47 protein-coding genes and 2 tRNA genes (2 of these 49 only partly in view) are annotated in these 57671 nt (G+C 56.4%); 29 read left to right on the plus strand and 20 right to left on the minus strand.

Annotated elements, in window-relative coordinates:
- On the minus strand, nucleotides 1-679 hold the 5' portion of the coding sequence (locus BQ7486_RS06395) for an amino acid aminotransferase (RefSeq protein ID WP_074009561.1). Its footprint begins 524 nt before the window's first position; 679 of the gene's 1203 nt are visible here — the first part of the coding sequence; it begins with the start codon at nucleotides 677-679; its stop codon lies beyond the left edge, outside the window.
- Between the two features lie 390 nt (nucleotides 680-1069).
- Between BQ7486_RS06395 and rpsB the strand changes: the two genes are divergently transcribed.
- The 6 genes from rpsB to BQ7486_RS06425 all read left to right on the plus strand — a co-directional run bounded on the left by rpsB (nucleotide 1070) and on the right by BQ7486_RS06425 (nucleotide 6155).
- Nucleotides 1070-1825, plus strand: coding sequence for a 30S ribosomal protein S2 (gene rpsB, locus BQ7486_RS06400; protein ID WP_074009398.1), 756 nt, complete (start codon nucleotides 1070-1072; stop codon nucleotides 1823-1825).
- Between the two features lie 150 nt (nucleotides 1826-1975).
- A complete protein-coding gene (gene tsf, locus BQ7486_RS06405) occupies nucleotides 1976-2866 on the plus strand; it encodes a translation elongation factor Ts (RefSeq protein ID WP_074009399.1) in 891 nt (296 codons plus the stop codon).
- 266 nt (nucleotides 2867-3132) lie between these two features.
- Entirely contained in the window at nucleotides 3133-3870 is a 738-nt protein-coding gene (gene pyrH, locus BQ7486_RS06410; RefSeq protein ID WP_074009562.1) for a UMP kinase, read from the plus strand.
- A gap of 42 nt (nucleotides 3871-3912) precedes the next feature.
- Nucleotides 3913-4476 (plus strand): ribosome recycling factor, encoded by a 564-nt coding sequence (gene frr / locus BQ7486_RS06415; RefSeq protein WP_022373629.1) that lies wholly within the window; start codon nucleotides 3913-3915, stop codon nucleotides 4474-4476.
- Between the two features lie 104 nt (nucleotides 4477-4580).
- Nucleotides 4581-5288 carry a polyprenyl diphosphate synthase gene (uppS, locus tag BQ7486_RS06420; RefSeq protein WP_074009400.1) on the plus strand — a complete coding sequence of 236 codons (708 nt, stop codon included), beginning with the start codon at nucleotides 4581-4583 and terminating at the stop codon, nucleotides 5286-5288.
- A 33-nt stretch (nucleotides 5289-5321) separates the two neighbouring features.
- On the plus strand, nucleotides 5322-6155 hold the full coding sequence (locus BQ7486_RS06425; RefSeq protein WP_022373627.1) for a phosphatidate cytidylyltransferase: 834 nt from the start codon (nucleotides 5322-5324) through the stop codon (nucleotides 6153-6155).
- 16 nt (nucleotides 6156-6171) lie between these two features.
- Here BQ7486_RS06425 and BQ7486_RS06430 read toward each other — a convergent pair whose 3' ends face one another.
- Nucleotides 6172-7068: a DMT family transporter gene (locus tag BQ7486_RS06430; RefSeq protein WP_074009401.1), complete on the minus strand. Its 897-nt coding sequence runs from the start codon at nucleotides 7066-7068 to the stop codon at nucleotides 6172-6174.
- 591 nt (nucleotides 7069-7659) lie between these two features.
- Here BQ7486_RS06430 and BQ7486_RS06435 point away from each other — a divergent pair.
- From BQ7486_RS06435 to lpxD, 16 genes are all read left to right on the plus strand, one after another.
- The gene (locus tag BQ7486_RS06435; protein ID WP_022373066.1) at nucleotides 7660-9318 is read left to right on the plus strand and encodes a CTP synthase; all 1659 of its coding nucleotides are present in this window, start codon (nucleotides 7660-7662) and stop codon (nucleotides 9316-9318) included.
- Between the two features lie 69 nt (nucleotides 9319-9387).
- Nucleotides 9388-10239: a 3-deoxy-8-phosphooctulonate synthase gene (gene kdsA, locus BQ7486_RS06440; protein WP_074009402.1), complete on the plus strand. Its 852-nt coding sequence runs from the start codon at nucleotides 9388-9390 to the stop codon at nucleotides 10237-10239.
- 25 nt (nucleotides 10240-10264) lie between these two features.
- The gene (gene eno, locus BQ7486_RS06445) at nucleotides 10265-11554 is read left to right on the plus strand and encodes a phosphopyruvate hydratase (RefSeq protein WP_074009403.1); all 1290 of its coding nucleotides are present in this window, start codon (nucleotides 10265-10267) and stop codon (nucleotides 11552-11554) included.
- 22 nt (nucleotides 11555-11576) lie between these two features.
- Nucleotides 11577-11999 (plus strand): septum formation initiator family protein, encoded by a 423-nt coding sequence (locus BQ7486_RS06450; protein ID WP_022373069.1) that lies wholly within the window; start codon nucleotides 11577-11579, stop codon nucleotides 11997-11999.
- Between the two features lie 65 nt (nucleotides 12000-12064).
- Nucleotides 12065-12346 (plus strand): hypothetical protein, encoded by a 282-nt coding sequence (locus BQ7486_RS06455; RefSeq protein ID WP_074009405.1) that lies wholly within the window; start codon nucleotides 12065-12067, stop codon nucleotides 12344-12346.
- Between the two features lie 192 nt (nucleotides 12347-12538).
- Entirely contained in the window at nucleotides 12539-14437 is a 1899-nt protein-coding gene (gene htpG, locus BQ7486_RS06460; protein WP_074009406.1) for a molecular chaperone HtpG, read from the plus strand.
- A gap of 113 nt (nucleotides 14438-14550) precedes the next feature.
- Nucleotides 14551-15972, plus strand: coding sequence for a DNA recombination protein RmuC (locus BQ7486_RS06465; RefSeq protein ID WP_074009407.1), 1422 nt, complete (start codon nucleotides 14551-14553; stop codon nucleotides 15970-15972).
- A gap of 158 nt (nucleotides 15973-16130) precedes the next feature.
- Entirely contained in the window at nucleotides 16131-18698 is a 2568-nt protein-coding gene (gene parC, locus BQ7486_RS06470; protein WP_084765738.1) for a DNA topoisomerase IV subunit A, read from the plus strand.
- A gap of 12 nt (nucleotides 18699-18710) precedes the next feature.
- Nucleotides 18711-20651, plus strand: coding sequence for a histidine kinase (locus BQ7486_RS06475; RefSeq protein WP_074009408.1), 1941 nt, complete (start codon nucleotides 18711-18713; stop codon nucleotides 20649-20651).
- Between the two features lie 3 nt (nucleotides 20652-20654).
- A complete protein-coding gene (locus tag BQ7486_RS06480) occupies nucleotides 20655-21803 on the plus strand; it encodes a metallophosphoesterase (protein WP_074009409.1) in 1149 nt (382 codons plus the stop codon).
- Nucleotides 21804-21826: 23 nt separating this feature from the next.
- Complete coding sequence (gene ppk2, locus BQ7486_RS06485) at nucleotides 21827-22897, plus strand: polyphosphate kinase 2 (RefSeq protein WP_074009410.1); 1071 nt, start codon at nucleotides 21827-21829, stop codon at nucleotides 22895-22897.
- A 261-nt stretch (nucleotides 22898-23158) separates the two neighbouring features.
- Nucleotides 23159-24334, plus strand: a complete 1176-nt coding sequence (locus tag BQ7486_RS06490; RefSeq protein ID WP_084765794.1) for a 1-deoxy-D-xylulose-5-phosphate reductoisomerase — start codon at nucleotides 23159-23161, stop codon at nucleotides 24332-24334.
- 40 nt (nucleotides 24335-24374) lie between these two features.
- Nucleotides 24375-25730, plus strand: a complete 1356-nt coding sequence (gene rseP / locus BQ7486_RS06495) for an RIP metalloprotease RseP (protein ID WP_074009411.1) — start codon at nucleotides 24375-24377, stop codon at nucleotides 25728-25730.
- Between the two features lie 105 nt (nucleotides 25731-25835).
- Complete coding sequence (bamA, locus tag BQ7486_RS06500; protein ID WP_084765741.1) at nucleotides 25836-28136, plus strand: outer membrane protein assembly factor BamA; 2301 nt, start codon at nucleotides 25836-25838, stop codon at nucleotides 28134-28136.
- A 132-nt stretch (nucleotides 28137-28268) separates the two neighbouring features.
- Nucleotides 28269-28772, plus strand: a complete 504-nt coding sequence (locus BQ7486_RS06505; protein ID WP_022372320.1) for an OmpH/Skp family outer membrane protein — start codon at nucleotides 28269-28271, stop codon at nucleotides 28770-28772.
- Nucleotides 28773-28862: 90 nt separating this feature from the next.
- The gene (gene lpxD / locus BQ7486_RS06510) at nucleotides 28863-29936 is read left to right on the plus strand and encodes a UDP-3-O-(3-hydroxymyristoyl)glucosamine N-acyltransferase (RefSeq protein ID WP_022372321.1); all 1074 of its coding nucleotides are present in this window, start codon (nucleotides 28863-28865) and stop codon (nucleotides 29934-29936) included.
- A 77-nt stretch (nucleotides 29937-30013) separates the two neighbouring features.
- Here lpxD and BQ7486_RS06515 read toward each other — a convergent pair whose 3' ends face one another.
- From BQ7486_RS06515 to BQ7486_RS06530, 4 genes are all read right to left on the minus strand, one after another.
- The gene (locus BQ7486_RS06515; RefSeq protein WP_022372322.1) at nucleotides 30014-30604 is read right to left on the minus strand and encodes a hypothetical protein; all 591 of its coding nucleotides are present in this window, start codon (nucleotides 30602-30604) and stop codon (nucleotides 30014-30016) included.
- A 67-nt stretch (nucleotides 30605-30671) separates the two neighbouring features.
- Complete coding sequence (locus BQ7486_RS12430) at nucleotides 30672-30953, minus strand: GIY-YIG nuclease family protein (RefSeq protein WP_074009413.1); 282 nt, start codon at nucleotides 30951-30953, stop codon at nucleotides 30672-30674.
- Between the two features lie 274 nt (nucleotides 30954-31227).
- Complete coding sequence (locus BQ7486_RS06525) at nucleotides 31228-31479, minus strand: hypothetical protein (RefSeq protein ID WP_074009414.1); 252 nt, start codon at nucleotides 31477-31479, stop codon at nucleotides 31228-31230.
- 48 nt (nucleotides 31480-31527) lie between these two features.
- Nucleotides 31528-32064, minus strand: a complete 537-nt coding sequence (locus BQ7486_RS06530) for a DDE-type integrase/transposase/recombinase (RefSeq protein WP_074009415.1) — start codon at nucleotides 32062-32064, stop codon at nucleotides 31528-31530.
- Between the two features lie 150 nt (nucleotides 32065-32214).
- Between BQ7486_RS06530 and BQ7486_RS12120 the strand changes: the two genes are divergently transcribed.
- The gene (locus BQ7486_RS12120; protein ID WP_204207003.1) at nucleotides 32215-32742 is read left to right on the plus strand and encodes a hypothetical protein; all 528 of its coding nucleotides are present in this window, start codon (nucleotides 32215-32217) and stop codon (nucleotides 32740-32742) included.
- 535 nt (nucleotides 32743-33277) lie between these two features.
- On the opposite strand, the gene BQ7486_RS06545 is transcribed toward BQ7486_RS12120, so the two are convergent.
- From BQ7486_RS06545 to BQ7486_RS06560, 5 genes are all read right to left on the minus strand, one after another.
- Nucleotides 33278-36619: a type I restriction endonuclease subunit R gene (locus BQ7486_RS06545; RefSeq protein WP_074009417.1), complete on the minus strand. Its 3342-nt coding sequence runs from the start codon at nucleotides 36617-36619 to the stop codon at nucleotides 33278-33280.
- Nucleotides 36616-37896, minus strand: coding sequence for a restriction endonuclease subunit S (locus BQ7486_RS06550; protein WP_074009418.1), 1281 nt, complete (start codon nucleotides 37894-37896; stop codon nucleotides 36616-36618). The genes BQ7486_RS06545 and BQ7486_RS06550 overlap by 4 nt, the downstream gene beginning before the upstream one ends.
- Entirely contained in the window at nucleotides 37893-38426 is a 534-nt protein-coding gene (locus tag BQ7486_RS11455; protein WP_084765745.1) for a hypothetical protein, read from the minus strand. The genes BQ7486_RS06550 and BQ7486_RS11455 overlap by 4 nt, the downstream gene beginning before the upstream one ends.
- Nucleotides 38427-38522: 96 nt before the next feature.
- Nucleotides 38523-39959 carry a type I restriction-modification system subunit M gene (locus BQ7486_RS06555; protein WP_162272245.1) on the minus strand — a complete coding sequence of 479 codons (1437 nt, stop codon included), beginning with the start codon at nucleotides 39957-39959 and terminating at the stop codon, nucleotides 38523-38525.
- Between the two features lie 37 nt (nucleotides 39960-39996).
- Nucleotides 39997-40590 carry a recombinase family protein gene (locus BQ7486_RS06560; RefSeq protein WP_074009419.1) on the minus strand — a complete coding sequence of 198 codons (594 nt, stop codon included), beginning with the start codon at nucleotides 40588-40590 and terminating at the stop codon, nucleotides 39997-39999.
- Between the two features lie 457 nt (nucleotides 40591-41047).
- Between BQ7486_RS06560 and BQ7486_RS06565 the strand changes: the two genes are divergently transcribed.
- From BQ7486_RS06565 to BQ7486_RS06575, 3 genes are read left to right on the plus strand one after another with little or no spacing between them, the layout of a single operon-like run.
- Nucleotides 41048-41464, plus strand: a complete 417-nt coding sequence (locus BQ7486_RS06565) for a PaaI family thioesterase (protein ID WP_074009420.1) — start codon at nucleotides 41048-41050, stop codon at nucleotides 41462-41464.
- 14 nt (nucleotides 41465-41478) lie between these two features.
- Nucleotides 41479-42297 (plus strand): 1,4-dihydroxy-2-naphthoyl-CoA synthase, encoded by an 819-nt coding sequence (gene menB / locus BQ7486_RS06570; RefSeq protein ID WP_022373522.1) that lies wholly within the window; start codon nucleotides 41479-41481, stop codon nucleotides 42295-42297.
- 26 nt (nucleotides 42298-42323) lie between these two features.
- Nucleotides 42324-43400, plus strand: coding sequence for an AMP-binding protein (locus BQ7486_RS06575; protein ID WP_084765749.1), 1077 nt, complete (start codon nucleotides 42324-42326; stop codon nucleotides 43398-43400).
- Here the strand turns inward: BQ7486_RS06575 and BQ7486_RS06580 are convergent, their stop codons facing one another.
- The 5 genes from BQ7486_RS06580 to BQ7486_RS06600 form a co-directional block, all read right to left on the minus strand.
- Nucleotides 43401-44375: a Bug family tripartite tricarboxylate transporter substrate binding protein gene (locus BQ7486_RS06580; RefSeq protein WP_074009565.1), complete on the minus strand. Its 975-nt coding sequence runs from the start codon at nucleotides 44373-44375 to the stop codon at nucleotides 43401-43403.
- Nucleotides 44376-44608: 233 nt separating this feature from the next.
- Nucleotides 44609-45043 carry an RrF2 family transcriptional regulator gene (locus BQ7486_RS06585; protein ID WP_022373519.1) on the minus strand — a complete coding sequence of 145 codons (435 nt, stop codon included), beginning with the start codon at nucleotides 45041-45043 and terminating at the stop codon, nucleotides 44609-44611.
- Nucleotides 45044-45154: 111 nt separating this feature from the next.
- A complete protein-coding gene (hmpA, locus tag BQ7486_RS06590; RefSeq protein ID WP_074009422.1) occupies nucleotides 45155-46375 on the minus strand; it encodes an NO-inducible flavohemoprotein in 1221 nt (406 codons plus the stop codon).
- A 505-nt stretch (nucleotides 46376-46880) separates the two neighbouring features.
- Nucleotides 46881-46957, minus strand: a tRNA-Asp gene (locus BQ7486_RS06595).
- 59 nt (nucleotides 46958-47016) lie between these two features.
- Nucleotides 47017-47093: transfer RNA gene (locus BQ7486_RS06600), tRNA-Asp, on the minus strand.
- A gap of 298 nt (nucleotides 47094-47391) precedes the next feature.
- Between BQ7486_RS06600 and BQ7486_RS06605 the strand changes: the two genes are divergently transcribed.
- Together BQ7486_RS06605 and BQ7486_RS06610 are read left to right on the plus strand one after the other, a co-directional pair.
- Nucleotides 47392-49305 carry a SurA N-terminal domain-containing protein gene (locus tag BQ7486_RS06605; protein WP_074009423.1) on the plus strand — a complete coding sequence of 638 codons (1914 nt, stop codon included), beginning with the start codon at nucleotides 47392-47394 and terminating at the stop codon, nucleotides 49303-49305.
- A 127-nt stretch (nucleotides 49306-49432) separates the two neighbouring features.
- Nucleotides 49433-52573 (plus strand): DUF3427 domain-containing protein, encoded by a 3141-nt coding sequence (locus BQ7486_RS06610; RefSeq protein ID WP_074009566.1) that lies wholly within the window; start codon nucleotides 49433-49435, stop codon nucleotides 52571-52573.
- 1 nt (nucleotide 52574) lies between these two features.
- On the opposite strand, the gene BQ7486_RS06615 is transcribed toward BQ7486_RS06610, so the two are convergent.
- The 4 genes from BQ7486_RS06615 to hydE all read right to left on the minus strand — a co-directional run bounded on the left by BQ7486_RS06615 (nucleotide 52575) and on the right by hydE (nucleotide 57490).
- The gene (locus BQ7486_RS06615; RefSeq protein WP_022372843.1) at nucleotides 52575-53477 is read right to left on the minus strand and encodes a DMT family transporter; all 903 of its coding nucleotides are present in this window, start codon (nucleotides 53475-53477) and stop codon (nucleotides 52575-52577) included.
- A 103-nt stretch (nucleotides 53478-53580) separates the two neighbouring features.
- Nucleotides 53581-54198, minus strand: a complete 618-nt coding sequence (locus BQ7486_RS06620) for a response regulator transcription factor (RefSeq protein ID WP_074009424.1) — start codon at nucleotides 54196-54198, stop codon at nucleotides 53581-53583.
- A gap of 207 nt (nucleotides 54199-54405) precedes the next feature.
- A complete protein-coding gene (locus BQ7486_RS06625; RefSeq protein WP_074009425.1) occupies nucleotides 54406-56151 on the minus strand; it encodes a proline--tRNA ligase in 1746 nt (581 codons plus the stop codon).
- Between the two features lie 112 nt (nucleotides 56152-56263).
- The gene (hydE, locus tag BQ7486_RS06630; protein ID WP_084765752.1) at nucleotides 56264-57490 is read right to left on the minus strand and encodes a [FeFe] hydrogenase H-cluster radical SAM maturase HydE; all 1227 of its coding nucleotides are present in this window, start codon (nucleotides 57488-57490) and stop codon (nucleotides 56264-56266) included.
- Between the two features lie 166 nt (nucleotides 57491-57656).
- Here hydE and BQ7486_RS06635 point away from each other — a divergent pair, with 166 nt between their 5' ends.
- On the plus strand, nucleotides 57657-57671 hold the beginning of the coding sequence (locus BQ7486_RS06635) for a hypothetical protein (protein ID WP_074009426.1). Its footprint extends 165 nt past the window's final position; 15 of the gene's 180 nt are visible here — the first part of the coding sequence; it begins with the start codon at nucleotides 57657-57659; its stop codon lies beyond the right edge, outside the window.

The following is a 57671-nucleotide window of genomic DNA, read 5'->3' on the forward strand; positions in this document are numbered from 1 at the left end:
CGTCAAGGCCCTTGCCGAAACCCTGATAGGCCATATCAAGGAAGGGAACGAGGCCCTTTTCCTGGCAGACCGCAATCACCTGATCCCATTCATCGTGCGTGAGATCGTAGCCCGTGGGGTTGTGGCAGCAGGCGTGAAGAATCACAAGGGTCTTTACGGGCAACGCCTTAAGGTCTTCCATCATCGCAACAAAGTCGATGCCGTCACGCGCGGCGTCATAGTAGCGGTAGCCCTTTACTTCGTAACCGGCCATCGCAAGAATCGCATTGTGGTTGCCCCAGGTGGGTTTACTCGTGGCGCCCACCGTAAGACCGCAGAGGTGATGCATGAAGTCCATGCCGACTTTCAGAGCCCCGGTGCCGCCCAAGGTCTGCACCGTTGCGGCGCGTCCGGAAAGAACGATTTCGCTGGCGGCGCCGAAAACCATCTTCTGCACGAGTTCACCGTAACCGGCGAGACCGCTGATCGGAATATAGGTATGCGGAATACGGGCGGCAACGATCGCTTCTTCGGCTTCCTGCACGACTTCCAGAATCGGGGTCTTGCCTTCTTCGGTGAGGTAGGCGCCCACACCGAGGTTCACCTTTTCGGCGCGCGGATCGGCGCGGAACTTTTCAGATACACCCAGAATCGGGTCGGCGGGAGCGGCCGTAAGACCGGCAAAAAGCGAAGTCGTCATTTGAATCTCACCCAAGTTGGTATTGTTGGTTTACGGGCGGCAAAACCTACAGAGGCTTTCTTTGCCGCCTTTAGTTGCCGACTGAGTCTAATACAGCGTGCATGGTTCGAATTGAGAGGTATTGCGTATCCGAGGCCCGAAAAACTGTAACCGCGTGCAAGCGGGAATCCGACGCTTCGGTCTGAAAAGTCAAAAAATATTGTGTTTGACCGGCGTTTCTTCTATAATCCCGCGCTTTCCAGCTGAGGCTTACTCGGACGGAGAAAGGAAGAGACCCGGGCTTTTGTAGGACCGGTCTTTGTAAATAGCGCGTCCGCACCCATCCGGGTTGGCCCAGGCTTTGGGCACACCGGGGCGGCGTAAGACTGAAAACCTTGGAGTAAATTCAAAATGACCAGCATGCGTGAAATGCTCGAAGCGGGCTGCCACTTCGGCCATCAGACCCGTTTCTGGAACCCGAAGATGGCTCAGTACATCTTTGGCGCCCGCAACAAGATTCATATCATCAACCTCGAAAAGACGGTTGAAAAGTTCGAAGAAGCCACGAAGTTCGTGCGTGAACTCTCTGCCCGCGGCGGCAAGATCCTCTTCGTGGACAGCAAGCGCGGCGGCCGCGACATCATCGTCGAACAGGCTCAGCGTTGCGGCAGCTGCTGGGTTGACCAGCGCTGGCTGGGCGGCACGCTCACCAACTTCAAGACCGTCAAGCAGACGATCAAGCACCTCAAGGAAATGGAACAGACCATCGCCGACGGCGGCCTTGAGAAGATGAGCAAGAAGGAAGCCCTCGACTTCACCCGCGAAATTGAAAAGCTCAACAAGTCGATCGGCGGCATCAAGGAAATGACGAGCCTGCCCGACGCCCTCTTCATCGTTGACGTTGGCTACCACAAGATCGCCATCGCTGAAGCCAACAAGCTCGGCATCCCGGTCGTGGGCGTTGTCGATACGAACTGCAGCCCCGAAGGCATCGACTACGTGATCCCCGGCAACGACGACTCCAGCAAGGCTGTCGCCATCTACGCTTCCGGCATCGCCGATGCGGTTTTGGCCGGCAAGGCTGACCGTGTCACGGGCGCAGAAGAAGAACCGGCTGAAGAATTCGTTGAAGAAGTCGACGAAAAGGCCGAAACGCCTGCTTCCTAAGACGGCGTCTCTTTGAACTGAAAAAAGGCGCACGCCGAGCCCGATGCGAGCCCGCCGCTGCGCCTTTTTCGTAAATACATTTGATTTTTCCCGTAGGCAGTCCGCAAGTCTCGGACCGCTTACGTCAAAACCCGAAAGGAGTTGAAAATAATGGCTGCTATTACTGCTGCAATGGTCAAGGCCCTGCGCGAAAAGACCGATGCTCCGATGATGGAATGCAAGAAGGCGCTTACGGAAGCTGACGGTGACGCCGCCAAGGCCGAAGAGATCCTGCGTGTCAAGCTCGGCAACAAGGCGAGTAAGGCCGCGAGCCGCGTGACCGCCGAAGGCGTGATCGGCACCTATGTTTCGCCCGACGGCAAGACGGGCGCCATCGTCGAAGTCAACTCTGAAACCGACTTCGTTGCGAAGAACCCCGAGTTCCTCAAGATGGCTGCCGACGCCGCCAAGCTCATCGCTGAAAAGGCCCCGGCTGACGTCGCGGCGCTTTCCGCTCTCGAACTCGAAGGCAAGACCTTGGACGCGATCCGTACGGCTCTCGTCGGTAAGATCGGCGAAAACATGACCTTCCGCCGCTTCAAGCGCCTTGAAGCCAAGGGTAAGCTTCACAAGTACGTGCACGGCGGCAGCAAGATTGCTACGCTCGTTGACGTTGAGGGCGGTGACGACGAAGTCGCGCACGACATCGCCATGCACATCGCTGCTTCCAAGCCCAAGGCTCTTAACGCCGAAGGGATCGACCCGGCTCTGATCGAAACCGAACGCCGTGTTGCGATCGAAAAGGCCAAGGAAGCCGGCAAGTCCGAAGCGATGCTTGAACGTATCGCCGACGGTACGGTGAAGAAGTTCCTCAAGGAAGTGACGCTTCTTGACCAGCCCTTCGTCAAGGACGACAAGGTGACGATTGCTCAGCTTCTTAAGAGCAAGAACGCCAACGTCGCTGACTTTGCCCTCTTCGTGGTGGGTGAAGGCCTTGAAAAGCGTAACGATGACTTTGCCGCTGAAGTGGCTGCCCAGACGGCTGCTGCTCAGAAGGCTTAATTCCGCTTTCTGACGGTGCCGGAAATTTTTCGGCACCCGGCAGGAAAAACGCGTTTCGGCCGTGTTGCCGGAGCGCGTTTTTTGCGGCCGTCACTTTCGCCGGCGAAGTCCGGACGCACGCAAAATTTTTTCTGATCCGCGTCTTAAGAAGGTCAGATTTGGCGGTATCATGACGCTGGATTTTTACGGATTTTTTATTAGGTCCTTTTCCTGATGCTTTGGGCCGGATAAAAAACGGGTTTGAAAGACATAATTGGAGCCACGACATGACAGAAACGAACGGGCAGACGCCTGCGCCTAAATTCAAACGAATTCTCCTGAAGCTTTCCGGTGAGGCGCTGATGGGGGATGACGCCTTCGGCATCAACCGCGCAACGCTTGCTTCGATCGTTGAAGACATCAAGGACGTTCTGTCACTCGGGGTGGAACTCGGTATTGTTGTCGGGGGCGGCAACATCTTCCGCGGTGTGGCTCTGGGAGCGACCGGTATGGACCGCGCAACCGGCGACTACATGGGGATGCTTGCGACCGTCATGAACGGTATGGCGTTGCAGGATGCGCTCAGAAACGCGGGCGTTGAAGCACGCGTGCAGAGTGCTCTGGCGATGGAGCAGGTGGCTGAACCCTATATCCGCGGCAGAGCGCTTCGCTATCTGCAGAAAGGCCGCGTCGTGATTTTCGCGGCGGGCACGGGCAATCCTTTCTTTACGACCGACACGACGGCCGCACTGCGCGGCGCCGAGATCGGCGCGGAAGTCGTTTTAAAGGCCACCAAGGTTGACGGCATCTATTCTGAAGACCCGAAGAAAAATCCCAATGCCACGCTTTACCACGACATCACGTTTGATGAATGCATGAAGCGTGACCTCAAGGTGATGGACGCAACGGCCTTTGCTCTTTGCCGTGATCAGAAGCTTCCGATCAAGGTCTTCTCCATCCACAAGAAGGGCGCGATGCGCCGTGTGGTGTTGGGGGAAGACGAGGGGACGCTCGTTCACTGCTAAAATAGTCCAATTGTTTTTTGCCATACACATTAAAACAAGGCCATGACAACGATTGCAGAAATTCAGCAGACCGCTGAACACAAAATGAACCGTACGGTGGAAACGCTGCGTGAGGAATTCACGAAACTGCGTACGGGCCGTGCCTCGGTGGGGTTGCTCGACCACATCTCGGTTGAATACTACGGCTCGATGACGCCGCTTTCTCAGGTCGCGAACTTGGGCGTCGGCGACGCCCGCACGCTGACCGTGCAGCCCTGGGACCGCAAGATGATCCCTGTGATTGAAAAGGCGATTCTCACGAGCGACCTGGGCCTGAACCCGGCGACCTCCGGTGACATCATTCGCGTGCCGCTGCCTCCGCTTACCGAAGAGCGCCGCCGTGAAATCACGAAGGTGGTGAGAAGCGAAGGCGAAGACGCCAAGGTGGCCGTGCGTAATCTGCGCCGTGACGCCAACGAACAGGTGAAGAAACTCGAAAAAGCCAAGGAAGTGAGCGAAGACGACTCCCGCGGCGCCGAAAAGGACATCCAGAAGATCACCGACAAGTACATCGAAGCGATCGATAAAGTCGTTGCCGAGAAGGAAAAGGAAGTGATGACGGTTTAATGCCGTCTGCGGTATCCCTACAGTATTTCCGCCCTGAAAGCCGGTGTGTTTTCGGGGCGGTCATGTTCTTAATCCTCTGTTTTTGTTAAGGATTGTTTCGGGCGATGAGCTCACATATTCCGGCACATGTTGCGGTGGTGATGGACGGTAACGGCCGCTGGGCGAAGGCCCGTTTTCTGCCGCGCGTGGAAGGTCACAGGCGCGGAATGGCAGCCTTAAAGCGCCTCACCGAAGCCGCCCGCAAAGCCGGTATCCGGCATCTCACGGTCTTTGCGTTTTCGAGCGAAAACTGGAAGCGTCCCGCCGATGAAGTTAACGCCCTCATGCGCTTTTTCGTGGACGGCTTAACGCGCGAGGCAGAGCCTTTAAGCGAGGCCGGCATCAGGCTTCATGTGGTGGGGGATACCAAGGTCTTTTCGCCGGAGCTGCAGGCAGCGATCCGCACCGCGGAACAGATGACTGAGGGTGCGCAAGCCATGACCCTTAATATCTGTGCCAACTACGGCGGCCGCTGGGATGTGGTGGATGCCGTGAACCGCCTGGTACGTGACGACAAACCCGTGACGGTGGAAACGGTGACGGACGCTGTTTCCATGCAGTGGGCCGGGCCTGTGGATCTGATGATCCGTACCGGGGGAGAGCAGCGGATTTCAAACTTTCTTCTCTGGCAGCTCGCGTACGCCGAACTGTGGTTTACCGAAGTCCTGTGGCCCGACTTCAGCGAAGCCGACTTCAATGAGGCGCTGACCTGGTTTGCCGGACGCGAGCGGCGCTTCGGCCGGACCGGGGATCAGGTTAAAAACGGCGGCTAGTAAACCGCAACGACAACGCTTAAAGGTGGATGCATGTTAAAAACCCGCGTTATCACAGCTCTCGTTTTGGTGGCCGTTTTTGCCGCTGCCTGGTTCTTTTCGCCCGCTGCCTTTAAGGCGCTTATTGCCGCGGCCTTCATGATTGCGATGGGCGAGTGGCTCTTGATGCTTAAAGTCACGCCGGGTGCGGCAGGTGCCGCTGCCGTCATCGGTACCGTGGTGCTTGCAGCCTGCGCCTTTTACGATATTCGGTTAACCGACACGGTCTATACGGGCCTCATGCTCGTTGTGAGCTGCCTGTGGCTTGCGCTCACCGCTGTTTTGTTTGCCGCGCGCAACCTGGGTTTCCGCATAAAGCGCACGGTGTCGCTTGTCTTTGCCGTTCTCTTTCCGGTTTCCGCCTGGTTTGCTTTTGAACGGATGACCGCAACGGGCCTCGTATTCATGCTTTCGGTTTTCGCGGTTATTTGGCTTGCGGACATCTGCGCCTATTTCTGCGGCAGGCTCTTTGGCAAGCGCAAGATGGCGCCCGCAATCAGCCCGGGGAAGACCTGGGCGGGGGCTGTCGGAGCCGTTGTCTTTGTGTTTGCCTTTGCGATCATTGCCGCCGAGACCCTGCCGCACGACATGATTTTCACAAGTGTCGTTTTGGACAAGATGGGCTACGCCGCCGGGTTCGCAGCGGTTCTTCTGTTGGTGGCGGTTTCCATTGCCGGAGACCTTTTTGAGTCAGCCGTCAAGCGCCAGGCGGGCGTCAAGGATTCGAGTAATTTACTCCCCGGGCACGGCGGCTTTTTTGACCGCTTTGATTCCTCGCTGGCCGTTTTTCCGACGGCAGCGGCACTTCTTGCGGTTCTTACGCTCTGAGTGTAAAACGCGCAAGTTACGCGAGCGGCCGGCCTTCGGCCGCTTTTTTCTGCCGCAAAACGGAAGCGGTCTGAAGAACGACCGAAAGCGCAATCAGAGCAAGCCCCGCCCAGAAGCTGAAGTTGAGTTCCCGGGCTTCGTCAAAAAGAACCATCGCAATGAGAATGGAGTAGACGGGCTCAAGGTTGTAGGAGAGGTTAAGCGTAAAGGCCGAGATGTGCTTTAACGCCATCATCTGCAGCAGGTACATCCCGAGCGTGATCACCGTGGCAAAGATCACGAGGTAAAGCGTATCGGGCCAAAGCACCGGCCAAAAGCGCGTTTCGGGGTTGGCCAGGAACACAAAAGGCGCAGCCGCCGCAAAGGAAAGAACGGCTCCGGCAAACTGCCAGGTAAGCACCGTTTCCGGATTGTGCGTGCGCCGGAAGGACTTCATGAAGATGGCGATCAAAGCTGCACCCGCGGCGCTTAGCACCCCGTAGAAAAGCCCCAGCCGGTAGCGCGAGTCAAAGTGAAAGATGAGCGCGATGCCCAAAATCGTGAGCATCGAAAAGCCGATTTCTTTCAGTGAAATCCGTTTTCTTTCCAAAAGCGGCTCAAAGATTGCGGTGAAAAATCCGACTGTTGAAAAACTCAGTACGCCGATACTCACGTTACTGGCCTTAATGGCGGCGTAAAAAAGCATCCACTGCAGCGCAAGAAAAGCGCCGAGCAGCATAAAACGCGTGATGTCCTTTGCCGAGCACTTTTCAAGGCGTTTTACCGCAAGGACAATGCCCAGAAGCACGGAACCCCCGATCACCACGCGCCAGAAGACAATCATGAAAGGGGTGAGCTCAATCAGCTTGCCGAACACACCGGTCCAGCCGGCTAAAAGAATCGAGACATGCAGGGCAATAAAGGCGTTGCGCATGGAAGTGGTGGGTATTGGTGTGTCTGGCAAGCGGAGTATAGAGACAACAGCGCCGTTAAAATTGTCCAAGGTTCGGGCGATAACATACACGCATAACATACATGATGCATAATTTGAAAATGTTTTGCATGAATTAATGCTTAATGTATGTTATCTGATGGTTATTGATGATCAATTGATCATTAAGCAAGTGGGTTTGCGCGGGATTTAATCATCAAAATAACGGACAGTAAACATTAATGATCGTTAACAAAGGTGAATCCCGTGAGCAATGGACGCTGGCAGCGACAAATTTTTGAGGTTCGGTTATGCCTCCGATCGTGGGTTGTCTGATCGCCGTTTTGTTCGTCGGCGCTATCGGCATAGGAGGAGTTTTGTACGGCTTCTGGCTCAAAAAGCATGGCAAACTTTGATACAACGCCGGTAGCAGGAACTGATTCTTCCTGGCATCCGCAAAAAGAACACTGAAACTGAACCTCTCTGTCTATATAATTCGCCCAATAACACTTCTCAAGGACCGTGCGGACGAATAGGCGGGCATGCGGCCGCTTTTTGTGCGTGCAGTTTTTGTACCTGGCGAGCGAAAAGAGAATGACTAAATATGTATTCGTGACCGGCGGCGTTGTCTCCAGTTTGGGTAAAGGCATCGCCGCCGCTTCTTTGGCGGCACTTCTGGAGTCCCGCGGACTCAAGGTGACGATGATCAAGCTTGATCCGTACATCAACGTGGATCCGGGCACGATGAGCCCGTTTCAGCACGGTGAAGTGTTTGTGACCGAAGACGGGGCGGAAACCGACCTTGACCTCGGCCACTATGAGCGTTTCATCTCCTCGAAGATGCACCGCTATAACAACTTCACGACCGGTCAGATCTATAAGAGCGTTCTTGAGAAGGAACGCCGCGGCGAATACCTCGGCAAGACCGTTCAGGTGATTCCCCACATCACCAACGAAATCCAGGAATTCATCCAGCGCGGAGCCAAAAATTCCTGCGGCGGACAGTGTGACGTCGCCGTTGTGGAAATCGGCGGCACGGTGGGCGACATTGAGTCGCTGCCTTTCGTTGAGGCGGTGCGCCAGATGAGTTTCCGTGTGGGCCGCGGCAACGCCTGCTTTGTGCATCTGACGCTGTGCCCGTATGTGGCCGCTGCCGGGGAACTCAAAACCAAGCCCACGCAGCACTCCGTGCAAAAGCTCAGAGAAGAGGGTGTGTACCCCGATCTCCTGCTTTGCCGCGCCGAACGCGACATTCCCGAAAGCGAACGCGCCAAGATCGCTCTCTTCTGCAACGTCCCGATGGACTGCGTGATCAGCGTCACCGACGCCAAGACCATTTACGAAGTGCCCCTCATGCTGCATGCGCAGCGCATGGACGACATCGTCTGTGAAAAGCTCGGTCTTAATACGCCGCCCGCGAACCTCTCCGTCTGGCAAGAAATCGTGCGCCGCATTAAGGAGCCCAAGCGCGAAGTCGTGATCGGCATGGTGGGCAAGTACGTCGATTACGCCGACAGCTATAAGAGCCTCAACGAAGCGCTCACGCACGCCGGTATCCGCACCGAAACCCGCGTGAAGACCCGGTGGGTGGACGCCGAACAGCTTGAAAAGGAAGGTACGGACTCCCTGAAGGGCGTTGACGCCGTGCTCGTTCCCGGGGGCTTCGGTAAGCGCGGCACCGAGGGCATGATTAAGGCGATCGAATACGCCCGCGTCAACAAGATTCCGTTTTTGGGTATCTGTCTCGGCATGCAGACAGCGGTCATTGAATTTGCCCGTCACGTCTGCGGTTTGGGCGGCGCCAATTCCACCGAATTTGATGTCGATACGCCGCACCCGGTGGTGGCGCTCATCACTGAGTGGCGCGATCAGTCCGGCCGCATCGAGCACCGCGATGAAAAAAGTGACCTGGGCGGGACGCTGCGCCTCGGGAGCCAGCGCGTGCCCGTTGAACCCGGGACGCTTGCGCAGAAGATTTACGGCGACACGGTCTGCGAACGTCACCGCCACCGCTACGAAGTCAACAACGCCTACGTTTCGCAGTTTGAGGCGCACGGCATGACGATTTCGGCGAGGACCCCGACCGAGCACCTGCCTGAAATGATGGAATTAAAGGACCATCCGTTCTTCTTCGGAGTGCAGTTCCACCCGGAATTTACGTCAAACCCCCGCACCGGTCACCCGCTTTTTGAAGCGTTTGTGAAGGCGGCGATTGACTACAAGGCTTCTCACGAAGGCTTTGGCGACAAGTAAGTTTTAACCCGAAGCGGTCACGGTACGCATGGTGCCGCGGCCGCTTTTGATACTTGAAGAGGTTACCCCGTGAAGCTCTGCGGATTTGAAACGGGCGGCCGGCGCCCCTTTTTCCTCATTGCCGGTCCCTGCGTGATTGAAAGCGAAGCGATGGTGATGGAAATCGCCGGGTTTATGAAGGAGGTCACCGGCAGGCTCGGTATTCCCTACATCTTTAAGGCCAGTTTTGACAAGGCTAACCGTACCTCCGACACGAGTTTCCGCGGTCCGGGGATGGCCGAGGGGCTGAGGATTCTTGCGCAAGTGCGCGAAAAAATCGGTGTGCCGGTTTTAACCGACGTTCACACCGAAGCCGAAGTTCCGGAAGTGGCCGACGTCGTTGACGTCCTGCAGACGCCGGCCTTTCTTTGCCGGCAGACGGACTTTATCCGCGCCTGCGCCAAAAGCGGAAAACCCGTAAACATCAAAAAGGGGCAGTTTCTCGCGCCCCACGATATGGTAAACGTTGTCGCCAAGGCCCGTCATGCGGCTGAGGAAGCGGGCCTGGATCCCGACCGCTTCTGCGTGTGCGAGCGCGGTGCGAGTTTCGGTTACGGTAATCTCGTAAGCGACATGCGAAGCCTTGCGATCATGCGCGAAACCAAGGCCCCCGTCGTTTTTGACGCCACGCACTCGGTGCAGCTTCCGGGCGGCAACGGCACGTGTTCGGGCGGTGACCGTCGCTTTGTGCCGGTGCTTGCGCGCGCCGCGGTTGCGGTGGGCGTGGACGGCCTGTTTATGGAAACGCATCCGGATCCGGCGTGCGCCAAAAGCGACGGCCCCAACGCCGTGCCGCTCGCGAAAATGCCGGCCCTTTTGGAAAGCCTCACGGCCATTGACAAAATAGTGAAGGCCAAGCCCTTCCTCGAAGAAAACTTTTAACCTGATCTAGTAAGGATTCGTCTTTATGAGTTCTATTATCGATATCGTTGCCCGCGAAATTCTTGACAGCCGCGGCAATCCCACCGTTGAGTGTGATGTGTACCTTGAAAGCGGCACGATGGCCCGCGCGGCGGTTCCGTCCGGAGCCTCCACCGGCATCCGCGAAGCGATTGAACTGCGCGACGGCGACAAGAAGCGCTACGGCGGCAAGGGTGTGTTAAAGGCCGTTGAGAACGTGAACGGCGAAATCGCCGACGCCATTCTCGGCAGTGAAGCTAGCGATCATGCCTTTATCGACCGCACGATGATTGAACTTGACGGTACGGAAAACAAGGGCCGTCTCGGCGCCAACGCCATTCTCGCGGTTTCGATGGCCGTGGCGCGGGCCGCAGCCGAGGAGTCGGGGCTTCCGCTTTTCCGCTACTTCGGCGGCATGGGTGCTGTTCAGATGCCGGTACCGATGATGAACGTCATTAACGGCGGCGCGCACGCCAACAACAACCTCGACCTGCAGGAATTCATGATCATTCCGGTGGGGGCTCCGAGCTTTAAGGAGGCGCTCCGCTACGGCGCGGAAACCTTCCACACCTTAAAGAAAATCATCAACAGCCGCGGCATGAGTACGGCCGTGGGCGATGAAGGCGGCTTTGCCCCGAAGTGCGAAAGCCACGAGGAAGCGATCGAACTCATCCTTGAAGCGGTGAAGCAAGCTGGTTTTGAGCCGGGCAAGGACATCATGATCGGCCTTGACTGCGCCTCGAGCGAATTCTTCGATAACGGCAAGTACGTGATGAAAAAGAGCGGCGGCAAGGCAATGACCGCCGAAGAATGGGCCGGCGTGCTCGAAGGTTGGGTCAATAAGTACCCGATCATCAGCATCGAAGACGGTATGGCCGAAGGCGACTGGGAAGGCTGGAAGATGCTCACCGAGAAGCTTGGCGACCGTGTGCAGCTTGTGGGTGATGATCTTTTTGTCACCAACCCCAAGATTCTGAAGGAAGGGATCGAAAAGGGTGTTGCCAATTCGATCCTCATTAAGGTGAACCAGATCGGTACGCTCACCGAAACCTTTGAAGCGATTGAAATGGCAAAGCGCGCGGGCTATACCGCCGTCGTCTCGCACCGTTCGGGCGAAACCGAAGACAGCACGATTGCCGACATCGCCGTGGGGCTTAATGCCGGTCAGATCAAGACGGGCAGTATGTCGCGCTCTGACCGTATGGCCAAGTACAATCAGCTCCTTCGTATCGAAGAGCGCTTGGGCGACTGCGCGGTCTACCCGGGTAAAAGCGCTTTTTACTGCATTAAGAAGTAACTGACGGACTGATACTTTCACCGTGTCGTTGCGGCATTTGATTTACCTCCTTGTCTTTATCCTCGCGGTCGCGATTCAGTGGCCGCTCTGGTTCGGCAAGGGGGGCGTATTAAGAATGCAGGCTCTGGAGGCGGAGCTCGCAAGTGTGCGCGCCGCCAACGACCGGTTGCGTGCCGAAAACGATGCAGCTGCCGCCGAAATCGAGTCACTCGAAAGCGGCAGCGGCGCCGTAAGCGAGCGCGCCCGCATGCGTTTGGGTATGATTCGTAGCGATGAAGTACTTTTCCGGCTGGTTCCGAAGGGAAAAACCGCGGCTCCCGTGCCCGAAATTCCCGAGAAGCCGACCGGAAAACAACAGATTTTCTCCCCCAAGCGTTCGGATCTATATGTTCCAGGCTCGATTGAAGACGGGCAAGAGGCTCAGCAAAAAAGCCGCACCCCCTAGATCACGGCCGGCGATGTGAAGCATTCGGGCGAGAAGGACTGACTCTTAAAAAGGACTATAAGAAAATGACGGAGGTTATTCAGCAGCTCACCGTTTTTCTGGAAGGCGGTCAGAACATCGTGATTCCGTTTAACGCGGAAAAACCTGAAATCCTCAATCCCCAAATCGAAACCTTTCTGAAGGCTCTGAGCGAAAAGGATAAGAAGGACGGCAACTTCCTCTTCCAGGGCGCCCGCGTTGTGCTGATTCGCCTCAAGGACGTCTCCGCCTGTGACGTTGTGAGCCTCATCCGCAAGGAGGAAGCCCCCGCCAAGGCGACGAAGGCCGCGAAGGCTGCCGCGAAGTAATTTTGCATCAAGGGCTGGACAATCACGTATCCGGCCGCAGACGCCGCAAAACCTGTGGGTTTCTTAAGAGACCCCGTTGTGTTTTGCGGCGTTTTTGTAACTTGAAACTCACCGGGACCGTCCCCAAATACGAGCAATCATTGATCGGCGCAATGCGTTTGCGCCCGTTTGTTTTTCGGAGACACATTCACCATGGCAGCACAGTTGCACGGTTTTCAGACCGAAGTCGCAAAACTACTTGATCTTCTCGCCAATTCGCTTTACTCCAATAAAGAAGTCTTTCTGAGGGAACTCATTTCCAACGCCTCGGACGCCTTGGATAAGCTGCACTTTCTGTCGCTTACCGACCAAAAGCTTCTGGGCGACGATCCGATCCTCAGAATCCGCGTGAAGGCCGATAAGGATGCGGGAACGCTGACGATTTCCGATAACGGCATCGGCATGACGGTGGAAGAGGCGCAGGAACACTTGGGCACCATCGCCAAGTCCGGTACCGATGAATTCTTTAAGTCGCTCTCCGGCGACGCCGCCAAGGACTCGCAGTTGATCGGGCGCTTTGGCGTCGGCTTTTATTCGGCCTTTATTGTCGCCGATAAAGTAACGGTTTACTCGCGCTCGGCAAAGGCTGCTCAAAACGAAGGCGTCTGCTGGGAAAGTGAAGGCTTGGGCACCTATACGGCTGAAAGAATTGACCGCAAGGAGCGCGGCACAGACATAGTGCTGCATCTGAAGGCGGATGCGCAGAAGTTTTTGGATGCCTGGGTTCTGGAAACAGCGATCACGAAGTATTCGGATCACATCGCCGTACCTGTTTATCTCTGGAAGGAAAAGACGGCTGAAACCCCGAAAGAAGGGGAAAAGCCTGCGGCACCGGTATTTGAGTGGGTGCAGGTTAACGACGCCAAGGCCCTCTGGACGATCAACCCGCGCGACGTAAAGGACGAGCAGTACAAGGAGTTTTATAGGCACCTGACGCACGCCTACGACGATCCTTTGGTCTGGAGCCACAACAAGGTCGAAGGGGAGCTTGAGTACACGTCGCTTCTTTACATTCCGACGGAAGCCCCGTGGGACCTCTTTAACCGTGATGCCGAGCACGGGCTCAAACTTTTTGTGCAGCGCGTCTTCATCATGGATGAAGCCGAGCAGTTCCTGCCGCACTACCTGCGCTTTGTGCGCGGGCTTGTGGACACGAACGACCTTCCCCTCAACGTTTCGCGTGAAATGCTGCAGGAAACGGCCGTGACGCAGAAATTGAAGAAAGCGCTCACGCACCGCGTGCTCACAATGCTTGAAAAGCTTGCCAAGGACGATCCCGCGAAGTACGCCGCCTTCTGGAAGACGTTCGGGCGCGTTCTGAAGGAAGGCCCCGTTGAGGATCCCGCCAACCGCGGCACGCTCATGAAGCTCATGCGCTTTGCCTCAACGAAGGCCGGCACGGGCAGTGAGGACGTGAGTTTGGCCGACTACGTTGCCCGTATGCCCAAGGGTCAGGACAAGATTTATTACCTCGTGGCCACCAGCCGGCAGACGGCGGAGACGTCGCCCTACCTTGAAGAGCTTAAGAAAAAAGGCATCGAAGTGCTTCTCATGTGGGAGCGGATCGACGAGTGGCTCATGGGGAACCTCTTTGAGTACGAGGGCAAGGCCTTTGTCTCGGTGACAAGCTCAGACCTCGAACTCGGGGAACTCGCTGACAAAAAGGACGAGGCCAAGGAAAAAGAAGCGGCTGAAAAAGCCAAACCCCTGGTTGAACGCTTTAAGAAGGCCCTCGGTAACAAGGTCGTTGACGTGCGCGCCGCAACGCGCCTCACAGATTCCCCGAGCTGCGTGGTGGCTGAAAACGGGGCGTTTATTTCGGCTCAGATGCGCCGCATGTTTGAGGCGGCGGGCCAGCCCGTGCCGCAGGCCCGCTACATTTTGGAAGTGAACGTCAATCATCCTCTGGTGCAGAAGGCGGCGGCCGGTGACGACGCGGCGTTTGAGCGCTGGGCCAAGGTGATCCTTGATCAGGCGGTTTTGGCCGAGCAGGGGACGCTTGCTGATCCCAACGGCTTTATCCGTGAGATGAATGCGCTGCTTGCCTCTTAACAGCAGTACGCTTTAACCCAACGCGCGGGCCCGGACTTTCGATAAACGAAACCGGGCCCGTTTCGTTTCTGCCTGTTAAGCTTCGTGCCGTACTTTTTCAAAGATCAGGCACTATGACAGGGGTAGCGGCTTTTTTAAACACCAATGCGGTTTTTCTCGTCGGGATTCTTGCGGCGCTGCTGGTGCTCGTCATTGTCCTTGCGGGCTTTATTCTCGCGGGGCAGGCGCGGGAAAAGCGCGGGCGCGAAGCCTTTGAAGAGACTTTTATCGCCGCGCTTGAGCGCCGCACGCACGAGACGGCGGCAGGGCTTACCGTGCAGGTTAACGGCGTGAGAAGTGATGTGCTTGCGTCCTGCGAGCGCATGAATGACGCCCAAAACCGCACGGCACAGTTTTTGTCTGATACCCTCGCAAGAAGCCAGGCCTTTGCCGCTGAGCGTGACAGAAGTCTGCAGACGGAACTGAGGCAAACCCTTGAGGGCCTTACGCGCACCCAAAACGAGGGGCTCTCGGCAGTGGCCCGGTCCATGAGCACCTTTCAGGAAGAAGCAAGACGCGAGGCGCGGACGCTTAACGACACCAACGCCCGTGCGCTTGAAGCGATGCGCGCGACGGTCGAGGAGAAACTGCAGGAGACGCTCGCAACGCGCCTTACCGCAAGCTTTAAGACCGTGGAAGATCAGCTCTCCGCCGTACACCGTGGTTTGGGCGAAATGCGCGAGATGGCAAGTAACGTTGAGGGGTTAAGGCGGGTACTCACCAACGTCAAAACCCGGGGCACGTTCGGTGAAGTGCAACTCGGAATGATTCTTGAGGAACTCTTAACGCCCGAGCAGTATACGGTCAACGTCGCAACGCGCCCGAAAAGTTCTGAGCGCGTGGAATTTGCCGTGAAGCTTCCCGGAAGAACAACCGGTGAAACCGTGTGGCTGCCGATTGACGCGAAGTTTCCTCTGGAAGACTATGAGCGGCTCACGCAGGCAACGGAAGACGGGGACGCAGCTGCGGCGGAAGCGGCCCGCAAGGCGCTTTATAACCGGATACTGCTTGAAGCCCGAAAGATTCATGAGAAGTACGTGGAGGTCCCGTATACGACGGAATTTGCGGTGCTTTACCTCCCGGCTGAGAGTCTCTGGGCTGAGGTTTTGAAGTGCCCGGGGCTCATGGAGCGGATTCAGCGGGAAGTGCGGGTGACGGTCGCAGGCCCCACGGTTTTGGCGGCACTTATCAACAGCCTGCAGATGGGTTTCAGGACCTTGGCCGTCGAAGAAAAAAGTGCGGAAGTCTGGCGGCTTCTGGCAGTCGTTAAAACCGAATTTGAGCGCTTTAATGAGGCGGTTGCCAAAGTGGAAAAACGCATTGAAGGCGTCACGGGCGACCTTACCAAACTCAGAACCCGCACCAACGTCATGAACCGCCGGCTCAGGGATTTAAACGCGGGAGAGGCTGATGCGGCCGCTTTGCCGGAAAGTGAGGCAAAGGACGTGTCCGACACGGTTCATGACGATGATCTCGACGGTAGGGACAACTATTAGGTGCTTTTGCGCGGGCTTTGTCAAAGTTTTTGCCCGAAAAAGCAGTACTTTCCTGAGTTAAAATCAAATGTTTGCGGTTCTTTCCGGTTGTTCTCTGAAGAAGACGGCCGGGACCGCACGGGCGCAATCTTTTTCTTGACGGACAGACGGTAATTTTTATGGCCAAGGCAACAGACGGCAAAAACGTGACGACAGAACTTTTCCCGGAAGAAAAGGTGAAGGACGCGGCTCCTGATGCGACCGAGGAGGGCAAGGAAACGCCGGAGGCTGATCAGGCTTCCGAAACTTCTGATGCAGCGCCTCAGGATGGTGAAGCCGGCGAAAGCGAGGCTCCCGCTGAGAAAAAGAATCTGCTGCCTGCGGCGCTTGCAGGCGACCTGCCGCCTAAAGAAACCGATGCAGATGAATTGACGCTTGCGCACTACGCGGCACGCGCCTATCTCGAGTACGCCCTGTCGGTTGTGAAAAGCCGTGCTCTGCCCGACGTTGTTGACGGCATGAAGCCCGTGCAGCGCCGTATTCTTTACGCGATGCAGCGGCTGCACTTAACCGCCTCGGACCGCTTTTCAAAAAGCGCCCGCGTGGTGGGCGATGTGATCGGTAAATACCATCCCCACGGCGATCAGGCGGCCTATGACGCGATGGTGCGAATGGCGCAGCCTTTCTCGATGCGCTATCCCCTCGTTGACGGTAAGGGCAATTTCGGCAGTCGCGACGGGGACGGGCCGGCTGCCATGCGTTACACCGAAGTGAGGCTTCAGAAAGCGGCGTCGCTGCTTTTGGACGAAATCGACAGCGAGGACGTGGAGTTTCTTTCCAACTACGACGGCACCTTGAAGGAACCGGCGGTGCTGCCGGCAAAGCTTCCGCTGCTGCTGTTAAACGGCGCAAGCGGCATCGCCGTGGGTATGGCAACGGAAATTCCGCCGCACAACCTCACGGAGGTCGCAGACGCCGTATTGCTTCTTTTAGCGCACCCCGATGCGACGTTAGACGACATTTTGGAAAAGATTCCGGCGCCGGACTTCCCGGGGGGCGGTCAGATCATCACGTCGCCCGCGGAAATCCGCGCAGCTTATGCATCGGGTCGAGGGAGCTTTCGCGTGCGGGCGCGCTACCACTTTGAAGACCTGCAGCGCGGGCAGTGGCAGCTTGTGATTGATGAACTGCCGCCGGCGGCAAGCGCCGAAGGCGTGCTCTCGGAAATCGAGGAAATCACCAATCCCAAACCCAAAGCCGGCAAAAAAGCGCTCACAGCCGATCAGCAGCAGACAAAGAGCGCGATGCTCGCGGTTCTGGAGCGCGTCAGAAACGAATGCAGCAAAGACGAGCCCGTGCGGCTCGTGTTTGAACCGAAGACCTCGCGCATTGACCGTGATCTCTTTGTGAATACCTTGCTTGCGCAGACGTCGCTTGAATCCAACGCCCCGATTAACCTCGTGATGATCGGAACCGACGGGCGTCCCGCGCAAAAGGGCCTGAGAACAGTGCTCTCGGAATGGGTGAACGCCCGCATGGGGATTGTGCGCGCCCGCACGGACGCAAGGCTTAAAAAGGTGCTTGCGCGGCTTCACATCCTTCAGGGTCGCGTCATCTGCTGCGACAACATCGAGCGCGTGATTGAAATCATCCGGTTTGAAGAAAAGCCGGCTGAGGTGCTTGCGAAGGAATTTAAGCTTTCTGAGGAACAGGTTGCCGACATCCTTGACCTGCGCTTAAGACAGATCGCAAACCTCGAGTACGAGCGCATCCTCAAAGAAATCAAGACGCTTGAAGCCGAGAAGGCCGAACTCGAGAAAATTCTGGGCGACGAAAAGGTTCTGAAACGCCTGATTGCCAAGGAAACCAAGGAAGCCGTGAAGGCCTTCGGGGACGAGCGCAGAACGCTTGTTGAAGCCGCCAAAAAAGCGGTGGTCGAGCAGGTGGTCACCAACGACCCTGTGACGGTGGTGATTTCCCAGAAGGGCTTTGTGCGCTCGCGCACCGGCCACGGGCATGATGCGTCCCTCATGAACTTCAAGGTGGGCGACGACCTCTTGGTCTCCTTGGAATGCATGACGACCGATACGCTTGTTGCGGTTGCTTCCGACGGCCGCACGTATTCGACGCCGGTGGCGCAATTGCCCGGAGCCCGCGGTGACGGCCTGCCGCTCACAAGTTTCTTTGATATTGACGCAAAGACCGAGATTGTGGGGTACCTTGCCGGTAAAGGCGAAGAGGGTGTTGTCTTTGCGACCGACAACGGTTTTGGGCTGAAGTGCCGTCTGTCAGATCTCTTTGCGCGCGTGAGAAGCGGCAAAGCCTTTATGAGGCCCGATGAGGGCGCCAAGCTGCTTGTGCCGCAGGTGATCGGTAAAGAGACGCCGTACCTCGCGTGCCTTTCCGGTGAAGGCCGGCTTCTCGTGTTTGACCTCTCGGAATTAAGGGAACTCCGTGGCGGCGGCAAGGGTGTGATCCTCATGGACCTTAACCCCGGTGAAAAGCTGCTCGCCGTGCTGACCGCAGGCGACACAGGCTGCATCGTAAGCGGCAAGGGCCGCAGCACGGTGCGTCAGAAGACACTGGTGAAGGCCGACTGGCAGCAGCAGTTCGGGCACAGGGCGCGTAAGGGCCGGCCGCTTCCGATCCGCTTTGCCGCGCAGATGCTCTCTGCCATCCCGACCCAAGCCGCCGGCGGCGGGGAGGCCGCCGCGCAGGAAGAAGAGCCTGAACCCACACTTTTCTAAACGGTATAAGAGATGGAGTCACTTTATCCCAAGCGCGTCAAAGGGTTGTTTCGGTCGCTTTCGCTGCGCCTTCTGGCGCTCACCATGCTTTGGGTGTCCTTTATCAGTATGTGCCTCGGATACACCGTGGTGCTGGGCTGGCAGATGGAAGCGAGTTCCACCGTCATCAACCGGGTGGAAAGCATGAAGACCGGGGTGTATCAGGTGAACGCTGCCGTCAACGACACCGCGTCTGATGCCCTTTATCAGAGCGCCGTGCGCCGTTTTGCCGAGGATCTCGAGAAAATGGAGCAGGGCGACGAGTGGCTTAATTCCGCGATTTGGCGCGATGAGGCCGTCACCGGCCGTGTGGTGCGCATTAACCGCGAATGGATCGGCACGGTACTCCCGCTTTTTACCGATGCGCATTTAAACGGAACGGCAGTTGACCCCAAGCGCCTCACGACGATTCTCACGGAGCTCACGCAGCTGCAGCAGTATCTGGAAAAAAGCCGCACGGTACTGATGAGCTACCAGCGGTGGATTCAGCTTGCGATCATTGTGCTTGCGGTGGGAAGTCTCTTTGTGATCATGGCCCTGCTACTGCGCTGGGTGATCCGTCCCACGGAAGCCCTGCGGCGCGGGATTGAAAGCGTCACGAGGGGAAATCTTTCCACGCGGGTGAACCCGGAACCCACAAGCGAAGAGTTTGAGCGTATCGGCCAGGGCTTTAACGCGATGGCCGGGCGCCTTGAAGACCTCGTGGAAAACCTTGAAGGCAAGGTCACCGAAAAAACGCAGGCTGTTGAAGAAAAAAACCGCAATCTTGCGCAGCTTTATGAGTTGTCTTCTTACCTCGGGCGTCAGCACAGCGTGGATGAGATCTGCGAAGGCTTTACGGCGCGGCTAATGCACTTCACGAATGCCTCGGGCTGCGCGGTCTTTTTGCTGAACGAAAAGACAAAGACCCTGGAACTTGCGGCCGGCAGCGGCCTGCCGGAAGCGCTTTTTTCCCGGTGGGCGGCGAAGCCTCTGCCTCTCGTGCAGCTTAAAAACGCGATGGAGGCGGACCTGCCGCTTCGCGTGACGCCCGAGACGCCGGCTGATTTTCTGACGTCTCTGCGGGAGACCGAAGGCACGAGTCCGCGAATCCGCACGACCTACGTTTTCCATATCCGAAGCGGCACCAAAAACCTCGGGATTTTTCTCTTGTGCTACGACGAAACGAAGCAGCTGGCGGCACAAAACTACCGGCTCTATGAGAGTTTCGGTTCGCACCTTGGGGTTGCCATTGACAATATCCGCCTCATTGCCCGCGACCAGCAGTACGCGGTCGTGCAGGAGCGCACGCTCATGGCGCAGGGGCTGCACGATTCGATCGCTCAGTCTTTGTCGTTTTTAAACATTCAGGTGCAGTTACTTGAAAGCGGCCTTAAAAACGACGATAAGGCGCTTGTGAACGACACCGTCGCACAGATCCGCACCGGCGTGCAGGAGTGCTACGAAGACGTCCGTGAGCTGTTGCTGAACTTCCGCGAGCGGCTTCATAAGGAAAGCTTTGCCGCAGCAATTGCGACCGCGATTGAACGCTTTGAGATTCAGACCAAACTCAAGGCCCAGATTATCTCGGAAGGCAAGGAACCGAACCTCACCGACAAGCAGCAGCTGCAGGTGATTTTCATCATGCAGGAAGCTTTGGCCAACGTGCGCAAGCACTCGCACGCCACGGACGTGAGAATCGTCATCGACAGCCGCGCTGACTTTACGCTGACCGTCATGGATAATGGCTGCGGCATTGATATGGAACTCTTAAAGCAGCGCGGCAAACGCCACGTCGGCATGAACATCATGCGCGAGCGCGCGGAAAAGATCGGTGCGAGCGTGGCAATCGGCCCGGTGGACGCTTCGGTCTTCCCGCACGGCACGGCCGTACGGCTTTCGATTCCCGCAGCCCTTTTCCGCGAGGTGCATTAAGTTATGCGCTTTGCTGTGATCCTGCCGCTATTGGCGCTCTTTGTCTTTTTTCGGGCGGTGTGGCCCGTGACGGTAAGCCTCAGGTGGCGCGTGTTCTGGGCCGTTCTTTTGGCAGCGGGTGCCCTTTTCCCGAGTGTTGTGGTTGTAGTCGGGGGCTCCATGGTGGCGCCGGTGTTGCCGGAAGCTGTGATGGTCATCGGGGACTACCTCGAACTCACGGTGGTCTGCGCGGCGGCGTTGACCGCTTTGCGCGAAGTCGTCTCGCTTTTTCTTCGCATTGCGCCGGGGCTTCCCTTTAATCGGCTGGCAAAAATTAAGTCCCTTGCGGCCGTGATTGCCGCCGTGGCTGTTTTTGCCACTGCCTGGGGCGAATGGCGGGCGCTTGCCGCGCCCGAAGTCGTGCGGGTGGAGATTGCCGTTGACGGGTTGCCGGGAGCGTTGGACGGCTTCTCGGTTGCACAGGTTTCTGACCTTCACGTGAGTTCGCTGATTACCGGAAAGCGCCTTGAAAAGGCTGTGGCGGCGGTGAATGCTCTTAAGCCCGACCTTATTGCGCTCACCGGAGATTTTGCGGACGGTACGGCCGCGCACCTGGCGCCTGTGATGCAGGCTTTAAAGGATCTTCGGGCTCCCTACGGTGTGTGGGGCGTTGACGGCAATCATGAGCACTACACGGATTACGCGGGGTGGCGGGAACTTTTCCCCAAACTCGGCGTAAGGATGCTTTGGAATGCTCACGGCGTTATAGATGTAAAGGGGACGCCTTTGGTGGTCGCAGGGCTCACAGACCCCATGGCCGCGCGTTTCGGCCGGGAACTGCCGAACCTTGAGAAAGCGCTTTTCGGTTCGCCCGACGCAACGGTTTTGCTGCTTGCGCACCAGCCCAAGCTCGCCTTTAAGGTCGCGGGCCGTGGCGTTGACCTGCAGCTTAGCGGCCACACGCACGGCGGGCAGGCGCCCGGCATTGCGTTTGTGACGGAGCGCCTTAACGCGGGGCTTTTGAAAGGCCTCTACAACATCCCGGCAGCCGAAACGGGTGCCGGAAATCTCAGGCTCTACATTAATCAGGGCACCTACCTCTGGAACGGTTTTCCTTTGCGAATCGGCACCACGGGTGAGGTGACTTTAATTACACTCAAGAAATCGTCCTGAGGACTTATATCCGGAGACAGACCATGGCCAAAAAGACGGAAGACAAAGAAAAGCACCTCACTGAGGAAATCGACCGCGTGGCCGTGATTGATGCCAAAGACGACGGCGCCCAAGCCGTTAAACGCCTCTTAAAGAGCCTCGCGGGGGCGGGGTTCGCCGCTGAGCCCGCGACACTCGCAGAGACAATCACCGCGCGCTTTCCGCCTGAGACGCGCGATAAGGTCCTGCATGACCTCATTGCGCGGGAGGCTGCCAAACGGTTTGAAGAAACGGGCAAAGTTCTCGAGCACATGAACGATCTGGTCCCTCAAGCCGCTGAAGGCGCTTATCCCTATGCGAACGGCTACGACAACGACCTTTACGAAGAAGAGCTCTACGGGCTTCAGATTGAGCTTCTGAAACTGCAGAAGGACGTGAAGGAAAAGGGCAAGAAGGTAATCATCCTTTTTGAGGGCCGTGACGCCGCAGGTAAGGGAGGCACCATTCAGCGCTTCGTGGAAAACATGAATCCGCGCGGCGCGCGCATCGTGGCTCTGGCTAAACCCACGGACGCCGAAAAGGGACAGTGGTTCTTTCAGCGGTACGTCAATCAACTCCCGAGCCCCGGGGAAATCGTCTTTTTTGACCGCTCCTGGTACAACCGGGCCGTGGTGGAACCCGTCATGGGCTTTTGCACCAAGGAGCAGACCGAGCTCTTTTTACGGGAAGTTCTGAACTTTGAAAAGAGCCTCGTCGATAACGGCATCCAGCTTTTTAAGTTTTGGCTTGATGTGGGCCGTAAGGAACAGAAGCGCCGGTTTAAGCAGCGCAAGATCGATCCGCTGCGCCGCTGGAAGCTTTCGCCCGTGGATTTGGCGTCGCTTGACAAGTGGGACGAATACACCGCCGCAATTGAACGAATGTTCCGCACGACGGAAGCGCCTTACGCACCCTGGACCATTATCCGCAGTGATGATAAGCGCCGTGCACGGCTTAACGCCATCCGCGTGGTGTTAAATGACTCGGACTACGGTGAAAAGCGCACGGACTTTGTCGAGCGCATCGACGGGCGGATTGTGCTTTCGGTGCCGGAGTATCTGAGGCTTAAAGCATAAGACGAGGGCAGGTAGCGAGAACGGAAATCCGCCCGGTGCCGGCTTTGCTTGCGGTATTCCCAAAAGGCTTCCTTCCGGAGAAGTCAGAGCGCCTTTGAAATTCTAACTTTCAATGCTTTGCTGGAAACTGCCTTTGATTTTTAAGGAAATTATCGCTCGGCCGCATCGTCTACAATGTACCCGCTCCGCAACTTTCACTGCGGTTGTCTCAGGGGCCGGCAGGACCAAGAGGTCTGAAGGCTCCTCCCATCTATGACGTCACTGACAAACATCGCCGTTTTGGGCGCTACCGGTTCGATCGGCCGCAGCGCGCTTGAAGTTATCTCCCGCTATCAGGAGCGCTACCGAGTGTTTGCGCTTACTGCAGGGTCCAACGTGGAAAAGCTCGCGCAGCTTGCAAGCGTTTGGCGTCCCTATATCGTCGCAATTGCCGATGAATCTCGCTATAAGGCCCTTGTTGAGGAGATGCGCAAACTCGGCATCACCGGCGTGAGCGTGGCGGCGGGCGCTGACGCGATCAGCGATATTGCCGCGATGCAGGATGTGGACGTCGTGGTGCAGGCCGTGGTGGGTGCCGCGGGCGTTGCGCCGAGCTTTGCGGCGGCCAAGGCAGGAAAGCGCCTTTTACTTGCCAACAAAGAAAGCGTGGTGTGCGGAGGGGAGCTTCTCATGCAGACCGTGCGTGAGAATAAGGCGCTCCTTTTGCCTGTTGACAGTGAACACAATGCGGTAGCGCAGTGCCTGGCATCGGCTGACGACGAGGCCAAACGTGACGCCGTCATTTGGCTTACCTGCTCAGGGGGCCCCTTTCACCATCAGAAGTCCCTGGACCTCTCGGAGGTGACCCCGGAAATGGCCTTGGCTCACCCCACATGGCACATGGGCGCCAAAATTTCCATTGACTCGGCAACCCTCATGAATAAGGGGCTTGAAGTCATTGAAGCGCATCACTTGTTCGGGGTCCCTGCGGAGCGTATCCGCACCGTCATCCATCCGCAGTCGGTGATTCACTCGATGGTGCAGTACGGGGACGGTGCGGTCCTCGCGCAGATGGGGCCCGCGGACATGTGTATGCCCATTGCCTGGTGTCTGGGGTATCCGGAGCGCTTGGACGGCGGCGTGGACCGCCTCGACTTCACAAAAGTGAGTGCCCTGACGTTTGAAGAGCCCGACACCGAGCGCTTCCCGCAGCTTTCCTACGCCTATGAGGCACTTAACATGGGCGGGATTTCCTCGATCGTGTTAAATGCCGCCAACGAAGTGGGGGTAAGGGCGTTTCTGGACGGCAGAATCCGTTTCACCGACATTGCCAAACTCTGCTCGGTGATGATGAGCAAGTTCCAGGGTGAGGCGCCCGCGTCGCTCGAAGAAATTTTGGCTGCCGACAAAGAAGCCCGGCAGAGAGCTCAGCGCTGGGTCGCTCAGAAATCACGCTGATACCCAACAATCTGCAACCGCCATCTATTAAGACGGGAACATGCTCGGAATCATTGGTTTTGTCCTCACGGTAGGGATCATTGTCGTCATTCACGAATGGGGACACTACATTGTCGCCCGCATGGCGGGCGTAAAAATCCTCGCGTTTTCATTTGGCTTCGGTAAGGTTCTTTTAAAGAGACCCGATAAGCGCGGCTGCGAATGGCGGCTTTCGATGTGGCCCCTGGGGGGCTACGTCAAGATGCTTGATACGGCCGAAAAAGAGGACCTTTTAAAAGAAGGGAAGACTTTTTCGGAAGCCGACTGGGCCAATGCCTTTGACCGCAAGTCCGTCTGGCGCCGCTTTGCCGTGGTGTTTGCGGGCCCCGCGATGAACCTCATCCTGGCGGCGTTGATTTATGCCGCTTTGGCAATGCTCGGGACGTATGAACCGTCCGGGAAGATGGGCGTGCCCCCTGCCGGAACCCAGGCGTATGAATTGCGGATTGACGCCGGTGATTCGGTTACCCGGGTCGCAGACGTTTCGGTTAAGACCCGCAACGCCGTGCGGATGGAATTTTTAAACCACATGGGCGAAGCCGACGTTCCCGCAACGGTGACGACCGAAGGGGGCGTGCCGCGCACCGTGCGTTTTGACCTCTCCGCCTTTCACGGTGACGGCCAGACCGATCCTCTGGAGTACCTGGGCCTTATGCCCTATACGCAGGCCGTCGTAGTGGCTGAAGTCATAAAGGGCGGGGCAGCGGAGGCTGCGGGACTTGCCCGCGGCGATACGGTTCTGACGCTTGACGGAAAACCGGTCACGGGCGTGCAGTCAATGATTACGGCCATCCGCGCAAAGACCGGAAAAACGCTGGAGATGCGGGTTACAAACCCCGAAGGTGTTGAGCGCACCGTCGTCACCGAAGTGCGCCCCGAGAACGTAAACGGTCAGACGATCGGCCGCATCGGCGCGAGCCTTGGCTCCGTCGGGGACTTTGTCTTTGAACACGCGGGGCCGGTTGACGCTTTGGGCATCGGGGGCGTGAAGGTCTGGGACACGATCCGGCTTACCGTGAATTCCGTCGCCGGGATGCTTTCCGGAAACGTCAGCGTCAAAAGCATTTCCGGACCCGTTGCAATCGGGGATATGGCCGGGCAAACCCTTCAATACGGGTTTGTGCCGTATGTGCTTTTCCTGGCGCTCATCTCAATCAGCATCGGTGTTTTAAATCTCCTGCCGGTGCCGGTTCTCGACGGCGGACACCTCATGTTTTATTTGTATGAAATGGTGACGGGCCGCAAACCCGCGCCGCAGGTTGCCGAGTGGGGGCAGAAAATCGGTGTTTTTCTGCTTCTTTTGCTGATGGTTTTGGCTGTGGGTAATGACATAACGCGCCTCTTCGGGCTAAACTGACGCAGTTTCTGTGCCCGATAAGCCGTGCCACACGGTTTGCGGGCGCTTCTCCCGGCGTTTTTTCACGACAACGCCGGGCCTTGTTCCATTGAATAAAGAACATAAATGACGGAAAAGTTTTTCTTGCGCAGTGCCGCCGTTGCCGTGCTCGCGGCATTTGCTGTGTCTGCGGCCGCACAGGTGTTTACCATCCGCGACATCCGCGTTGAAGGGATTCAGCGAACCGAACCGGGTACGGTGTTTTCCCATCTGCCGTTTCGGGTGGGCGATGAATACACGCCGGAACGCGGTACCGAAGCCATTCATTCGCTTTACGGCTCCGGACTTTTCCGTGACGTCTCGGTGGGTGCCGACGGCGACGTGATCGTGATCCGCATCACCGAGCGCCCGGCTGTCGCCACCATTGAAACAAGCGGCATCAAGGCCTTTGATAAGGACGGCGTGGAAAAAAGCCTCCGTGACGTGGGCCTGGCTGAAGGCCGCATCTTTGACCAGTCCGTGCTTGACCGGGCCGATCAGGAAATGCGCCGTCAGTACCTCTCCAAGGGCTACTACGGCGTGCAGGTGAACACCACCACGACACCGTTGCCCCGCAACCGCGTGCGCGTCACGATGAATGTGGACGAGGGAAGCGCAAGTTCCATTAAGCAGATCCGTTTCGTCGGGAACAACTTGTTTGATGCCGATGAACTCATGGACCTGATGCAGCTCAGTGAACACAAGTGGTCGAGCTGGTACACGCGGCGCGACCTCTATTCCCGCGAAAAGCTCGCAGCCGACCTTGAAACCCTCAGAAGCTTTTATCTGAACCAGGGTTACCTCGACTTTAAGATCGACAGCGTGCAGGTGTCGGTCGCGCCCAACAAGGCTGACGTCTTTATCACCATCAACATGACCGAGGGTGAGAAGTACACCGTGAGCGGCGTGAAGCTTGCGGGCGATATGCTGGGCCTGGAAAAAGAAATTGAGCCGCTTTTGACTTTTGAAACGGGTGAGACCTACAACGCCGAGAAGGTCAACAACATCAGCCAGGCGATTGTGGACAAGTTCTCGACGCTCGGCTACGCCTTCTGTACGGCCACACCCAACCCGGTGGCAAACGCTGAAAAAGACACCGTCGAAATCGTCTATACGATCGACCCGGGGCGCCGTGCCTACGTGCGCCACGTCAACATCACCGGCAACACCCGCACGCGTGACGACGTGATCCGCCGTGAAGTGCGTCAGTATGAATCGGCCTGGTTTGACAGCGACAAAGTAAAGCTTTCCCGCGACCGCATCGACCGTCTCGGCTACTTCGATTCGGTGACCGCCGAACCCAAGCCCGTGCAGGGCACGCGCGATCAGGTGGACCTTGACATTGCCGTGAAAGAACGTCCCACGGGTTCGATTTCTCTCGGTGCCGGTTACTCCACCAGCGACGGCATCATCTTGTCCGCGGGCTTTGCCCAGGACAACGTCTTCGGTTCCGGTAAGTCGACCTCCATTGAGGTGAATACTTCAAAGAGCCAGAGAACGTACGCCTTCAGCCTCACGGAACCCTACATCACGCCCGAAGGGATCAGCCGCAACTGGGATATCTACGACCGGCGTGTTGACCTCGATGAGCTCGATGTCTCCAACGTTGCCTACGAAACGATCGGCGCGGGCATCAGCTTTGGTGTTCCTGTGACCGAACTTGACCGCATCTTCGTCGGTACCCGCTGGGAAATGACGAAGGTTGATTTAAGAGGCGGCACGGACCCGTCGCCTCCGCGCTACTGGGACTATGTGGATCAGTACGGCGATAAGCCGCAGTCACTGCTTCTGACTTTAGGTTGGTCGCGCGACAGCCGAGACAATGTATTGGCCCCCACGCGCGGACGCTATCAGCGCTTTAACGCGGAAGTGTCGTTGCCGGCCCTCGATACGCAGTACTACCGCGCGACCTATCAGATCACGCAGTACCTGCCGATCACGAACTTCTGGACGCTGGGCCTCAACATGCAGGCCGGTTACGGCGACAGCTACGGCAACAAGCGCTATCCGTTCTTTAAGAACTTCTACGCAGGCGGCATCGGCTCGGTGCGAGGCTACGAAAGCTCAAGCCTGGGTCCGAAGGACACGAACGGTGACAACCTGGGCGGCAACCAGCAGCTTGTTTTCTCCGCGGAACTCCTGATGCCGCTGCCGGGGGCCGACAAGACCCTGCGCGGATTGATGTTCTTGGACGGCGGCAACGTCTGGGGCTACAGCGGAAGCGGCGAAACGAACTTTGCTCTGGATGACCTCCGTTACTCCTGGGGCTTTGGTATTGCCTGGATTTCGCCCCTGGGGCCCCTGAAGTTCTCGCTTGCCTTCCCGATCAACAAGAAGGACGGCGACAACACGCAGCGCTTCCAGTTCCAGATCGGTACGGGCTTCTAAGAGTTTCTTCTGTCCGGGCGCACAAACTGCGTCCGGACAAGTTCTTAAACAACCGGCCTGGTTTGAGCCAGTCTCAGACGGGTTACAATCCGGCCTATCAGTTTTCTGACACGCATTACACAGGTTTGACTCATGTTTAAAAAGGGTTTGATCGCAGCGGCAGCCGCCGCGTTTCTCGCAACCGGCGCCATGGCCGCTGACTTCAAGGTGGGGGTGGTGAATCCCGGAAAGATCCTTGCGGAATCGGCGCCCGCCGTTGCCGCGCAGAATAAGCTCAAGAGCTACTTCAAGAGCCGCGAAGACGAATTAAACCGCCGCGTGCGCGCCTTTAAGGATAAGGCGGGCAAGTATGAAAAAGACAGCGCCGTGATGACTGAGAGCGAACGCTTAAGCAAGCGCCGTGACCTCGCCGAAGAAGAACGCGAAATCACCCGCATGCAGCGCGCGCTTCTTGAAGAGCGCAACCAGCGCGCTCAGGAAGAAAGCCAGATTATTCTCTCGCGCGCCAACCGCATCATTCAGGATCTCGCCAAGAGCCAGAAGTACGACCTGATTGTTCAGGAAGCTGTCTGGGCGAGCCCCAAGGTTGACCTCACCGACGAAGTCATCAAGCGCCTCAACAAACCGGCAAAGTAATTCTCGAGCGTTTGTTCCCGCGGTGAGTTTCAGGGGAGATCCTCTGAACGCGCCGCGGTTTGTTTTTATCTGCCCGAAAAGGGAGTACATATGTCGTTTCCCGTTGCCGCACTGACGGCTGAAATTGAAAAGCGCTCCGCCAACCGTCTCGGCTGCCGTTTTTTGGGCGGCGCCGAAAAAGTGTGCGTTGAGCGTCTTGCCCCCCTGGATCACGCGGGTCCCGAGCACGTCGCGTTTCTTGCGCAGTCGCGTCTGAGGGAAGCTGCGAAGGCAAGTCATGCCGGCGTCATTGTTTTAACGGAAGCCGATGTCAAGGCCATGTGGCCCGAAGGGGCGCCCGCCGACCGGCCGCTTATTGTCTGCACAAACCCCTACGCCTGGTTTGCCTGGGCTCTGCAGGTGATGACAGAGCCCAAGCGCCCCACAGGCTTTATTCACCCGAAGGCCGTGGTGGAAGAAGGCGCAATGGTCTCTCCCGAGGCTGTCATCGAAGCGGGCGCCTACGTGGGTGCGGGCGCCGTGATCGGCGCGCGCACGCGGCTTTTTCCCGGGAGTTACGTGGGCGCCGGCACCACGGTGGGTGAGGACGCCATCCTGTACCCCAACGCCGTTGTTTACCACGGCTGCAAAATCGGTAACCGCGTGATTTTGCATTCAGGCAGCGTGATCGGTGCCGACGGCTTCGGGTTTGCGCCGTTTGCGGGCGAATGGGTCAAAATCCCGCAGATCGGGGGCGTAACGATTGAAGACGACGTCGAAATCGGCGCCAATACCACGGTTGACCGCGGGGCCCTTGAAAATACGGTGATTGCCAGGGGCAGTAAGCTTGACAATCAGATTCAGATCGGCCACAACGGGCGCGTGGGAGAATACACCGTGATGGCGGCCTGCACGGGTGTTGCCGGTTCCACCACAATCGGTAGCCACTGCATGATCGGGGGCGCCGCCAACATCAACGGCCACATCGCCATCCCTGACGGCAGCGAAGTGGGTCCTGCCACCTCCATCATGCACTGGCAGGAAGGCGCAAAGCAGTTGATCGGCATTTTCCCCGCGCAGGAGCGTCGCGCCTTTGAGCGTACGGCCGTTCTCATGATGCGTCTCGGGGACATGCGTAAACGCATTCAGACACTGGAAGCGGAAGTCGAAAAGCTTTCAAAGTGATGTAAAGAACGCGCAGCAACGCGCAACAAAAAGCCCCGGACCGCGAAATCCGGGGCTTCGCATTTCGGGCAAAAGTGTTACTTCAGTCCGAAGATCGCCTTGAGTTCCTCGGTCTTGAGGTTTTCATCAAGCGCAATGTACTCACCCTCGGAGTTTTTATAAACCCCGAAGGGCACCGCGCGGCACCCGGAGCGGCGGGCAAGCTTCGTGTTCGTCCACACCTTGTTTCTCACGTCCTCGGGGATCTTGGCGAGGTCATAGCGGAAACCACGGAAACCGGCGTCCCGGAAGTGCAGGTGCTGCTCCATGAACTTTTCAGCCGGGGTCTTCGCAATCAGAATCGCTGCGCCCTGGGGGTCCGAATGGATGTTTAAAAACGCAATCGGGCACCAGACGAGGTTGATGTTGTCAAGAAGCGGCGCGATGTTGTCATAAAAGCGGATGCAGTCCGGGCACTGCGTGTCAAAGGTTACATAGGCCTTGGGGCTGCCCGGTTTATGCGGGAAAGAAAAGCCCGTGCCGTCTTTTTCAAAGGTCTCCCACATCTTTTTGCCGTCCCAGATCACCGGGACATTGGCGGGTTTTGCGGCGACAGCGCCGGGGAAAACCGCGGCCGCGGCGGCTGCAGCTGTCCCGAGGGCAAGCGTTCTTCGTGAAATCTCAGCCATGATTGCAATCTCCTCACATGTTTGTTTTCATTGTGTCGAACCAACCACGCGGATCACAATAGCAGGATTAGCCGTGAGTGGCACAGGTAATGTCACAAATGATGTCGAGAGCTACGGCTGGTTCGATATTGAAAAACTCTCTGGTTTGCCGAACGCGCAGATCACTGAGGCGGTCAATCGTCTTATGTAATATCCGCTCGACCAAGGCGTACTTGGTCGTCTTAATCGTGGCGTAAATCTCGAATCCGGTCTTGAGGCCATTGCCTCCACGGGTATCCAGTCCATGGCTCGCCGTGCCGACTTCGTGATGAGCGAAACGGTTGCCAACCGCACGTCTCTTGACCAGCAACTCAACCGGTGAATGTCAAGTGAGCTTTCGCCGATTTTGTTCTTAAAAAGTAGGTTGTTGTCTGAGCTCAGTGAGGGCTTGGCCCTCTCTGCCTTCGGCGGATTCACCCAGAGTTTTTTGGCCCGTAGAAAAACCTTTGATGCAGCTGTGTTGCACCGTTCGCGCGAGAGGTCGGCAGGCCGGTAGAATGAGCCTCCTCAGGCAGGAGGAGGCCGAGCCTGAGGCCCGCGGAAAACCGCCGAACGCGCTGTCGCAGCAACAGCGGGGCGTTTGTTCAAGCTGCCTTGGCATGCTTTTCCTCCAACTGCCCATTTTCGGGGTTAAGCCACACCTCTTTGATCGGCGTACAGTTCAGCACTCTCCCGGTGATCCAGCGCTCCGGATGGCGTCTGCGAGCCTCCAGCATCGTCTCCCTGCGTCGGCGCAGCACCTCCGCGTCCTCGCCGCGATAGCGCTGCCCTGGCGTTACCATGCGGATGCCGCGGTGTCTGTGGTGCTCGTTGTAGTGGTCTACAAAGCCCTGCACCCATTGCTCAGCTTCCTCAGCATTGTCGAAGCCGTTACGGGGGTACAGCTAATCGCCGCTGTACTTGAGCGTACGGAAGAAGGACTCCGAATACGGATTGTCGTTGCTGACTCGCGGACGACTGTGCGAGAAGGTAATTCCGTTTTTCTCAAGCAAAGCCAAAGTGGGAGCGGCCTTCATGCTCGCACCATTGTCTGAGTGCATGACAAGCTGTCCGGGCTTGATTCCGTATCGCCTGAAGGCATCCCCGAGAAAGCGCATGGCGAAGTCGGCATTATCAGCCACGAATACCCTGGCGCTCACAACCATGCGGCTGAAGACGTCGACAATGACATACGCGTAGTAGAACCTGCCCGTGTACTTGCTCGAGCGCAGATAGGTGATGTCCCAGGTCCACACCTCGTTTGGCTTCTCTGCGCTGTAGGCAGTCGGCTTGCTGCGCCGGCGGGCTTCCCGGATAGGCGCACGGCGTGCGTTCAATCCCCGTGCCCTGAAGAGACGGTATAGCGTTGAGAGAGAGCACCAGTACTCTTTGTTTTCATCGAGCAGCTTGTAGAAGACCTGCGTCAGACTAAGATCCCGCACATCGGCTTTGCAGAAGCGATCTACGATCTACTCACGCAGGTCCTCAGGGATTTGCCGCGGGCTCGTAAAATTGCTACGGTCTAGCCGGCCATCACCCCTCTCTGTCAAAATACTTCCTAATCGCTAATCAGGAGGGCACGGAGAAGATAAATGGGCACCCCATACCCGCTCGAAAAGAAAAATCAAATCCTCGGGAGAATCCTTTCCAAGGAGATTACGGTTGAACAGGCACACCGCGAATATAGTATCGCGACAAGCTGCGTGTATCGTTGGTTGCGGCAACTGAAAGCTGATTGTCGGTCTGGCGGGCAAGGCACTCAGGCCATCCCCTTACCTCAAGGCATGAACTTTCGTGTCGCGCTTGTCGCCGAAGGGTATTGCCAAGAAGTCGGCTTTGAGTCCCCGGCGGCCGGCAAGTTCTGCCGCACCAAAGGCGTCACCCTGGACGAAATCAAGCGCTTCAGCACCTGGCTTGCACAGCATGACAATGATGCTGTACTCTGGACCAGTGCGCGTGCTCGCGAGCAAGAACTCATCAACAAGGTAACGGCGCTAAGCGAAGAACAAAAGCAGCAGAACCGCGAGTTGCAACGCAAGGAAAAGGCCCTGGCGGAAGCCGCGGCTTTGTTGGTATTGACAAAAAAAGCGCAGGCGATCTGGGGGGACAAGGAAAAATGATCAGCACCCGGGATCGCCAAAAAGCAGTCGAGCTGATCACTGAGTCCGTACAGGCAGGGGCTCGCGCGGTCGAGGCCTGTAAATGCTTGGGGATAGCCTTCAGCAGTTATCTCAAATGGCGTCGGAACCCTCAGAGCGAGGATCAGCGTCCGAAACGTGAATTCGGCCCAAATCCGCGGGCCCTTTCGGAAAAAGAGCGGCAGGCTGTGTACGAGCGCTACTGCCAGCCCGATGTTTGCGACCTGAGTGTCCGACAGGCCTTTCACGCCCTATTGGACAAAGGTGAGTACCTGGCCTCTGAGGCAACGGTGTATCGTGTCTTGCGTCAACATAAAGCCAATACGCGCCGCGATGGAGTTCGCCCCACCGTCAAGCGACACAAGCCGACAAGCTCAACCGTAAACCCGCGCTAGACACAAAAATATACACACACCCCGTCGTCGCGTACCCGATCTTGACATAGTCCGGAAAGGACGGATTTGTCAGAATGTAGATGAAGCCTTTGTTGGTCATTTGCCAATCTCTTTGCTACGAATCAATTCAATCGATGGTCGTAAAGTTCGATCTCCATGGGCTGGATGCGGTGTTCTGTTTTGAGCATCGCGTAAACGATGTTCATCAGTTCATCTTTCTTCGCCGCGTCGCTAGCAACCATCGTCGTGAGCTTTTGGTTCTGTTCCAGCAGCTCAAACACGGCGTTCATGACAGCCTCGTTCATCGCTCCGCTCTTGGCAACATCTCGGGAATTGTTGCGAGCTTGCTCGCGCACAATGTCGTTGGCACCAACCTTGTCGGCAACCGACGTGCAGTAGTTAAGGGCATCCTGAGTGCTTGCCAGATCACCCGCAAAATTGCTGATGGCATCCAAAATGTCCGCAAGATACTCGGGGAGCTTCCCCTTGGCCTCATTGCTTCCACCCCCAGTGATGGGCTTGAGCGTGACATCTTCCTCGTCCTCGGGATTCTTGTCACCGCCCCCCGGAGGAGAAGTTGGATCAGCCTTGAGTTCGTAGTGTGTCAGGATGACCGATGACAAGTCGATATCTTCAGGTTTGATGCCCGAGAGGAGCTTCACAAGGAAGGCACAGTAGTGCGCGAAGCCTTCGAGTTCACCGGAGTTAATGTCGGTGATCTGCGCAATGTAGTTGTAGGCGCTTCCGAACCTCGACAGGTTGGACTTGAAGCGCTTCACGCTTTCGTAGGCTTTGCTGGCTTCCTTGAGATTATTGTCGGCTTGCGCTGCCCGATCTTCGTCCTTGCACAGAACCGCGTTGCGGTGCTCTTCTTCGTACTGCTTGCACAAGTCGTAAGCCGAGTGCAGGCGATCTTCATAGATCTTTGCTGGCTCGGAGAAAAAGACGTTGAGCTGTTGATGCGCAGTCGGATCATCCTTGGCCCCTTGCGCAAAGCGGTGCAACATGGGCGTGAAGTAATCCTCTGTGAAGGTCTGCACGTCTTCTTCCGAGAAGATGCCCACATCAAGAATGGCGCGACGGATTTTGTCGAGTACCTGAACGTCCTGCGCCTCGTTGATCGAGGCACCGCTGTCGTAGAGCTTGAACGCGTTAATGACAGAATCCTTGTCGTTTACAAAGTCGACAATGAAGGTTCTGTCCTTTCCTGGGTAGATACGATTGAGGCGCGAGTAGGTCTGGACAATCTCAACAGGGTTGCCGATAACCTTATCCACGTACATCGCGCAGAGTTTGGGCTGGTCAAAGCCCGTCTGGAACTTGTTGGCAACAATCATGAGGCGATAGTTGTCACCGTCAAAGGCTTTTTCCAACGCTCCGTCCTGCCCAAAGCTGACGGAGGGATTGAGCGACTGTTCGGTGTATTTCTCATCAGCCTTAATGAGATTGACCCACGCGGTGGAATCGTCCTGCACCACATCTGCAGGATGCTTGGCATCTTTCCCAACAACTTCCCCGGAAAAAGCCGCCAGAGGGATGCCCAATCGGAGAATGGGAATGTTGTCCTCGTCCTTATGATTGGCGATGTACTGCTCAAAAGCCTTTTTGTAGCGAACAACGGATGCCCGTGACGAGGTGACAATCATTGCCTTGGCCAGTCCGTTCAGAAGGCTTGCGACATTGCGCTTGAAGTGTTCGATGATGAACTCTGTTTTTTGCGTGACGTTCGTGGGATGAAGGGCCTTCCACTTGGCAAGTCCGCTCATGGCTGCCTTGACATCAACTCGGGACTCCGAGTCTTTGTCGGTCTCATTCTTTTGGGAGAGCTTCCAAGCGGTTGAGTAGGGGGTAAAGCCCTGCAACACGTCGAGGATGAAGCCTTCTTCGATAGCCTGACGCATGGGGTACTTGTCAAAACTCACAGGCAGTTCCTTATTGGAATCAGCCTTGGCAATGTCGTAAGCATCACCGTTCTTGAGGCGACCAAAGAGCATCATCGTCTGGTGCTTGGGCGTGGCGGTAAATCCGAGGAACGAAACATTCGCCGGGCGCAAGCGCGACTTCTGCCATGCTTCAAGAAGGTCATCGACCGTCTGGGCTTCCTGCGAGCCTGTGCCGACATTGCCGAGCGCTGTATTAAGACGCGCCGAACTTCTGCCCGTCTGCGAGTTATGGGCTTCGTCAAAGATGACGGCAAAGCGCTTGCCCTGAAGTTTTTCATTCAGGATGATTTCTTCCATGGCAAAGGGGAAGGTCTGGATCGTCACGATGACGATGCGCTTGCCATCGACCAGAGCCTTGACAAGGGATTCCGTCTTGGAACCGTCCTTGGCGGTAATGGACTTCACGAGCCCTTCCTTGGTGTTGAACTGCAACACGGCCTTGGAGAGCTGCGAGTCAAGCACCTTGCGGTCGGACATGATGAGGATCGTGTCGAAATAGGCGTTGCCGTTTTCGTCGCGAAGCTTAGATAGTTGCGAGGCCGTCCAAGTGATGGTCTTGGTTTTGCCCGAACCGGCAGAATGCTCGATGAGGTATTTCTGTCCCACGCCGCGCTTTTTGGCATCGGCGATGACCTTCGTCACAGCACGCCATTGGTGGTAGCGCGGGAAGATCAGCGTGCTTTTCTCAACGCTGTAACCCTTCGCATTCGTGACGACCGTGCGTTCGACATAGGCGAAGTTGTGAAAGAGCCCCAGCCAAGCGTCCTTCTTGCCGATTTCCTTCCAGAAGTAGGAGACGGAATAGGGATTTGTCTTGGTCGCCTCCGGATTCCCTGCGTGACCGTTGTTACCCTTGTTAAAGGGCAGAAAGCGCGTCCCTTCACCATCGAGCTTGGTCGTCATTTGGATGTCGGTTTCGCTGATGGCAAAGTGGACAACGGCACCGCGCTCGGGCTTGAGCAACGGGCATTCGGCACTCGTCTTGGTGGGCTTGGGCTTGCGGTTCTTCTTGTACTCGATCACGGCCTCATTCACGTCCTGCGTGAAGTTGGTCTTGACTTCCGCAGTCGCTACGGGAATGCCGTTCACGAAAAACACGAGGTCAATGGATTCCTTGGAGTCCGTCCGAAAATGCACCTGTTGCACGACGCGAAGGATGTTTGCCTTGTAGCGCTTGGCAACAATCGGGTTGCGATTGTCTTCGGGCTTGATTTCGCTCATGCGGAACATGCCGAACCCAATCGCTGTCAAGGAATTACGAAGAACGTAAAGCGTTCCCTTCTCCTTGAGGGCTTCTTCGATGACGTTCAGAAGAAACTCGTCCGCGTCACTTCGCTTGGAAAACTTGGCGTACTGCTCGGCATAAGCCGACTTAAGCCATGCGAGTACGTCAGGAACGTAGAGGGCCTTGTAGGGGTCATATCCCTTGTCGTTGGGCGAGGAAAGCCACTTCTGGTCAACAAAGCCCTGAACGATGTCGTTCTCAAAGGCTTTTTCCTTGTGTGCGGAATCTAGACTCATGCGGATGCCTCTTCATCAATGGCAAGTTGTCCCGTGACTGCGGCGGAGATCAGGCTAGAGCGGTACTCATTCAGCAATCTAATAGAATCTGACAACTTCACTTTTAACTCAAGAACCATTTCGTCGATCTTTTCCAAGAAAGAAACGATTCTTTTCTGTTCGTCAAGCGAAGGTAAAGGTAAAAGTTCATCAGATAATGCCGATGTAGACAACTCTAAAAATGTAGTTCCAGAGCTATCCTGGATTAGTTGATCTTTCGCAGCCTGAAGAACAAAGTAATAATATTTTGTGTAATTTTTAGAGCCAAGAGGAACTAATGACTTGCAACCTTGATTTGTGCATAGTTCACCTTTTGCAATATTTACTTTCCCAACAGGCGCACGCGTGGATAGAACTAAACTTCCCTGCGGCACAAGAGTAGTTCCGCAAGACTCATATCCTTCCCGCGTAATAGACCGTTTTCCACTAGAAACATCTCCGATTTCATCCATATCAGAGGGACCAATCCAATTAATATTCCCATTCCAATATTGCGGATTTGGCGAAGGTGTTGCTCCACAAACAACAGAAAACAGGTTTTTTACACGACAAATTCTCCAGTGGCTGGGCATATTCCCGATCCACTGCACACCAGATGCCTTCATCTCCACATTATGATCAAGCCCCTTCGTCACGGCGCGGGTGATGAGGGATTGGCGGTAGGAAGAAAGAAAATCCAATTGAATTTTGTGTTTCTCAATAGCATCTTCAATTTTGGAAATAGTTTTATCGAGAAAAGCAACGCACTGATTTTGATATTCAACGCTAAAGAATGGAACGTTAAGATTATTAAAAGTATCTGAATTTAAGTTCAGCAAACCGGTCGACGTTGTGCAACTAATTTTATACTGTTCTTTGCAGTGCCTTGAATTGAGATAATACCAATAAAACCGAGGATTACATTTGCCAGCATCCAACTGCAAACACTGCATAAAATTTGAAAAAGAGCAGTGTAATTTTTCAATATTTTCATCTACGAGAGTGGCCTTTCCTATATGCCCGGCGCTTCCACTAGATTTTGTAATAACTATGTCATTTTTCTTTAGAGTATGAAAATTTGTTACTCTGAGCAAATTGCGACGGGCGACACTTTCCCAATTAATCACCCAATTTCCATTCTCATTTTGTTCTGTCGACCGAAGGATGTAGGTATAACTATTTTCATTGCAATCTAAGTCATCACCCCATACACCACCGAAGTTACCTTTTAAAAGATGTTTAAGTCTTATGACCTTCATTCAAACAACTCCTTCATCAGCTTTGCCGTCTCAGCTTCAAGAGTCTTGATCTCTTCAGCAATCTCTTCAGGATTGCGGGGAGGGACATACTTGTAGAAGTATTTGTTGAAATTGATCTCGTAACCCACAATGCCGGGGGTCTTCGGATGCGCCTTGCCGTCGTCATCCGTCGGGAACGATTCCTTTGGATCGGTGACAGTACGGTCTATCACAGCGTCAGGTAAGAAGGGCTTCACCTCCCGCTCAAAGTACGCGTCCACACTTTCAACGAGCGGAATGTTCTCAACCTGCTTGAGATCGGGGTCATAGACGACGTTGCCCTTGTTGTCCTTGACGATTTCGCCTTCAGAATCCTTGACAGTAAGCGAGGCAAACAGGGTTTTCAGGAAAGCCTTCGTGAGTTTGACACCCTTACCCTTCGCAATCTGCCCAAAAGTGTCGATCCAATGAACACTTGTCTCTTTCGGATGCTCGTTGAGGATCGTGCGAAGCGTCTCAAGGTCTTCATCCGAGAGCTTGCCCTTGACCATCGGCTGATCCAGAGCGGCGTTGATGGTGTCCGTCGTGAGATTAAGCCTTGCCTTCAGCGGGCATTGAATCGTGACGGCGCGATAGCCGAGTTCCTGTTAGTCAAGCACCTTGGAAAAATCACCGTCCTTGTAGTCGCGGAAGACCTCTGCGATCTTGGTGATTTGCTCAGGAGAAATCTGGTAGCGCTTGTTGCCGATGTTGCGGATCGGAGTCTTAAAGCTGGTTGCGTCGATCAACAACACCTTGCCCCGCCGATTCTTGGGTTTGCCCGAAGCAAGAATCCACAGGTAGGAGACAATCGACGTGTTGTAGAAAAGTTCTCCCGGCATCTGAACAATGGCCTCCACAAGGTCTTCTTCAAGAAGCCAACGACGGATTTCGCTGGAACCTGACCCTGCGCCGCCCGTGAAAAGGGGCGAGCCTGAAAGCACGATAGCCCCGTGCCCGCAGCGTTCAAGTTCGCCCTGTGCGTCATAGACGGCAGGAGCCATCTTGCGGGCAACGTGCGTCAGAAAGAGCATCGAGCCGTCCGATTTAGGCGGCAGGCCCACGGCAAATCGAGGATCGTTTTTTACGGTGTCATAAGCGTCCTTCCAATCCATGCCAAAGGGAGGATTGGAAAACACAAAGTCGAACTTCTTGCCGAGATGACAGTCGGTCTTGAGCGTGTCGCCTTGCAGAATGTGAGTCGACAGGTCGCGGGATGCAGAGCCAGTACTGTCTGCATTGCATCCCGTTAAAAGCATCATTGCTTTGCCCATGGCCCAGGCAACGTCGTTAATTTCCTGACCGTAGGGCTGAAGTTCCGTGCGCAGTTTATTTTCGTGGGTTGCTTCTCGGATGAACTCCATGGCATCCGTGATGAAGCCGCAGGTGCCGCACGTCGGGTCGTAGCAAGTGCGAATCAGGCCGGAAGTCGCAGTCAGAATCGTGTTGTCCGAATCAAGCACCAGCGTGGTTGCAAGATGAACAATGTCACGCGGAGTCAGATATTCCTTGCTCGCTTTATGCTTGGTATCGGCAAATCGCCAGATCAGCTCTTCGTAAAGATTGCTCATCACACGCGGATGCACGTTCATGTCAAGGGCCTGGAAGAAGTCCACGACCGGAAACAGCTTATCGGCCTTTTCCAAACGAGCGCAGATGCGAGTGAACTCGAAGTGATCGAGGATGTCTCGCACATTCTTGGAGAACCCGTCCTTGTAGGCGATCAAGTTGTCGCGGACATGATCTTGCCCCAGGGTTGCCAGAGAAAATTTGGAAGTGTTGTAGAAGGGCACACCTGTGATGGAACACAGAGCCGTTGTCTGCATCTCGTTGAAAATCTTGAGAGCCGTGAGTTGGGCACTCCTTTCCAAAACCGCCTTCCGAGTGGGCTGCAAAACACACTCGAAACGGCGAAGCAGCACGAACGGCAGAATCACCTCGCCGTACTCATCGTCGTTGAAAGGCCCGTGCAGAAGGTCTGCGACTGCCCAAATAGCGTTGGCATAGTTTTCGGTTAGGGCTTTTTGTTCGGTCACGTCAGACATTTGTGTTCCTAAATTCGGCAACTGGTGTTTTGAAATTTCAAATAGAATGATTGGCCTGAGCTTGGCCATTGTTCTTTAAGTAGAGAAAGAGCGTCGTTCGCCCCATCCCAACGGTCTTAGCCGCTTCCGTTCTCGTCATGCCTTGGGCAAGCAGCTCTTTGGCCTTTTCGATTTTCTCCGGCGCAATCGGCTTGCGCCCCTTGTAAGCCCCTCTTGCCTTGGCTTGTGCGATGCCTTCGCGCTGTCGCTCCAAGATCAGTTCGCGTTCGAACTCAGCCACTGACCCCAACAAACCAAGAAGGAGTTTGTTGAAGGGCGTCGCCTTTGCTTTGGCTTCAAATGTAAGGTTCTCTTTAACGAAGTGCAGCGTCACGCCCTTGTCGGTGATGGTCGTCACGAGAGTGTGAAGGTCTTTGAGGTTTCGGGCGAGGCGGGCCATGCTGTGGACATACAGATCGTCCCCGTCGCGGATGAAGCCCAGCATCTCCGTGAGCACCGGTCGGTTGCCGATGTTCTTTGCTGATACCTTTTCCTCAAATACCCGATCCAAGGTGATGCCGACAAGTTGCCGGGCCGTGTTTTGCTCCACAGTGCTGACGCGCACGTAACCGATTTTGGCAGATGACCCCATTTGGCCCTCCGTCCTGTTCTGTTGAGTTCATAAAAATCATTGTACTGATGTTCAGAAATGAGTGTTAGAACTTCAACAAAACGATTTTTAACGGGCTGAATGGTGCGTTTAGCCTATACGGTGTGCCACGGTGGTTCTTTTCGCGCCCTACGGGAGGGCTATTGTCGCCTGGACACAAAAAACATTACATCCTCCCGGGTATGGCTACGAAGTAGCGGAATGGGGTATTTTGGATCGTGAAAAGTTTCTGATGTGGGTAGCTGATACCGATACAGAAACAGTGAAAGCGGCAAAAAATTAAATATACCTCGGCTCATCTTTGGATGGTCGGGGTTTTTCTTTGCCCGGAATTTGTTGCTTCGAGTAACGCAATTTTTTCTGCCGGTCCTGCGCTTCCCGCTAAAATCTCTGCGCCACAAAAACGGTACCGTTTTCGGTAACCGACAGGGAATCCGTCATGACACATTCCACAGACACTGAGCCCGAAAAAAAGCTCTTTATGAGTGAGCTTCTCGGCATTGCCTTTGAGCCCCGCAAAGCCGGGGAAACCACGGTTGCCGCAAGCCTTGCGGTCACCAGTAAGGTCTGCCAGCCCTTCGGCGTACTTAACGGCGGGGCGTCTTTGGCGCTTGCGGAAACGCTCGCAGGTTACGGCTCAATGGGGTTGCTAGCGCCCGACGAAATACCGCTCGGTATTGAAGTTGATGCCCACCACATTGCCTCGGTCCCTGAAGGGGGCGCTGTGCGCGCGGTCGCCACACTGCTGCAGAAAGGTCGGGTGACTCATCTCTGGAACGTGGACATTACCGATACGCGCGGGCGACTTATTTCAACGGCCCGCGTTGTGAACCAGATTGTTAAAAAGCGCTCTTAAAGAGGGGAAGACCCGTGAAACGCGAATGGAAGAAAATCAAGGATTACAAGGAAATCCTCTTTGACTTTTATGAGGGCATTGCCCGCATCACGATTAACCGTGAGCGCTACCGCAACGCCTTTACGCCCACGACAACGGCGGAGATGAGCGACGCGCTTTACTACTGCCGTGAGTGCCCGGACATCAATGTCGTGGTTCTCACGGGCGCGGGCGACATTGCTTTTTGTGCCGGCGGCGACATGCATGTCAAGGGCCGCGGCGGCTATATCGACGAGAAGGGCGTGCCGCGCCTTTCGGTGCTTGACGTTCAAAAGCAGATCCGAAGCCTTCCGAAGCCCGTGATTGCCATGGTTAACGGCTACGCCATCGGCGGCGGCCACGTGCTGCACGTCGTCTGCGACCTCACGATTGCTTCGGAAAATGCCCGTTTCGGGCAGACCGGGCCGCGCGTGGGAAGCTTTGACGCGGGCTTCGGGTCCTCCTACCTCGCGCGCGTCGTGGGGCAGAAGAAGGCCCGCGAAATCTGGTTCCTGTGCCGGCAGTATTCGGCCAAAGAAGCCCTCGAAATGGGGCTTGTCAATAAGGTCGTGCCCCTGGAGCAGCTTGAAGACGAAACGGTTGCCTGGGCACAAGAGATGCAAAAACTGAGTCCCATTGCGCTGCGCCTTATTAAGGCGGGGCTTAATGCGGAACTTGACGGTCAGGCCGGTATTCAGGAATTGGCGGGCGACGCGACGATGCTTTACTACATGACCGACGAAGCTCAGGAAGGCGGCAAGGCGTTCCTAGAAAAGCGGCCGCCTAACTTCAAGCAGTATCCGAAGATCCCGTAATTAAGCCTCAGAGGAATTCCGTTGTGATGCCCGTTCATCCTGCCTTTCGGTTAAGGGGTAAAGCCGTAACGCGTTCCGAATTGCCTTCTCGTATTGAAGCAATGCGGGACGAAGGCGGCTTTAGCGCTGATCTCGCGGACTTTATGCGCGAGTGGCTTGACGCCAAGGACTGGGTGCACGGGCAGACTTCGGGCTCAACGGGGACTCCGAAGCAGTTAAAACTGAGTAAGAAAGCGATGGCGGAGAGCGCCGCGCGCACCTGCGCCTTTCTGGGGCTGAATGAGGGGGATACGGCCTATCTCTGTATGCCGGTGAAATACGTGGGCGGCAAGATGATGGTTGTGCGGGCGATGACGCAGGGGCTCGACCTCATCTGGAACACGCCGTCGCTTACTCCCATGAAGGGCCTCAGAGAACCTCCGGTCTCTACCGCCATGACCCCCATGCAGGCAACGGCAGCCCTGGCTGATCCCGACGAGCGGGAGCTCCTTAAAGGCACCCAGCATATCCTTTTAGGCGGGAGCGCCGTAAGCCCCACGCTTGCCGCAGCGGTAGCGGACTTTCCCAACGCCGTGTGGTCAACCTACGGGATGACGGAAACGGTTTCGCATATTGCCTTGAGGCGCCTTTCGGGTGAAAAGGCTGCCGAGAGCTACATGCCGCTTCCCGGCGTCACGGTCTCTTTGGCTGAAAACGGGGCACTGACGATTGATGCGCCCGGGATTGCCGCCGGGCGCCTTGTGACAAACGATCTTGCGGAAATCCTGGCTGACGGTTCCTTCCGGATTTTGGGGCGGCTCGACAACGTCATCAACACGGGCGGCATCAAGGTGCAGATTGAAACGGCGGAGACGCTTTTAAGGGACATCATCAATGCGCCGATTGCCGTCACTTCGGTGCCGGACGAAAAGACCGCGGAGAAGGTGGTGCTTCTGGTGGCCGGCAGCTTTGATGAGAAGGGTCTCATGGAAGCCGCGAAGGCAAAGCTACCCCGTTACTGGAACCCGAAGGTGATTGTGAGGGTCGATGAAATTCCGGAAACGGGGTCGGGTAAGCCCGACCGCCGCGCGATCCGGGCTTTGGCCGCAAGGCTTCTTGCCTGACTATTTCTGGCTTTCTTCGGCCTTCACGGCTTTCACGAGCGCCGCCCACTTGGGGCTTTCGCTTTCAATGAAGTTAAAGAAGTCCTGGGGCGTCCCCGGGCGCACTTCAGCGCCTTTTTTCGCAAGCGACTGCTGCACGGCGGGATCAGCCAATGCCGACTGAAGCGCTTTTGAGACGCGCTCCACAACAGACCACGGGGTGCCGGCCGGAAGCACGAGTCCGTCCCAGGCTGAAATTTCAAAGCACGCAAGCCCTTCTTCGATCAATGTCGGAATCTCGGGCGCAGCCGCAAGGCGCGCCTTCGTAGAGGCACCCAAGGCCTTTAGGGTCCCTGCGCGCACGTGCCCGAGTACGTTCGGGGCCACGTCAATCATGAGCGGTATGCGGCCGGATAAAACGTCCGTCACGGCGGCAGCACCCCCGCGGTAGGGGATGTGGGTGAGCCGGATGCCGGCTTTTTCGGCAAAAAGAAGTCCCGCAAGGTGACTTGAGGTTCCGACGCCGGAAGAAGCAAAGTTCACCGTGCCGGGATGGGCTTTGGCGTAGGCAAGAAGGCTCTTAAGGTCAGTGACGCCGGCAATTGCCCGGGGGTTAAGGACCGCCACCATCCCGATTTCAGAGATGCGTCCGACGGGGATAAGTTCCTTTGCAGGATCAAACTTGAGGTTCGGGTACAGAAGGGAATTCGCGCAGAGGATGCCGTTTGTGACGTAACCCACGACGCTGCCGTCTTTTTTGTCCTGCGCGACGTGGCGCGTACCCACCGTGCCGCCGGCCCCGGGCCGGTTGTCAACCCAAAGTGAGGTTTTAAGGGCAGCTGCCAGGGCCGTCGTCACCGAGCGCGCGAGCGTGTCGCCGCCGCCCCCGGCGGGGAAGGGGACAACCAGACGCACGGCGTCTTTTGCGCTTGAAAAGGGGGAAACAAAGGGCAGCGTAAGTGCTGCCGCAAAGGTGAGAAGTGAGCGTCGGTCCATCGCCGGCATCCTCTTTAATCAAAAATCTCGCTGAGTATATCGGCGGTGCGGCCGTGTGAAGGCCGGTCAGATCCGAAAGATGAGGGATCATCCGATGGAAGGAGAAAGGCTTTTTTTTTGCGTCAGATCAGAGAACAACACGCCCGCCGGCCCCGGTGAGCGTTCAGTCCGTATGCAAATTCTGACAATTCACCGGCTCGGGCCGGGGGAATGCCTGCAGCAGAACCTCGTCTTTACGCCGCAACCTGGAAAACGGGAATGACGCCTTCTTTACGGACGACGAGGTCTTTGAGGGTAAATTCGTTGAGTTTCTCGTAAAAGGCGGTTTGTGCGAGCCTCAGGGCCGGCGCCAGGGCGCAGTTTCCGAGAAAGGGGCAGGCGGGCTTGCTGCAGTCAATGACGTCTTCTGCGCCTTCGAGGATCCTTACAACGTCGCCGATCGGGTAGGTGTCGGCAGCACGGGCAAGGATTAGTCCGCCGTTTCTGCCGCGTATTGCCGTAAGCCACCCGCTTTTCACCATAAAGTGAGCGGCCTTAATGACAAGGTTGGGATTCCACTGCAGGGTTTCAGCCAGCACAGGCACGGGCACGGGTTCACCCGGTTTGGCGGTGTGCGCGAGATGCATGAGCATTCTCAAGGAGAGGTCGGTAAAGCGCTTAAGCTGCATGGAATGAAAATTGTCGGTGATTAAGACATTTCGGGAGTCTTTCCCGCCGTGAGAAAGACTCCCGAAGGACTGTGTCGGGACAGAGTTTACCCTGTCCGGCTTTTGCCCGCCTTAGCTCTGGTTACCCGTGCCGAAGGCTTCGGTGTGGATCTTTTCGGCAGGCACGCCGGCTTCCACAAACGCGGTGCGCATGTCGTCCATGAACTTCATCGGGCCGCAGATGTAGACGTCGGAGTCAGCCGTCGGGGCGAGAGACTTGATGTCAGCAGCACTCGGGCGCTTGCCGTAGTTCACGAAGGGGCAGCCGCAGGTCTTGTCGCAGGCCTGGGCGCGGGTGAGATAGACCGCAGCCTTCAGATTGGCGAGCTTACCGCACTCAGCGCGCACTTCAGCAGCAAGCGGCAGGTCTGCGTTGTCGTGCGCAACCTGAACCATCGTGACGGGACGCTGAGGCGTCTTTTCAGCAATCGTTTCAAGCATGGCAAACAAGGGCGTAATGCCGATGCCGCCCGCAACAAGGACGACCGGGTTGGTGCCTTCGGCAAGGAAGAATTCACCCGTGGGAGCGGAGACGTCGATCGTGCTGCCCACTTTGAGGTTGGCGTGCAGGTGGTTGCTCATGAGACCGGCGGGGATGTCGCCGTGGGCATCAGCGCGCTTCACGGAAATCCGGAGTTCATTGTTGTTAAGCGGCGCACGAGAGAGCGAGTACTGGCGCGGCTGCACGAACTTCACGTCCGGCAGGTACGCACGCACGGACACGAACTGACCGGGCTTGTAAGCGGGAACCTTGCCGCCGTCAGCGGGCGTGAGCGTAAAGCTCACCACGTTCGGCGTTTCTTCAACGCGCTTGGTGACGACGAAGGGACGCCAGCCGGACCAGCCGCCTTCTTCGTTGGCCTGTTCCTTGTAGATGCCGCCTTCAACGCCGATCAGCAGGTCGGCAAGCTGACCGTAGGCAGCGCCCCAGGCTTCGATGAGTTCATCGCTGGCGGCGTCACCGAGCACTTCCTTGATGGAAGCCAGGAGGTGCTTGCCGACGATCGGGTAGTGCTCGGCACGGATGCCGATCGTGCAGTGCTTGGTGGCAATGTGTTTAACCGCGGGAAGAAGAACGGCCGGGTTTTCGATGTGTTCGGCGTAGGCAAGAACGGCACCTGCGAGAGCCTTCTGCTGATGACCGCGGGCCTGATGCACCTGGTTAAAGAGGTTCTTCAGTTCGGGGTTGCCGGTCAGCATGCGCTTATAAAAGTGCGACGTGAGCGCAACACCGTGTTCACGAAGAACCGGAACGGTAGCCTTGACGAGTTCAATCTGACGAGCGGTCAGCATGGATGTATCTCCTGATAGGTAAATTTAGCAGTGGGGCACCGGGTGAGTGCATCAGTGCCTTGACGAAGTGGCGTAATCATATATTAAAAATACAAGAATTGCATAAAAATTCTGAAAACGCCGCTTAACACATTGATTTTGCGTCGTTCTGTTTTGAGGGAAAAGGCCGATGCCGGCCCAAATTACGGAGAAGGGCAGATCAAATGCGTCAGATGAGACCGCGTTTTATAAAAAAATCCATGCAGCACCGAAAAAAGCGCATAAAAATATGCATGAGAAGCCCCGAAAAGCCAATAAAAATATGCACGAAAAGAAATAGTCCCGAGAAAACAGTGCTCTTTTGTGGCCTTAAAAAGCGCGGTTTCAAAGCGAAAAGAGATTGAGAAGGACAGCGGCGGGCAGGGGGATAATGACGTCACGACCGGAAGTCGAAAGGCGCAACGGCCCGGCAGATCCGGCGGAAAAAGAAAATCCCGCTGACCGAACGATCAACGGGATTGAATTTTGGCGGAGTGGACGGGACTCGAACCCGCGACCCTCGACGTGACAGGCCGATATTCTAACCAACTGAACTACCACTCCGTTTCCGTTTGAGTGAACCGCGAATGAACTGACAGGATACCTCTCAGTAAGGAGAGGTGTGGCGGAGTGGACGGGACTCGAACCCGCGACCCTCGACGTGACAGGCCGATATTCTAACCAACTGAACTACCACTCCGTCGTGCGTGCATCCGCTTACGGTTCCCTCTGCGGGAAGCGCCGAATTATACAGAAGGGCGTGTGTTTTGCAACCGCTGCTGACACAAAAACGAGTGGTCGCAGGCGCAGACATCTGTTTTTGCGGAAAAACAGATGTCTTTCCTCTTGAGGCACCGGCCCGTAATACGGCACGGAGCAACAAGAATCATTTTCTGACGATTGTTTACGCGGCGCAAAGCCTTGCGGCATAGGCAAAAGAGCGGCAAAACGCGATAAACTCACACGTTTGTAATTTTCACCGCGTTAAAGGGCACACAATGCTTCTTGAGCTTTTCCGCAACCACAAGCGCTGGCTGATGTTTATCGCCATGATCCTTGTGATTCCGAGCTTTGTAGTCACGGGTATTTATTCCTACAACCGTATGATGAGTGACGACGGCGCCATTGCCAAAGTCGATGACGTCTCCATCACGCCGCAGCAGTATGACGAAGTCAAGCGCCAGCAGCTTGACAATCTGCGCCAGAGACTCGGTGAAAACTTTAAGAGTAACCTTCTTGATACGGCCGAAGGCCGCTGGGCGGTGCTGCAGAGCATCATGAATGAGCGGTCTCTGATGGGTGAGGTTGCCAAGGAATTTGTGTCGGTTCCCGAAGAAACCGCGATTGAAGTCATCAAGACCTATCCGGCTTTCCAGGAAAACGGCAAATTTTCCGCTGAGCTCTATCAGAATTACCTCGCGTCCACCGGCTATTCCGATCAGTATTTTGTCGAGCGCGTCCGCCAGGACGTCTCCCGTCAGCTGCTCACCGCGGCCTTCACGCGTACCGCGGGTGCCCCTGAAAGCGTCGTGAAGGAAGTCAACAAGCTTCTTACCGAAAAGCGCACGATGGAAGTGATGGCCTTTAACGCCGACGACTACAAAAAGGGCGTGACGGTCACGCAAGCCCAAGCCAAGGACTACTGGACAAAGAACCCGAAGGCGTTTGCAATGCCCGATGAAGCCGACGTTGAGTACGTTGTGTTCTCTCCGGAACTCTTTAAGAATGTAGAACCCACCAAGGAAGACATTGAAACGTTCTACGCTCAGAACCGCAACCGCTTTAACGCCCCTGAAGAGCGCCGTGCCTCGCACATCCTCATTGATCTGAAGGACGGTAAGGACGCCGCAAAGAAAAAGGCCGAAGAGATTCTGAAGGAAGTCAAGGCCGATCCCAAGAAGTTTGCGGAACTTGCGAAGAAATACTCGGCTGACACGGGCAGCGCCAAAGACGGCGGTGACCTCAACTGGTTCGGTAAGGGTGTGATGGTTCCGGCCTTTGAAGAAGCTGTTTATAAGGCGAAGAAGGGTGAAATCGTGGGGCCGGTTGAAACCGACTTCGGGTTCCACATCATTGAAGTCACGGACATCAAGGGGCAGCACGTGCGGCCTCTTGCCGAAGTGCGCGACGAGATCGTCCGACTTTATCAGGAACAGCACTCCCAGGAGAAGTTCGGCACGGAAGCCGAAAACTTCACCAACATGGTGTACGAGCAGAGCGACAGCCTGCAGCCTGTGGCTGACAAGTACGGCATGAAGATTGAAACGGTGAAGAACGTGACGCCTGAGAAGGTGACGGATCCCGCACTTGCCAAACTCTTTAACGACCATGTGCTTGAGAGCATCTTCAGCGATGAAGTGGCCCGTGAAAAGCGCAACACACAGGCCATTGAAGTCGGCAACAACCAACTTGTTTCCGCGCGCGTCGTAAATTTCCGTCCGGCCCACACCAAGCCTTTTGATGAAGCCAAGGCCGGCATCATTGAAATGCTCACGCAGCAAAAGGCACTGGAAAAGGCGGGAGAAGCCGCCGGTAAACTCATTGCCGCTTTTGAAAAGGGCGACATGGCACAGGCAAAGTTCGCGAACCCCACGGTTGTTTCGCGCAGTGCGCCGGGTAACGCCACGATTAATCTTGTGAACGCCGTGATGCGCGCCGATATCACGAAGCTTCCCGCCTACGTGGGTGTGGCTGACGGCAACGTTTACCGGATCGTGAAAATCACAAAGAGCGAAACGCCGGAAGTGACGGAAGCGGCTTTGTCCGGTTTAAGAAACGAGCTGCAGCAGATGCTCTCGCGGGCCGATGAATCGGCCTACTACGGACAGCTTCGCGCCAAGCACAAGGCTGAGGTTCTCAATAAGAATTACCTCCCTGACGCTGAGGATAAGCTCCCCGGCAGTGCCGAGTAAGTTGCGCTGAGCCCGTATCAACCGCCCTTCGGGGCGGTTTTTCTTTGGCGCTTTCCGCTAAAGCAGAGCGCACCCGGGCGCTTCTGGTAAGCTGCCGGCAGTGTGTTTTTTTGAAAACGGGGTGCGTATGCCGGCTGAGCTCAAAAAAGGTTTGTACGAGTCGCTTCTCACTCGTTCAGTCAACGAACAACTGCAGGGACTTGCCGGGCGGCATCTCGCAGCCGAATCGCAGGCCGTGGATCCTGCGGAACGCAGCCGCATCTACACGGACTATGCGGCCCGTACGGTGAAGGAAGCCCTAGCGCACTGTGACTCTGCCGAAGAAGCCCGGGCGCTTGTGAACCTCTTAAGCCGCACGGCCCGGGACTTTGTGGCTAAGAAAAGCGGGGAAGCGCTCGTATGCGCCGACACGGTCGCAGAAGACCGCCTTTTAACCGAAGTGCGGGAGATGACCTCTGCCGCCGCAGCCCGCCCGCAGACGTCGGTCGCGCACACCGCGCTTTTGACGGGCACGGCCAAAACCGATCCGGCGCTTGCGAGCGAAATCAAGCGGGAGATTGCTTCTGCCGACCGCATCGACTGGCTTGTTTCCTTTATCCGCTTTTCAGCTGTAAGCCGCCTCTACGATGACCTCAAGGCTTTTACGCATCGGGGCGGCCGCCTCAGAGTCATTACGACCACCTACATCGGTGCTACCGAAGTCAAGGCCGTGGAGATGCTCGCAAAACTTCCGAACGCCGAAATCCGCATCGAGTACAGCGGCAGCCGCACGCGCCACCATGCCAAGGCCTATCTTTTTCACCGTGAGACCGGTTTCAGCACGGCCTACATCGGCTCAAGCAACCTCTCGGGGGCGGCGCTTACGGGCGGCCTTGAATGGAACCTTAAACTTGCCGCCAAAGAAACGCCCGAGATTTTCGCCAAAGCTGCCGCAACCTTTGAAGCCTACTGGTCGGATGCGCGCTTTGAGACGTTTGTCCCGGGTCTGGACGATGAGCGTCTGCGGACGGCTTTAAAGCGCGAAGCCTGTGGCGGGAAAAGAGATCCGGCAGCTCCCGTGACGTGGGGGAGTTTTGAGCCCTATCCCTATCAGGCCGCGGTGCTTGAAGCGCTTGCCGCGGAGCGCTCCGCGGGCCACACACGAAACCTCGTGGTGGCCGCGACCGGTACGGGTAAAACCGCGATTGCCGCCTTTGACTATCAGCGGCAGATTAAAAACGGCATCCGCCCCAAGCTTCTCTTTGTTGCGCACCGCAAAGAAATTCTGCTGCAGGCACAGGCCTGTTTCAGAAGCATCCTGCGGGACGCCAATTTCGGCTCACTGATGACGGGAGACGCAAAGCCCGCGAACAACCGCGAGGTCTTTGCCTCGGTGCAGACACTCAAAAATCCGGTGAATCTCACGGGCTTTGCCCGGGACCACTTTGACATGGTTGTGGCGGACGAAACGCACCATGCGGCTGCAGACTCTTACGACACGGTGCTCGAGTACTTTACGCCCAAAATTCTTCTGGGCCTTACCGCCACGCCCGAGCGCGCCGACGGCCGCAGCATTCTCGGCTACTTTGACGGCCGTATTGCGGCAGAAATCCGGCTTCCAGAAGCCATTGAACAGAATCTCCTCGTACCCTTTAACTACTTTGTGCTCACGGACCCCGTGAGCCTCGCGGACATCCCGTGGCGAAGCGGGCACTTTGATGTTAAGGCTCTGGAAAACCGCTATACCCAAGGGAACAGCTCCAAAGTCCGGACGCAGGCCTTCTTTACGGCGCTTGAAACCTATGCGCCTGAAAAAGAGGAACTGCGGGCCGTCGTCTTCTGCGTCACGCAGGAGCACGCGCGCTACGTGACAGGAATGCTTGCCGCGCAGGGCTATAAGGCGATGGCGGTCACTGCCGAAACGCCCTCAGCCGACCGGGAACGTGTCAAAGAGCGACTCGAAAAAGGGGAGGTGGAAATACTCTGCACGGTTGACGTCTTAAGCGAAGGCGCGGACTTTCCGTGCATTAATACGGTGGTTTTTCTGCGTCCGACGGAAAGCCTCACGGTCTTTCTGCAGCAGTTGGGGCGGGGCTTGCGAAAGTACCCGCAGAAAGATGCACTCACGGTGCTTGACTTTGTTGCCGCAGGAAACCGGCGTTTCAGTTTTGAGTCGCGCTACAGGGCACTCTTACGCACGGCCGACACGGGCGTTGTCCGGCAGATCATGAACGGATTTGATGCGCTGCCAGCGGGGTGCTCGGTTACGATGGAACGCGTCGCGAAAGAAACGGTGCTTGAAAATATCAGGCAGTGCTTTACCGGCAAAAAAGGACTTCTCAATCTCGCGCAAAGCTTTATGGCAGAAGGCAGGAGCGCGGACCTCGCGGCGTTTCTCACGTTTGCTGAACTCTCACTTTCGGACTTTTATGACAGGGCGTGCGATACGTTTGCCTCGTTTAGGCTGCTTTGGGACGCGGCATGCGGTTCGAACATTAACCGGCCGCTGCCGGAGGGGATCACGCAGGCAAAACTCGGCAAAGCCCTCCTGCGGCTTGCGACAACCGAGGATCCGGTTTGGGGTAAGACCATTGTTGGGTTGCTTGCGGACGATTCCGGCGTTCCGGCTGACGAACTTGAAAACTCCGCCCTGCGGGCTTTTGTGCGGCTTATCTGGGATGAGGCATTGCCTTGTGACGGGAACGCTTATCTTGCGGCACGCCTAAAGAGCTTGCGGCAAGCGGCGTGGCTTATCGACGAGATCCGGACGCTTCTCACGGTCAAAGCCGAATCCTGCCGCAGGGAAATGAAGGATCTCGGTGTGGCGGGAACATACCTTAAGGTGCACGGAACCTATCACCGAAGCGCGGTTCTGGCGGCACTGAAACCGGAGCAGAAAAACCTGCAGGCGGGCGTACTCTGGATTCCGGAAAAGCGGGTTGACGTCTTTTTTGTGACGATCAACAAAAGCGAAAAGCACTTTACCGCCAATACGCTTTATGAGGATCTGGCGCTTACCGACACCGTCTTTCAGTGGCAGAGCCAAAATTCAACAACGGATACGTCGCCCACGGGTGAGCGCTATATCCACCACGCCGAGCGGGCGAGCGACATTGTGCTGTTTGTCCGCGGATTTAAGGGTGAGGGGAAAATTGCCGATCCCTATGTGTGCTTCGGGAAGGTCAAGTACCTGTCGCATACCGGCAATCGCCCCATGACGATCCGCTTTGCGCTTGAAGAAAAGCTCACGGGCGAACTTCTGACGCTCTGCCGCCCTTACGGCGACTGACTCAGCGTCCGAACCACTTGGCAGGCAGTTGCGCGAGGACAATTGCCGCCGCCATCACGGCGCAGCCGATGAGCTCGCGGCCGGTGAGCGCCTGGTTCATAAAGAGCCACCCGGCCAGAACCCCCACGACTGCTTCAAAACTCATGATGAGGGACGCCACCGTCGGGTTGAGCCCCTTTTGTCCCACGATCTGCAGGGTGTAGGCAATGCCGTTACTCAAAATACCGGCGTAAAGGAGCATCCAGACGGCGTCCCACAGGTCCTTGAGTGTCGGCGGATCGAAGAACATCATGAGAATAAAGCCCCAGACGCCGCCCACGGCAAACTGAATGCAGCTCATCCTCACGCCGTCCGTTTTGGGCGCAAAGTGATCGATCACGAGGATGTGAAAACTGAAAGAGAGGGCACAGGCTAAAACGAGCGAATCCCCGAGGCTCAGAGTAAACCCGGTTTCCGGTTTCATGCAGAGAAACCACAGGCCCGCAACCGCCAGGATAACCGCAAGCCAGATGTTGAGGCTCGAGCGGCGCCCGATGAAAATGCCGATTACCGGGACAATGACGATGTAAAGGCTCGTGATGAAACTCGCCTTACCGACCTCCGTTCCCAAAAGCCCGAACTGCTGCAGCGACTCGGAAATAAAGAGAACGGTGCCGCAGGCAAAGCCCCCGATCCAGAGTGTTTTATCTTTCCAGACGTTTTTCGTTGAGGCCGGAGTCATGCCGCGCAGGCGGTCAAAGACCGGGAGTATGGCAAACACAAAGGCCGCGCCGATCACCGAGCGCCCCCAGGTAAAGGCAAAGGGGGAGATGTGTTCCATGCCGAGCGCCTGAGCAACAAAGCCGGTACCCCAGATGGTGGCGGTAATCAGAAGCAGAAGCGAGTGGCGGAGATTTTCGGGCATAACGGCGGGCCAGAAATCAAAAGAGAAAAAAGCAGGCAGAATCCCCAAGAAAGGAAACTGCCTGTTTCAGACTCCAAAGAAGGAGCCTGTCTGAGAGCAAAGCTTAAAGCGGATCGCCCGAGCGCAGCAAAAGCCGTGCGATTTCCGCGGCGTTATGAAGGTCGAGCTTACGGTAAGCCGATCCGCGGTGCACCTGTACGGTCTTTTCGCTGATGCCGAGGTTTTCGGCAACCTGCTTGTTGCTCATGCCCTGCGCAACCATGCGGATCACTTCGCGTTCACGCTGCGTGAGCTGCTCAAGCGACTTACGGAAGTCGGAAAGCTCCATTTCGGTGCGGCGGTGATTGAGGTTTTTCATGACCGCATTGCCGATGGCGGTGAGAAGCCGCTGATCGTCAACGGGCTTTTGCAGAAAGTCCGATGCACCCTGCTTGAGGGTGCGCACGGCCATATCAATGTCGCCGTGACCGGAAATAAAGATGATGGGCAGATCAATGCCCAATTCCTGCATCTTGTCCTGCAGTTCCAGGCCGCTCATGCGGGGCATGCGCACGTCAAGAACGAGGCAGCCGGGACGCTGAAAATCGTTGCTTGCAATAAAGTCCAGGGCGTCGGAGTAGGTCACGACGTCCCAGCCTTCGTCTTCAATCAGAAAAGCCCAGGAACGGCGCATCGCGTCGTCGTCATCGATAACCCGGACCAGAGGCTTGAGGGATTCCAAAATAATTCTCCCGCAAATATTCAAAAAAACCTGAGACGCTGTCCCGCTTGTCGAAACGCATCCACTGCTATTGTGCCGTATTTAGGCGTAAATAAGTAAGTAACCCGTGAAAATTCCCCGATTTTTCTTGACTTTTTAGCTGCAAAGGGGACATTTTTCGAATTATGAGCGGCTGCAAAACCCTCTACAGCCGCCCGGTGATCCTGCTTACCTATTAAGAGCCTTTGTGAGGAACGTGACGGCATCATCGAGCTTTACCATCACCTTGTCGTCCATCTTCGTGCGCTCGACGTATTCGACTTCGCCGGTCTTAAGACCCCGCTCACCGATCACGATGCGGTGCGGCACACCGATCAGTTCCCAGTCGGCAAACATCACGCCCGCGCGTACGTCACGGTCGTCCAGAATCACGTCAACGCCCTTGGCCTTTAGTTCATCGTGGAGTTTGTCGGCGGCAGCGCGCACGGCTTCGCTCTTCGTGTAATTCATCGGGCAGATCACGACTTCAAAGGGAGCAATTGCCGCAGGCCACATGATGCCCTTGTCGTCGTGGCGCTGTTCGATTGCAGCGCCCATGACGCGCGTCACACCGATGCCGTAGCAGCCCATCTCGAGAAACTGCGGTTTGCCCGCTTCATCGAGGTAGGTCGCGTTCATGGCCTTGGAGTATTTGTTGCCGAGGTAAAAGACGTGGCCCACTTCAATGCCGCGCTGCAGCTTGATTTCTCCCTTGCCGTCGGGACTCGCATCGCCCTCAACGACGTTACGGAGGTCGGCAACCTTGGGCTCAGGCAGATCGCGCCCGAAATTGACTCCGGTGTAGTGGTAGCCCGTCTCATTCGCACCGCAGCAGAAGTCGCTCATCGCGGCAACGGTGAGGTCGGCGTAAACGGTGAGGTCGGTGGCGCCCACGGGACCCAGGGACCCGGGCGTTGCGCCCGCAAAGTGTTCGGCGATTTCCTTTTCGGTGGCAAAGCGGAAACCGTCTTTCAGTTCAGGGAGTTTGCCGGCCTTGACTTCATTGAGGTCGTGATCGGCCCGAAGCAGCACGAGGACAATCTTGGCGGGGAGCGCCTCGCCCTTGTCGTTCACTCGGTCGGCGGCAAGCACCACGGACTTTACGCAATGTAAAAGGTCAATGCCGAGGAAGGGGGCAACGTCTTCGCACTTTTCCTTGCCGGGCGTAGCGCATTTCTTCATCTCCTGCGCCGCGGCCTTACGGTCGCCCAGGACGGATTTGGCTTCACACAGTTCAATGTTGGCGGCAAAGTCACTCTCGGGGCAGTAGGCAATGACGTCTTCGCCCACGTCGGCAATCACTTGGAATTCGTGCGAGCGGCTGCCGCCGATCGCGCCCGTGTCGGCTCTCACCGGACGGAAAACAAGGCCCATGCGTTCAAAAATACGGTTGTAGGCTTTGTACATCGCGTCATAGGACTTTGAAGCTCCTTGAGCATCCCGGTCAAAGGAGTAGGCGTCCTTCATGATGAATTCACGGGCGCGCATTACGCCGAAGCGCGGCCGCCGTTCATCACGGAATTTCGTTCGAATCTGATAGAAATTCACCGGCATCTGGCGCCAGCTCGTGACTTCACCGCGCGCCACGGCCGTAATGACTTCTTCGGACGTGGGCTGAATCACGAAGTCGCGTTCATGGCGGTCCTTAAAGCGCAGCAGCTCCGGTCCGTACTTGTTCCAGCGGCCCGATTCCTGCCAAAGCTCCGCGGGCTGCACGATGGGCATTGCGAGTTCCACGGCCCCTGCCGCATTCATTTCCTCACGGATGATGTTTTCAATCTTCTGCACCACGCGCAGCCCCATGGGCATGATCGTGTAGACGCCTGCCGCGATCTTCTTGATGAGACCGGCACGGATGGAAAATTCCTGACTCGGAATTTCCGCGTCCGCGGGAGCTTCCTTCAGGGTCGAGATGAAAAATTGGCGTGCACGCATGGGCCGCTGACCTCAGTAAAAAAAGAAAAAGAAAGGCCGGATGCCGGCAGTTTCACGGGATCCGGACAATAAAAAAGACGGGCGGAAATTTTACCAGCCCGTCTTCTGATTGTCAGGCGCTCGCCACGATCGGAATGCGGCGTTTGCCGGTGTCTTCGGCAAAAGCAGGGAGCACCGTCGTGTCGTGCTTTTTCGCCGCTTCCGGCACCGCCTCCCGGGGCGTGAGACCGATACGCTCGCGAAAGCGCCGCGAAGACCCCATCATGAACCAGCCCACCTTGCGGCCGCGGCTTGCGATGCGCTTTTCCAGACAGTCGGCGCACTGCGTGGGTTCGTCGTTGATGCAGGGCTTGTTGTCGTAGAGCTGATAGCCCGGGCGGAACTTCTGAGGCGAGAGGTTGGGCATCACGACGTTGGCGCCGTATTCAATGCCCGTTTCGCGTCCGTCGTCCCGGAGGGCCTGAAGAGCCGTGGCCGCCGCAATGTTGACGTTACCCAATACAAGCCGCACCACGGCAATCATGTTGAGCGCAAGCTGCATCAGAGGTTCGGGCGCCATTTGCCCGAGTTCTTTTAAGTCCGCGCCTTCGCTTTTAAGGTAAGGGCCCATGCCGATCATGTCAACGTCAAGCGACTGAAAGAGCCGGATGTCGCGGCAGAGGTCTTCGAGGGTCTGCCCCGGGATGCCGATCATGACGCCCGTTCCCAGCTGATAGCCGCATTCCCTTAAATACTTAAAGCACTGAAAGCGGCGCGCCAGGTTTTTCTCGTGGTTGCCCGGCGCACTGTGCAGCAGTTCAAATAGTTTCGGGTTACTCGTTTCAAAGCGCGAGAGGTACCGGAGATTTTTGCGGTTGCCGCTTGCCTCGGCCCAGAGTTCATAGGTTTCCTTGGTCTGGTCGCCGAGGCTGATGGTGACACCGAGCCCTTCCGGAAGCTGCGGGCTCACGCTTAACTTATGGATGTCCCTTAAGCACTCCGCAATGAAATTCACGAACTTCGGATCGCGTCTTTCACCGGCCTGCAGGCAGATGGAGCCGTAACCGTGGTCCGCCGCCCATTTGGCCTGCGAGAGAATCTCCTCCTTGGTCATCTCATAGCGCTTCACCGCATGGTTGTCCTTGCGGATGCCGCAGTAGCGGCAGTTGTCGGTGCAGATGTTGGAGAGTTCAATCAGGCCGCGGTAAAAGACGCGGTCGCCCATGATTTCGGTGGTGCGGTCATAGGCGGCGCGTTTGAGTTTCAGACAGTCCTCGGGCGCGGTAAGGCCGAGGAGCCGGACGATGTCATCATCGCTAAATTCCGTCTGTTTCAGAAGCTCTTCCAGGGGTTTGGTCATTTTCTTTTTCAGGCTTAAAGGCTGACGCGGATTCTATCGGAGAAACGGCCGTCCGAGTCCGTCAAAATTTGGTGCGGGCGCACGGTTTCTGAGTCGTTTGACGTAGAGACGAAGCGCAGCCGCGGGCGTATTCTGCGCCGCAGTGAGCTATTGAGCGGCAAAAGCCATGGCAGAGATTCTT

Source organism: Duodenibacillus massiliensis (assembly GCF_900128485.1).
Lineage (GTDB): Bacteria > Pseudomonadota > Gammaproteobacteria > Burkholderiales > Burkholderiaceae_F > Duodenibacillus > Duodenibacillus massiliensis.

Coding starts and splice junctions, on each gene's coding strand:
- BQ7486_RS06580 (WP_074009565.1), bottom strand. CDS start 44,375: ATGGACCGACGCTCACTTCTCACCTTTGCGGCAGCACTTACGCTGCCC.
- BQ7486_RS11455 (WP_084765745.1), bottom strand. CDS start 38,426: ATGGTCAAGGGCAAGCTCTCGGATGAAGACCTTGAGACGCTTCGCACG.
- tsf (WP_074009399.1), top strand. CDS start 1,976: ATGGCTGCTATTACTGCTGCAATGGTCAAGGCCCTGCGCGAAAAGACC.
- parC (WP_084765738.1), top strand. CDS start 16,131: ATGGCCAAGGCAACAGACGGCAAAAACGTGACGACAGAACTTTTCCCG.
- eno (WP_074009403.1), top strand. CDS start 10,265: ATGAGTTCTATTATCGATATCGTTGCCCGCGAAATTCTTGACAGCCGC.
- BQ7486_RS12120 (WP_204207003.1), top strand. CDS start 32,215: ATGGGCACCCCATACCCGCTCGAAAAGAAAAATCAAATCCTCGGGAGA.
- BQ7486_RS06550 (WP_074009418.1), bottom strand. CDS start 37,896: ATGAAGGTCATAAGACTTAAACATCTTTTAAAAGGTAACTTCGGTGGT.
- BQ7486_RS06465 (WP_074009407.1), top strand. CDS start 14,551: ATGACAGGGGTAGCGGCTTTTTTAAACACCAATGCGGTTTTTCTCGTC.
- ppk2 (WP_074009410.1), top strand. CDS start 21,827: ATGGCCAAAAAGACGGAAGACAAAGAAAAGCACCTCACTGAGGAAATC.
- BQ7486_RS06515 (WP_022372322.1), bottom strand. CDS start 30,604: ATGGCTGAGATTTCACGAAGAACGCTTGCCCTCGGGACAGCTGCAGCC.
- pyrH (WP_074009562.1), top strand. CDS start 3,133: ATGACAGAAACGAACGGGCAGACGCCTGCGCCTAAATTCAAACGAATT.
- BQ7486_RS06425 (WP_022373627.1), top strand. CDS start 5,322: ATGTTAAAAACCCGCGTTATCACAGCTCTCGTTTTGGTGGCCGTTTTT.
- BQ7486_RS06560 (WP_074009419.1), bottom strand. CDS start 40,590: ATGGGGTCATCTGCCAAAATCGGTTACGTGCGCGTCAGCACTGTGGAG.
- BQ7486_RS06615 (WP_022372843.1), bottom strand. CDS start 53,477: ATGCCCGAAAATCTCCGCCACTCGCTTCTGCTTCTGATTACCGCCACC.
- BQ7486_RS06480 (WP_074009409.1), top strand. CDS start 20,655: ATGCGCTTTGCTGTGATCCTGCCGCTATTGGCGCTCTTTGTCTTTTTT.
- BQ7486_RS06575 (WP_084765749.1), top strand. CDS start 42,324: ATGCCCGTTCATCCTGCCTTTCGGTTAAGGGGTAAAGCCGTAACGCGT.
- BQ7486_RS06555 (WP_162272245.1), bottom strand. CDS start 39,959: ATGTCTGACGTGACCGAACAAAAAGCCCTAACCGAAAACTATGCCAAC.
- rseP (WP_074009411.1), top strand. CDS start 24,375: ATGCTCGGAATCATTGGTTTTGTCCTCACGGTAGGGATCATTGTCGTC.
- BQ7486_RS06545 (WP_074009417.1), bottom strand. CDS start 36,619: ATGAGTCTAGATTCCGCACACAAGGAAAAAGCCTTTGAGAACGACATC.
- BQ7486_RS06565 (WP_074009420.1), top strand. CDS start 41,048: ATGACACATTCCACAGACACTGAGCCCGAAAAAAAGCTCTTTATGAGT.
- BQ7486_RS06430 (WP_074009401.1), bottom strand. CDS start 7,068: ATGCGCAACGCCTTTATTGCCCTGCATGTCTCGATTCTTTTAGCCGGC.
- uppS (WP_074009400.1), top strand. CDS start 4,581: ATGAGCTCACATATTCCGGCACATGTTGCGGTGGTGATGGACGGTAAC.
- hmpA (WP_074009422.1), bottom strand. CDS start 46,375: ATGCTGACCGCTCGTCAGATTGAACTCGTCAAGGCTACCGTTCCGGTT.
- lpxD (WP_022372321.1), top strand. CDS start 28,863: ATGTCGTTTCCCGTTGCCGCACTGACGGCTGAAATTGAAAAGCGCTCC.
- BQ7486_RS06625 (WP_074009425.1), bottom strand. CDS start 56,151: ATGCGTGCACGCCAATTTTTCATCTCGACCCTGAAGGAAGCTCCCGCG.
- bamA (WP_084765741.1), top strand. CDS start 25,836: ATGACGGAAAAGTTTTTCTTGCGCAGTGCCGCCGTTGCCGTGCTCGCG.
- BQ7486_RS06505 (WP_022372320.1), top strand. CDS start 28,269: ATGTTTAAAAAGGGTTTGATCGCAGCGGCAGCCGCCGCGTTTCTCGCA.
- htpG (WP_074009406.1), top strand. CDS start 12,539: ATGGCAGCACAGTTGCACGGTTTTCAGACCGAAGTCGCAAAACTACTT.
- BQ7486_RS06435 (WP_022373066.1), top strand. CDS start 7,660: ATGACTAAATATGTATTCGTGACCGGCGGCGTTGTCTCCAGTTTGGGT.
- BQ7486_RS06610 (WP_074009566.1), top strand. CDS start 49,433: ATGCCGGCTGAGCTCAAAAAAGGTTTGTACGAGTCGCTTCTCACTCGT.
- frr (WP_022373629.1), top strand. CDS start 3,913: ATGACAACGATTGCAGAAATTCAGCAGACCGCTGAACACAAAATGAAC.
- rpsB (WP_074009398.1), top strand. CDS start 1,070: ATGACCAGCATGCGTGAAATGCTCGAAGCGGGCTGCCACTTCGGCCAT.
- BQ7486_RS06475 (WP_074009408.1), top strand. CDS start 18,711: ATGGAGTCACTTTATCCCAAGCGCGTCAAAGGGTTGTTTCGGTCGCTT.
- BQ7486_RS06605 (WP_074009423.1), top strand. CDS start 47,392: ATGCTTCTTGAGCTTTTCCGCAACCACAAGCGCTGGCTGATGTTTATC.
- BQ7486_RS06585 (WP_022373519.1), bottom strand. CDS start 45,043: ATGCAGCTTAAGCGCTTTACCGACCTCTCCTTGAGAATGCTCATGCAT.
- BQ7486_RS06455 (WP_074009405.1), top strand. CDS start 12,065: ATGACGGAGGTTATTCAGCAGCTCACCGTTTTTCTGGAAGGCGGTCAG.
- hydE (WP_084765752.1), bottom strand. CDS start 57,490: ATGACCAAACCCCTGGAAGAGCTTCTGAAACAGACGGAATTTAGCGAT.